Consider the following 57671-nt stretch of genomic DNA (forward strand, 5'->3'; position numbering starts at 1 on the left):
GGCATGTAAATCATACATCAGAGACAACAAAATCTAGAAATCACTGTGAAAACTAATTGCGGCAAGGCAATTGCTATAGTTTCTTCATGGCAGAACCCACAATATGGTGGCTGCAAAATATAATTAAACTATCGACATAATAAGCAATATGTGACCAGGTGGCAGCTTCGGATGTGCGAAGCTTGAATTCATTACTATTACCACAAGCCAAGCACATGCTGCATCAACAGACTCATTCCTGCAATGCCTACCCAGCAGCAAAATCCCAATGCAAGCGGCTTACCACCCGTTTTGATCAACTTGATGATATTGGTATTTAAACCGATCGCTGCCATAGCAAGCACGATAAAAAATTTACTAAGTTCTTTTAACGGAGTAAATACATCTGCCGAAACGCCTGCATTTACAGCGATTGTTGTAATCAAAGATGCCCCGATAAAGTACAATATAAAGATTGGAAATACTTTCTTGAAATGAACCTTTTTCCCTTCGGCTCCACTCTTCTTCGTACGAACCAGTGCCAAAACAAGTGTGATCGGGATGATCGCTAGCGTTCTCGTCAGCTTAACCGTTACTGCTTTGTCCAAAGTCGCACTGCCTAAATGCCACATAGAATCCCATGTGGATGCTGTTGCCGTTACGGATGAAGTATCGTTGACTGCCGTTCCTGCAAAAATACCAAACGCCTCACCGTTTGTGGTGCAAAAATGCAGCAGCGAACCAAGTACCGGAAATGTTAATGCGGCAATGACATTAAAGAAAAAGATAACGGAAATCGCCTGCGCAACCTCCTCATCATCTGCATCAATAACCGGAGCAGTTGCTGCAATTGCAGAACCACCACAAATAGAAGATCCAACTCCGATGAGCGTTGAGATCTTCCCTGGAATGCGTAATACTTTGCACAAAACAAATGCGATAACCAGCGATGTTGTGATCGTCATAACAATGATCGGCAAAGACTGTTTACCCGTCTGCAGCACAACAGACAGATTGAGACCAAAGCCAAGCAGGATCACTGCCCACTGCAATATTTTTTTAGAAACAAACGTAATACCTGACTGCAGATTAGTCTTATCTTTCACAAATAATGTTATGAGCATTCCTGCCAAAATCGCAAAGACCGCTCCTCCCACAATCGGAAATTGCTTGCCAAGCAGCTGACAAGGTACTGCAATCATAAGACAAAATAAGATTCCTTTTCCATTCTTTTTTACAAATTCCATAATATTCATCCTTTCTATCGTTATTTTAATCCACTCAAACCTCGCACATTAAAAATTATCATGTGTATCGTCATTTTGCTTCACAGAAGCATTCATCATTTTTTGGAAATACGGTGCAATTGTGGACACACCGTCAATTCCGGTATTACCATACCATCTCTGGCAGCCAGCACCGTGCGTACTGCCTCAGCGACATCTTCCGGCAGGAGTGATGCCTGCAGATCTTCTGCTGCTGTAAAGTCCGCATTTCGGTACAGCTTTGTCTGGGTCATATCCGGGTGGATCACAGTTACCTTGACTCCATATTTTCTTGCCTCGTCAAATAAACTTCTGGAAAAAGCCGTAAGTCCGGCTTTTGTAGCACCGTAAGCGCAACCGTGCGGACTGTTTTTTAATGCGGTGACTGAGGAGATCTGCAATAAATATCCTTTTGATCTCTTCAGATCACGGAGTAACAAATTACTAAGAAGCAGCGGCAGTTCCAGATTTGTTCGCACCATTTGCTTAATCTTTGCAGCATTTAACTCCTCATGCAGTCCATAATAACTAATCCCTGCATTATTGATCAAGATATAAATTTCATATTGCTTACGGATCTGCTTGATATGCCGTTCTAACTCCTCGGTATCCAACAGGTCACAAACGACCGGATGAAAAGATACCTCTGCCGTAAACTCTCTGCCAAATCCAAAAACTTCATATCCTAACGAAACAAGCATTTCTGCAATCGCTTTTCCAATGCCGGAAGAAGCTCCGGTTACAATTGCAGCTTTCTTTTGATTACCATTCATTACCTTTGTCCCTTTCTATGTCAGGTATTTTCTTTCTTCTGTCAATACTTTTTGATTATAACAACATCTTCAATCAATGCACATAGCATTCAACTCCCACCTGTCCCATATTTAGGACATGGCAATTTCATATACTTTTGCCTCATTGGTCAGCGGATCTCTCTGACTATAGTCATATAATAAATATCCACCGCACATCTTTGGATAGTATTCCAAATGTAAATCAGTCCGATTAGCCAGTATTTTTTCAATTTGTCCTGCCTGTTCCTGTTTTAGGTGCTGCGCTCTCCATCGCGGATCTCTGATCTGTTTTAACCGTTGCTTTGTTTCTGTGTCATCACAAGCCCAATCCGGTCTTTTCTTACTGTTTTCCGTCAAATACAGATCGTGCAGTAAATATTCGGTCAGAAGTTCCTCTTCAAACTTCGCACAAACTGTGTCTTTCCGCACTGATCTTTTAGGATCACTTTCGCTAATATTTTCCGTTTCAGCTGTCATATTCCGTTGTAGACCGTCCGACACAAATGCTCGTAACGCATCATATCGAAACAGTCTCGTATGCTTGTATCCCATCCACTCCCTCTGTCGGTAATACCGGGATAATTGCAAATAAAACGAAAACGTGTCTTCGCGGCCTGCAAGAAGATACTCCAACGTATGCATGAATTGTCCGCTATTATAGTATACCTCGACCATTTCTTCTACATCTTTGAGCAAAGAACGTTCTTCATAAGAAAGCCATTTTGTTGCAAGCACCTCATAAGGTGGCTCGCTGGTCGAAATAATCCCGTAATCCTCTTTCTTTTCTTCCATATAGGAACCCTTAAGCACCTTCAAAAAACCAAGCTGCAACTGATCCGGACGCATTGCATATACATCATTAAAGCTCTGCTGAAACTGTGCAAATGTCTCAAACGGCAACCCTGCAATAAGATCCAGATGTTGATGAATATTATGCATCTTTTTAACTCTCGCCACACACTCTGCCACTTTGCCTACGTCCATGACACGACGTATCTCTGTGATCGTATCCGGATAAGTAGATTGAATACCGATCTCTAACTGGATCAAGCCTTTACGCATCTGTGCAAACAACGCAAAATCTTCCTCCCGAAGCAAGTCTGCTGCCACCTCAAAATGAAAATTGGTGATCCCATTATCATGTTCTAATAAATATTTCCATATCTCATAAGCATGTTCATGGTTGCAATTAAATGTCCTGTCCACAAATTTGACCTGATCCACCTTATGGTCTAAGAAAAACTGCAACTCCGGAAATACCAAAGACAAACTGCGAAGCCGTACTCTTTTGTCGATAGAAGACAGACAGTAACTACAGCGAAATGGGCATCCCCTGCTTGTCTCATAGTACAGGATCTTATGTGCAAACCGATCCAAATCGTGATAAACAAAAGGGATCTTATCCATCGGAAGGTACTCTCGAATACCGTTGTCACAGATTTCCCCCGTATTCTCTCGATAACAGATGCCAACGATATTCTCTAATCGTTCTCCATCTAACAAATGCTTTTGCAATAGCTGTGCAAAGGTTTCCTCTCCTTCACCAACGATCACTAATTCTACATAAGATAATTCCCGAAGCAATTGTTTTGCATCATAAGAAGCTTCCGGACCACCAAACCAGATCTGTACCTGCGGAGCTATTTTATGCAATTCTTCCGCTAATGCCTTGACATAAGTAATATTCCAAATATAGCAGGAAAAAGCGACTACATCTGCTTTGTGTTCATAAATATCCCGAAGGATCTCTTCCTGCTGCTGATTGATCGTATATTCTGCCAGCTCTACTTCTACCGGTATGTTCTCCGTATAGGCTTTCAAGTCATATACTGCCAGATTCGAATGAATATATTTGGCATTGACCGCCACTAATAACACTTTCATTCATTGGCTCCTTTCTTTGTATCTATCATGTGGATCCATTCGGACATTGTTTCTCGGACTTTCTGTCCTAAATCGCGGACAGCCATTTGTGGATCGAATGCTCCTTCTTGTTCTGTAACTGCATAAACCCGATCAAATAATCCACTTTCTGTACACTGCTCGATCCCATCACCAAAACAGCCTGCATAAGCAATGACCGGAACAGCATATTTCTTCGCCAGTCTGGCAACCCCAGCCGGAGTTTTCCCCATTAAAGTCTGAGCATCCATTCTGCCCTCGCCCGTGATCACCAGATCAGCAGTACGCACCGCTTCTTCCAGATGAATTTCCTGCAGCACAATATCAATCCCATGCACCAGCTCTGCGTGCAAAAAATATGCAAAAGCATAGCCAAGTCCTCCGGCTGCTCCCGCCCCCGCCATCCAGCATCATAGTCTTTTGCAAAGAGATCTGCAAACCTTGTGATTGCCTGTTCCATCCTCTGTACCATTTGCAGGTCAGCACCTTTTTGTGGCGCAAAGACAGTACTGCAGCCCTCGTCTCCTACGAGAGGATTATTAACATCGCAGATCACCTTGATATCTACATCTTTTAGTTTTTTCAGAATACCTGTTGTGTCCATTGCGGCAATGTTTTCTATCCCCTCTGCACCATATGATACTTCTTGGTCATTTATATCTGTAAAACTCGCTCCAAGTGCTTGTAACATTCCTATACCAACATCGTTTGTTGCACTTCCGCCAATTCCTACGATCAGTTTTTTGCATCCCTTACGCACCGCATCCAATATCATTTCTCCGACCCCATACGTTGTCGTTTTAAGTGGATTTCTCTGTGATACTGGTACTAACGTAAGTCCTGCCGCCTGTGCCATTTCTAGGATAGCCGTTTTTTCTTCTCCTGTCCCGAAAATGGTATACTTTGCTTGTACTTTTTCGCCGAGTGGTCCGGTTACCGTAATGCATTGAGGTAAAACCGCCGCCCTTCCAAACGATAATGCCTCTGTTGTGCCTTCTCCACCATCTGCCACCGGATAAACTGTCACCCGACTTGGAGTCTGTTCTTTTATTGCTGTCGCAATCGCATCTCCAGCCTCATAAGAAGTCATACTTCCTTTGAAGGAATCTGTTGCGATAATAATATTATAATTTGTCTGATTCATCGAATCCTCCATATTTTAGCCAAATATCAACTATCATGACTTTATGTGTAATAAAGATATGATGCATACTCTTCAGTATAGAAGATGCCCTGTGTTCTGTAAAGAGGTTCTCTTAGCTCCCCGCTCCCTGGGGGAATGAAGATACCCGCAAAATTCTCTCGATCCTCAAAAAGAAAAAGGTTCACGTCACCTTTTTTATGACGGGAGGCTGGATCGAACAATACCCCGATGATGTCAAGGCAATCGCTGCCGCCGGTCATGAACTTGGCAACCACAGTGAAAATCACAAGCAAATGTCAACTCTTTCCTCAGAAGAATGTAAGAAGGAACTTATGACTCCGCATGAAAAAGTCAAGAAACTCACTGGTATTGACATGAAAGTATTTCGTCCCCCATATGGGGATTACAATGATACTCTCATCACGACCGTCCGAGAATGTGGCTACTCACCCATCCAGTGGGATGTAGACAGTTTGGATTGGAAGGATTACGGCGTAGATTCTATTATTCATACCGTTTTAGATCATAAGCATCTCGGAAACGGTTCCATCATTCTCTGTCATAACGGTGCTAAATATACTGCCGAGGCTTTGGAACAGTTGATCGATGGCCTACAGTCCAAAGGCTTTACTTTGGTTAAAATGTCGGATCTGATCTACAAAGATCACTATGATATCAATCCCGAGGGCCGCCAGCAACACATCAAATAGCCAAAAAAAGTGTGGTAATTATATGGGTGGATTGCTATATATGGCAGTCCACCTTTTTAATAATCTTCGGGAAACTAATCTGAATTTCAAGTAATGTAACAATTATTTATAGAAATTGTAACACAAATGCACTTGTTTACATTTCAAAAAATGATATAAGTTATCTGTAACTTTAGTATTACAGAAGTTCAACACAAACACATTGTAACATGAGGGGCATTGCTTTATGAGCGCACGCGGTCGATCAACGGATCACATGTATACTTACTGCGCGGCGCTCAGATTGGAGGCATCTCATATTAGAGATTGGAGGACACTGATGAAAAAACTAATCGCAATCACGTTAACAGCAGCACTTGCTCTAACCGGATCCTTTACTGCATCTTTGACAAAGACAGCAGACGCTGCTGCATATACGACGAAAACAAATACACAATACACCGACACATATACAGACACCGCTGTAACAAAGTCTTTTGCGAAAAGCAGAACCAAAAAAGTTTCCAAAAAGACAAAGACCAAACATATTATCGTTGCGAAATTAAATGGCACGACCTTAAAGTATCACAAGTCCACTATGAATACGAATCTTAAGGGCAACAGTGACTGGGAATGGGAAAATATAGTCGGTTATGGCAAAAAACAGTCGATCAAAGTTGCCAAAAATTGCAAATACTATATACTTGGAAACGATATACACACCGTCAAAAAGACCACAAAAAAGAAATTCCAGAAACGCCTATACAGTTATAAGCGTTATAAAGAAAATGGTGTTATTTGGTATTGGGGAACCGCTGCTAAGATCACGATCAAAAACGGTAAAGTCATAAAAATGGTACAAGAATACCAGGCATAGTAGAACAATTTTCTAATAATATGCCACAAGAAAGAGCACTCTCTAAATATGATGGCGATGTTACGCTAACAATAGAAATTTTCCATTAAATACGGGAGTGTCCCAAAGTTTGTGTAAACCTTCAAACTGATGTAAGATAACATTACTCAGTTTGAAGGTTTTTATTCATTCACGCCAGTCTGCATCTGATTCCCATTTACATTCCGTAATCTGCATATTTGAAAATGTTGCCTTATACGAGCCTTCTGTCGGGCTGCATGCATATATTCCATAAGTAATTTTTTCTGCACCTTCCCACATATGGAAAATACGCATTTGTCTGAAATTTATGCCATCCTCACTGCATTCAATACAGTAGTCACTGTCCCTTCGTGAAAAACGATACCACATACTTTTAATATCAGAGGATATGTCTGTTGTTGCCCAGTCAGAATATCCATGATTGGTTACAACGCTTCCCAATCGCTGTATTTTTTCATTCTCATATTCTATAGATGCCTTAAACCAATTATCACTATTTAAATACATAGCCACACCACACTGGTCAAAACGACAGGTACTCTCGAATTCTGTTTTAACAATAAAAGAAAAGTACTTGTCCGTTGTTTCAACTTGAAATACTGGAGCATTATCATTTTGAAAACCATAATAAGTGCGTGCCCATAAATCGGTACCCCTTTCTGTAAGAATTACAACTTTATCCTCACTAATTTGTACCTGCTTTGGTTGACGTATCCATTTAGGATTGTTTTTCAAAAATTTCATCTTTTTTCTCACTTTCTTTTTTATTTTAATAAGCAGCTATATTTAGTGCCTACTTTTCACTGTATTATAATTAGTAATTTTCTTTTGTCTTCTGCAAAGAATGACTCCTATAAGTAACAACATTGGAAAAATAATTCCTGCCAAAATCCCCATCTTTAGGTTATCCCCAAAAGCTCCTGATACCATTCCAACCAATGTAGGACCTCCTGAACAACCTATATCTCCACCTAATGCCAGCAATGCAAACATGGCTGTTCCCCCTTTGGGCAAAGCTGCTGATGCCTTGCTGAAAGTTCCAGGCCACATGATTCCCACTGAAAGCCCACAGACAGCGCAGGCAATCAGATTTAATAGCGGAATCGAGAATAATGAAATCCCTAAATAGGATAAAATACATAAAAAACTACTATAAATCATAAAGTGTTCCAAATTGATGCGGTCACCATACTTACCATAAAACAATCTTGATATTCCCATTAGAACCGCAAATGCCATCGGCCCTGCTAAGTCGCCGGCTGCCTTTGAAATTCCAAGACCTTTTTCTGCAAAAGCAGAGGCCCATTGACTTACTGCTTGCTCACTTGCTCCTGCACATATCATCATAATCAACAAAATCCAAAAAATTTTCATCCGAAACAATTCCTTTAATCCAAGTCCGGTATCTCCATCCTCAAGCAATGGTGCAATGGGAACCTTTGAAAAAACAAAAGCATTTCCAATTGGAATAACCGCCCAAATAATGGCTAATATTTTCCAATTATCTATACCGACTACATAAAAGAACACTGTTGATATGAGTACAACTCCGGCGTGTCCCCAGCAATAAAAAGAATGCAACAGGCTCATTGCTTTTTCCTTATTGTCGGATGGGCAAGCCTCAACAACCGGACTGACTAGGACTTCCAAAAGTCCACCACCTACCGCATAGATCATTACAGCAATCAATATTCCAATAAAGGAAACTGGTAAAATCTCTGGTAAAACTGTAAGAAAGAATAATCCTGCCGCTGCTAAAACATGAGCTATAATCATTGCTATCCGATATCCTATTTTATCAACTAATCTGACAGAAAGAAAATCAACCAGTAGTTGTATCCCAAAATTAAAAGTCACTAACAATGTAATTTGGGAAATTGGAATGTGATAGCATTTCTGAAAAAACAAAAAAAGCAGTGGTGCAAAATTATTAACGATAGCTTGTACAATATAACCTACAAAACAGGCTGTAATTGTCTTATTATATTGGCTTTTCATTTTGTCCTCCTCTAATAAATGTAATTATATCGTAAATTTTATATCTAGTCATTGTATAAAATCATATATTTATGGTACAATATAACAAATTTTATTATTTATGGAGAAATATACCATGGAGACTTTTAAGATAATTACAGATGAAACACTACGAGAAACCATCCAGCATGGCAGCAATCGTTATCCATTTGCATACTATCCTGATAATATTTGGAAATTTGACTTTCATCGCATTGACTGGCATTGGCATCATGAATTAGAATTTCTTTATATTGCTGAAGGTACCGCGCTCTGCCTTATAGGGACAAGTAAAATAGAACTACATAAAGGTTGCGGCATATTTATCAATAGTGGTATCCTGCATCGTTTTGAAGCACAAAGCAGTACATTTGCACCTAATATTGTTTTTTCGCCAACTCTATTAGCATCTGAAAACAGCCTCATTTACGAAAAATATATTCTTCCTGTGATAAGCTCGTCTGTTCCATATCAAGTTTTCAGTCCATCCAACACATTTGGAAAACAGGTGCTACAACTTTTGTCGCAAATTTGTACTATTCAGGAAACTAAGCCAGATAATGAATTATGTACTATACAGCTTTTATTTCAGCTTTGGAACATTTTGCAAAAAAATATGGACTGGACTTCTGATTCTAACAGTATTCATCGATTAAATCACAAACAAGCAAGATTACAAGCTATGATGCAGTATATTCATGATCACTACATGGAAGAGATTACATTGGAGACGATTGCGGCATCGGCATCTATCAGCAAAAGTGGAGCTTTACACATTTTTCAAACCGGCATCCACTGTTCTCCGGTAGCATATCTAATTCAATACAGACTAGCACAGGCTGCTGAACAACTTTATATCACTCAAAAATCGGTTTCTTCCATTGCAGAAGAAACCGGATTTACAAGTTCCGGCTATTTCTGCCGGAAGTTTAGACAATATTATCATATGAGTCCAAATGAATACAGAAAGAAGAAAACAGAGAAAATTTCTTGATTTCTACTTTCTGTAATCATACAACATTTGGAGATGATGTTGTTTTTCGTTATATTATCTGTATCAATTATGCTGACAATATACTTTTTATGCATCATATTTACAATGTTCAATAGAAAAATACAGGTTTAGGGAGTCCCCTAAACCTGTATTATATTACCATATTTTTTGTAATGCTCCGGTATGGAATCCGTAATGATCTTTGCATCACTATAGGCAGCAAATGTCACAGAACTGACTTCATCAAATTTTGCACGATCCGCTAAGACATAAGCCTTCGCACATTGACGAAGCGCGGTCTTTTTAACTAGCGCTTCGCTGCCATCCGGCGTTGTATAACCCTGTCTTCTGCTCAATCCGTTCGTTCCAAAAAATCCAACCGTGAAATGATACTCCTGAAGTGATAACACCGCCTGTGCACCAACAACCGCTTCCGTTGTACCACGAAGTTCTCCGCCAACCAACAGCACACGATATCCGGCTACTGCCAGCTTTCTGGCATGACTTACTGCATTGGTAACAAAGGTTGCACTGGTCTCCAGCGGATACTCTAACATATATCCGGTTGTCGTTCCTGCATCCAAATACACAAAGTCATGTGGCATTATCATCGCTGCTGCGTAACCGGCGATGAGCCTTTTTTCCCGCTCATTGACCTGCAATTTCTGTGGAACGGACAACTCTATTCCATTGGAAACATTATCCGGCGCAACCGCACCACCAAATACTTTGGTTAATTTTCCTTCTTGTGCCAATGCATTCAGATCACGCCGAATCGTTGACTCTGATATTCCAAGTCTGTCTTTGATCTCAGCTACCGTCACACTGCGTTTTTCACGTAAAAGTTCTAATATGATATTGTATCTTTCTTCTGTAAGCATTATCGCTGCCTCCTGGTTTACTCACATCCACATTCGCTCTCGCGGACTATCTTGCGAATTGGCAAAATTCTTCCCGGAGATACCGACAACTCATCGATTCCCATTTGCAAAAATTGTTCTGTCAATTCCAAATCTGCACCAAGCTCACCACAGATACCGGCCCAAATGCCTCAGCATGTGCATTCTGAGCAACCATACGGATCATTTCCAAAACTGCAGGATGATGTGCATCATAAAAATCATCCAGCTTCGGATTCTGTCGGTCAATCGCAAGTGTATACTGGGTCAGATCATTGGTTCCGATACTGAAGAAATCGACTTCTTTTGCAAGTTCTCTACTGATCATAACAGCTGCCGGCGTTTCAATCATAATGCCCTGTGCGACCTCGCCAAATTCAATGTTCTGTGATCGAAGTTCCGCTTTGACCTCTTCCACAATCTTTTTGATCTGCTTTACTTCCCACACACTGGTGATCATTGGATACATTATAGATATATTACCAAATGCGCTGGCGCGATACAAGGCACGAAGTTGTGTTTTGAACACTTCCGGTCTGGTCAGACAGATTCGGATCGCACGATAACCAAGCGCCGGATTGTCTTCCGGATCCATGTTAAAATAATCACACTGCTTGTCCGCACCAATATCTAATGTACGGATAATTACCTGCTTACCAGCCATTGTCTCAGCAACCATCTTGTATACCATAAACTGTTCGTTTTCCGTCGGATAATCTTCTTTTTCCAAATATAAAAACTCACTGCGGAATAAGCCAATTCCCTCGGCATCATTTTGCAATACCATCGCAAGATCCTTGCTGTTGCCAATGTTAGCATACAATTTGATCTTTTTGCCATCCTTTGTAATGGTTTCTTTGCCTTTAAGCTGCTGTAAAAGCTGCTTCTTTTCCTCCGCCTGCTCCTTCTTTTCCTGCATCTGTGCAAGCACGTCTTCACTCGGATCAATATAAACCGTTCCGTTATCACCATCAACAATGGCAAATTTGCCCTCCAATTCTGCATCTAACGGCATATCCACACCGATCAGTGCCGGAATGCTCATCGTTCTAGCCAAGATCGCTGTATGCGAATTGACCGATCCCTGCGTTGTCACAAAGGAGAGCACCTTGTCTTTGTCCATCTGTACCGTCTCAGAAGGTGCCAGATCGACTGCCATTACAATCACCGGTTCGTCTGCATCCATCTGCTGTCTGCTCGCACCATTCAAAACAGAAACCAGACGTTCGGAAATATCTTTAACATCTGCTGCCCTTCCACGCATGTATTCATCATCCATAGATGCAAACATCTGGGCAAAGTTATCACCGGTTGATGCTACGGCATACTCTGCATTTACAGATTGACTATCAATAATATTTTCAACCGATTCTGTAAAATCTTCGTCTTCCAGCATCATCTGATGCATCTCAAAAATCGCTGCATTGGCTTCTCCAACTTCTTTAAGTGCCTTATCATACAATCCCTGCAATTCCGTAATTGCTGTCTGAACCGCCTCGCGATAACGCTTTTTTTCTGCCTCTGTATCCTGTACTTTGATACGTTTTACCTGCTGTTGTCCTTTACTAAAAACATGAATCCGTCCAATTGCAACGCCGCCAAATACACTTTTGCCTTGATATTGTTCCACAACGCACCCTCCTCTCGTAACTGAACGATGACTACATATTTTCTTCCAAGAATGCACTTACCTTGGTATATGCTGCATCCTCATCTTCTCCATCAAATGTAACAACGACTTCCTGTTCCTTCTTGACAGCAAGACCCATCAAGCCAAAGATCTTTTTACAGTCTGCCGTTTTTCCATCCTTCGTTAATGTGATCTTGCAGGCAAATTCTTTGCAAACTTTAACGAGTTCTCCTGCCGGACGTGCGTGAATTCCTTCCGGGTCTGTGATCGTATACTTAAATTCCTTCATGATAATCCTCCATTCTGCACACTGTTACTGTTAGGGCGAATATGCGCCAAGTGTGCTAAGACGCATATCCGCCATTTCTTCATGAAATACTTATTATTAAATATATCGTGTTTCAAGTTTTTATACTTTATGTCACTCAAACCACTTTCTTCTTTAAGATTCCCAAGAGCAATGCAGAGATCACTGTTCCGATCACCAAAGCTACGAGGTACATCCAAGCATGTCCCACTACCGGGAATACGAAGATTCCACCATGTGGTGCCATCAGCGTACACTTGAACGCCATACTGATTCCGCCTGCCACAGCACTTCCGATGATGCAGGAAGGAAGTACACGAAGTGGATCCGATGCGGCAAATGGAATGGCACCTTCTGTAATAAAAGCCAGTCCCATAATAAAGTTTGTAGGTCCTGCTTCTCTTTCCTCTTTGGTAAATTTATCCTTGAAGAGTAACGTTGCTAACGCAATTGCACAAGGCGGTGTCATACCACCGATCATTACGGCTGCCATAATATCGTAATTACCTGCTGCGATTGCCGCAGTACCGAAAACATAGGCTGCCTTGTTGAATGGACCACCCATGTCGATCGCCATCATTCCACCAAGTACCAGGCCAAGCAGGATACGGCTGGAATCTCCCATTCCTTTCAAACCACTATTTAATGCTGTATTGATCGTACCCATGACCGGCTCAACAACGAAGTTCATTGCTAATCCAGTCACCAAAATACCAACAACCGGATAGATCAATACCGGTGCAAGTTTTTCCAATGCTTCCGGCATCTTTTCGCAAACTACGCGCAGCGCCTTAATCACGTAACCTGCCAAAAATCCTGCGGCTAACGCTCCCAAAAATCCGCTGGTTCCATTGTGTGCCATCATTCCACCGACGAATCCCAGTGCTAATGCCGGTCTGTCTCCGATCGCCATGGCGATAAATCCTGCTAATACCGGAAGCATCAAGCCAAAGGCAATATCACCAATTCCCTTTAATGTTGCGGCAACCGGTGTGATCGTACCAAAATTTCCACGATCCGCAACAGATAAGGAATTCATATCGACTGACAAACCATCAATCAGGAATGCTAATGCTATAAGAATACCGCCTCCAACGACAAATGGAAGCATATGCGATACACCATTCATAAGTTGTGTATAGATCTGATGTCCGATACTGCCACCGGATTTTGCGTTCTCGCTGCGAGCCGGAGCATTTGCTGCATGATAAAGTGGAACATCTCCAGACGTTGCTCTCTCGATCAACTCATCTGCCTTGTTAATTCCATCCGAAACCTGACATTCTATCACACGCTTACCATCAAAACGGTCCATTGGCACCTGCGCATCTGCTGCTACAATAATACAGTCTGCATCGTCAATTTCCTGCTGTGTCAACACATTCTTTGCACCACCGGATCCGCGTGTCTCAATCTTAATGGCAATCCCTGCTGCTGTTGCTGCTTTCTCCAAGCCTTCAGCCGCCATATACGTATGTGCGATTCCTGTCGGACAGGAAGTAACGGCCAACACCTTTGCTGCCTGAGCTGTCTCTAACCTTTCATCAATGTCCGGTTTCTCATCGTCTGCCTTGTCGATAATGTTCAAAAACTCATCGACTGTCTTAGCATTGCGGAGTGATTCTGAAAAATCCTCATCCATCATAAGCACTGATAATTTGCTAAGTACATCCAAATGGACATTGTCCTCTGTGTTTGGTGCTGCGATCAAAAATAGTAATGTTACCGGTTCGCCGTCCAAAGAATCAAAATCAACACCATCCTTGACTACCATTGCTGCAAGTCCCGGCTTTGTAACTGCATCGCATTTACCATGTGGAATCGCAATGCCCTCACCAATTCCGGTCGTGCTCTCCTCTTCACGAAGAAAAACCTGCTTGCGGTAAGCTTCAATATCATTGATCTTACCACTTTTGCCCATAAGTGCCACGATCTGATTCAATGCCTCTGTCTTGTCCGCAGGCGAAGCATCCAGACAAATGCTGTTTTTGTCTAATAAATCTGTAATTCTCATATGATCACCTTTCCTTCCCATACATTATAAATAATGCACTGCGGTTTTTTCATATTCCGTTTCAATTTCCTGTCTTGTTGCCAAATTTTCAGAGCAAGCGCTGGCACCTCCACTGGCAAGGCCCATACGGAATGCATGTTCGTAATCTCTCTTCTGCATCCAGCCGGCCATAAAGCCTGCAACCATGGAATCTCCCGCTCCTACTGTGTTTTTGACTACGCCCTTAGAGGATTCTCCTGCAATGATCTGCCCATTCTCTGCAATAAGAACTGCCCCTTTACCACCCATAGAAACTAATACATTTTTAGCTCCACGTTCCTGTAGCTTCTTTGCATATGGAATAACATCGCTCCACTCTGACAATGTTACCCCAAAGATCTCACCCAATTCATGATGATTCGGTTTGATCAAAAACGGATGATATTCTAATACATTTAGCAGCAAATCTTTAGTGGCATCAACCGCGATTGTCATATTTTTATCAGACAAACGTTTCAAGATCTGCTGATAAATATCATCCGGCATCGAGCTTGGAATACTTCCTGCCAAAACAAGCACATCATCTTTATTGAGCTGATCAAGTTTACCCATCAGCTGATCAATCTGCTGTTGTCCGATATCCGGTCCTTGTCCATTGATCTCTGTTCCATCAATGTTCTTTAATTTCAGATTGATACGTGATATACCATGCTCAAGTTTGATGAAATCCGACTGAACTCCTGCCTGTTCCAACATTCGCACAATCTCGTCTCCTGTAAAACCGGCCATGAATCCCAGTGCTATGTTCGCAATCCCGAGATTTCCAAGGACAATAGAAACATTAATTCCTTTGCCGCCCGGCAATATCAGTTCGGATGCAGTGCGATTGGTCATTCCCAGTTCAAAATCGTTCACCGACACAATGTAATCCACTGAAGGATTAAATGTTACTGTATATACCATACAACTTCCTTTCCGCTGTCTTCAGCTATTTATTTTCTTCTTTGCCTGATCGATCATTTGCTTTATGATGATTTTATTATAACCGCATGTTCTTTCATAATCAATCACAATCAGTCACAAATCTCCATACTGTTTTTTGTGCAAATTGCACAATACTGCTCTTATTTTTTTCATTCTTCTAGATATTTCGTGTATTTTATGCCATTTTTGCCATTTTAGCAAAATAATCTGAACCATTATTCATTCTACTTCACTCATACTCGTTCATTATCGGTCATTATTTTCATGATGGTTAGTTTGCTTCTATAATCTCTCTTTATTATAAGAGCTGAGAGTACGATTTAGAGCTGAAAGGTTGCGTTAATACAAAAAGACAACCTCTATTTACCATAAAGGTTGTCTTCTTATTATTTCTTTTTATCCAAAAAATATGACTGCCAAGCATGATGTTGGTTTGGCATATTCTGATAATACGATACTGCCGTTCGGTTGCTCGCTCTGGAATTACCAATCTCTTGGCGCTGTTTCAACAGATACCGTTGAAACACTTCCCGATTTCTGCGTTCCAACCCCTCGATCTTAACACCACAATCAGTAATGACACGGATCAAATTCTGCATTTCCAAGATTGCACTGCGATAACTCTGCTTATCTTGCTCAAGATATGGGCTGACTTTGTGATATACACTATCAAACCCTTTATCCAGAATATTGATTTCTCCCAGCGCTTTTTCTTTCTGTGCCATTAATTGTTCAAAAACATCTATGTCCATGTTTTCCTGTTGCAAAACTTCGCTTTGTTGTTGCGTCAATGTAAGCAGCTCTTCCATGATCCGTTGTTTCTTTTGCAGCGATTCCTGCAACGCGGATAAATATACTGTTGCCGTCTCCATCAATACTCTCCTACTTTACTATGCCGTTACTCTATATAACCTTGTGCGCAGAAAGCAATGCCTCTGACATCTGTTCTGCACTATCGATCATACCACATTATTAATACGCATTACCTCTTTCCACGTCTCACGCATTGTCTTAATATGGTGCAGCGCATCTTCTAACACTGCTTTGTCTTTTTTAACATTAGCCTCAACCAAGCGACGGTAAATATAATCATAGACGACCTCAAAATCCTTCGCCACCGGATACTTCATATCAAGCGTTGAACGAAACTCTACAATAATATTTTGAACTTTAATAATATTATTATTCGCTTTCTCAATATCGCCTTTATCGATTGCCTCAATCGCCATATTAGCGAACTTGATCGCACCATCATACAACATCAATGTCAACTTAGCCGGCGATGCCGTCTGAATCGCATTACGCTGATACTGCATTGCTGCCTTGTTATATGTTGCCATTCCTCTTATCTACCTCCATGTATTAGTTGCTGCCAAGATAACTTAACAAGGATGACTGCTGTGAATTCAAGCTTGCCAATGCTTTTTCCATCGCTGAAAACTGTTTATAATAATGGTCTTCCATCGTCTGCAATTTTGTTTCCCAACTCTTAATATCTTTCTTATATTGAGTCATCTGCTTTGTCATTTCCTTATCGTTATAGAACGTCAAAGCACTGCTCATCGTTGTCGATTTCATCTTTTCATTTAATGCATCATACAAGTTGTTGGTAAGCCCTGCCATCACTTCTGCCACAACGTCCGGATCTTCTTTCAAAAGATCCTGCAGCGTATTCGTTGAATCAGAGTAAACCGAATCATCCTCATCTCCTTTAATATGAAGCTGACCATACTCTTTATAATCTGTTCCTGTAGTAATACCAAGATTTGCCAAAGAATACTTCTTCCCGTTCGAAGCAGTAATCGATTTACCGGTAATACTTCTCATCGTTGTAATAAGTCCATCCAGAGTGCTGTCACGACGAAGCAAAGAATCCTTAATCTTTGTATTCCATTTCTCTACCTCTTCATCAGACATCGCATCCTTCTGATCATCAGTCAACACATCATAGTTTCTCGCCGATTTCGCATTATACAATGTATTCATTTCTTTCAGAATCGAATTATACTGTGTCACAAACTCTTTGATCGAATCGTATACCGCATCGGTATCATCAGAAACGGTAATAGACACTTCTCCGTTTGTCACATCCATAAGATCTAAGGATAAGCCATTTACATTCAAAGAAGTCTTGGAACTCGTCAATGTTGCACCATTTACCTGTACTACAGAATCTGCCGCTGCAACAACAACCATGCCGACACCGGAAGCAGATTCCTGCACTGCCGAACCGTCAATCGTATCCAAACCAATCTTCTGCAGTTCTGCTGAGGATCCCGCCTCGACCCCGGCCCCTTTTGCCATAGCTGTTGCATAGTCAGTTACTGCATCAGTGATCGTCTGTTTACGGGTTCCTTCTGACTGGATCGTAATCTCATCATTACTGAGACCATTGGTCAACGCTTCCGTAATCTTACTCTGATAATCGTCTCCGGCAATCTGACTATCCGCATTTTCCTGTATATATTGTTTTGCTAATGTGACTAGCTCTTCTTGTGTATGTGACGCATCATCTTTTTCTTCTAGCTTCCCGGCGTTGATCAATGCCTGTTTGGCATCGTCCGTTATCACATTATTGCCATTTTCATCTTTTTTGAAATATTTTGTTTCCAATTCTGTAACAATCTGGTTACGGTAATATCCGGTCACCTCAGATTTCGCCTGTGCATCCGATACTTCCATCAGAGAGGCAACTGCCGAATCAATCTTATCCGAAGATGTGTCATTTTGTATACTAGCTAATACGTCCAGCACACTATTCTTCTGTGCTGCTGTCAAACTATCATATTTTACGGCATTGTTCACAGTCTGTTTCGCATTTAACTGCTCCTGCGTAAATGCCGTCATCTTGATCTCAAACTTTTGATCTAAACCACTATCCTTTGCACCGATGAAGAATCTGCCCTGTCCCTCATCAAAAGAAGCATTTAAGCCTGCCGATTTCAAATTATCAACAAAATCACTAATCGTAGTATCTGCATTTACCGTCATGCTGACTGTCCGATCTGCCGTCTTGATCTGAATCTGCTTCGTGCCATCAGCCGTCATGCCAAGATCAGAAAGTTTTGTGGAAGAAGTAACCTTGTTTGTAACCTTCTCACCCTGATCATTAGTAGTCTCATAAGAAGAAATCTTGGCACTTGTAACATACTGTGCCGCTGCAAGGCTCTTCACATTGACGCGATAGGTACCTTTTGTCGCACTGCTATTTGCAGATACTGTCACTTTCGTTGAATCGGAAGATGTTGCTTTCTTCGTCTGATAATTAGACTGAAAACGAAGCTTACCGACATAATCTTTATAAAAGCTATACATTTTCGTATTCAGACCGGACCAAATCTCCTGTTTCCACTCTAATTTCTGCTTCTTAGACTCTATCTTGGTCTTCTTAGCTTGCTGTGTCTCCATCAAAGACTTTACAATCGATTCCGTATCCATACCGGAAATCATACCTGACATTCTAATCGCCATAATAACCTCACCTTTCTAAGCGCCTATATATCGCCAACATAACCGCACTATGTAATTATTTACATTCTATTTTTTTACCATTAGCGCTTTTCATCCACAATCAAACCAGCCAACTCCCACATCTTCTGAAGCATTTCCAAAGACTCTTCCGGCGGCACCTCGCGAATCAGCTTATCACTTGTTTTGTCAAACACTTTAATCGACACTCGCTTGGTTGCCTCATCATACGAGTACTCGCATCGGGTACTCACCATACGATTATTTGCACTGGAAACCGCAGAATCTATTGTACTCTTAGCAGGATCCTTCCCATCAAATGGCATTCCCTGCTTTGCATCAGACTCCTGTCCACTTGTCTGCCCTGTTGTCTGTCCTGTAACATTATTTGGTGCTGCCGTTGTCTTCTGTACGGCAACCGCCTTACCTGCATCTACACGGGTTACATCCGGCGATGCACTTTCCGTAGTCCTGTTTACTCCACTTATAACATCCATATCCATTTTCTTACACCTCCGTGTGCTATACTCTGCAAGTCCCTTAAGCGTCTTGGCACTTCCTGTACCCGCTTTCTATATAATATATCGGATTTTCCGAAAATAAATTAACCGTTCGGCATGTTATTTCTGAAACAATCCTTTCAGCGCTTCTACATCCACGGCACTTCCTGCCTGTTTATTCTCTTCCTGAATCTGTACATACAATTCTTTGCGATAGATCGGCACGGATTTAGGAGCTTTCACACCCAGTTTGATCTGATCGCCTTTAATCTCCAACACTGTGATCTCTATATCATTTCCAATCATAATGGATTCATTTACTTTTCTTGCTAACGCCAGCATAATTTTGTCTCCTCTCCATGTATTACTGCAAAATAAAGTGTTTCACCTCATAATCTGTATTTTCAGCAACGATCTGCACGCCCTTACGCGTTCCCGCATTAATGATCAATGGCGCCTTTTTGTTTACCGATGTGCGTTTCACATCTGCCGGTACCGTTGCCAACAAAAATACAACCAGATCATCTTCCTTGATCTCGCCAACAGGCTCTAATAATGCATCCTCAACGATCGGATTGTACTGTTCATCTACCCGCTGTGGATTTACGATTGGAAATGCCAGTCCCGGCTCCGTTGTTGACTGCAACCATGAGAAAAACGGTGGTTCCTCCCCATCGATATCGTAAAGGATCGTGTAATCCTTGTATTCTTCAAAACCAAACAGCCCCTTATCAAAATGTATAATCTTTTCATCGCCGATTTCTACTTCCCCAAAATATCTTGTTTGAATCTTCATCTGTGCATCCTCCTCGTTGATAATCAGTAAGGTGCCAAACTCCTTTGACACCTTACATTTATTTGCTGATCCTGCTGCCTGAAACCTCCCTACAGGAATTGCCATGTTCTATTCTAGATATAATCTAACAATGAATTACCCAATATTTTTGCCGTAGCCGATAATGATGCCTGATGCAGATTGTCTGCCTGTGTCAAGCCGATCACAGCATCTGCGATATCCATATCTTCGTTGTTCGATAATTTTTCCTCCGTATCTGTCTTTTCATCCGAAAGACGATCCTGTGTCATCTGCAAGCGATTGTACTTGGCTCCAAGTTCAGCTACCGCAACATTTAAGGTTGCCTCACATTTGTTCACCATAGTAAGACCGCGTCCAAAGGCCTCATTCATGATACTGACACGAAGCTGCTGCTCATTTTCCAACGATGTTTTTAAGGTACCTAACGATGCAATTTCATCTTGATCAGACGTATTTGCTATCTTCTTCTCTACATCTGCAATACGGTTTTCTACATCCGTCACATCGCCGATCACACGCTCGATATAATCTAAGCAACGATAAATTTCTGTATCAAACGCATCTTTTGCCTGCGTATTTACTGTCAAAGTCTGACTGAAATTGACCTCGTAATTAATATTTTGATCACTTGGATCTGCAAAGTAAGTGTTCTTCATGGATACTGTATCGTAGCGATTACACTTAAAATACATCTCCGGGCGAATATCACTTTTTTCAAATTTATTTTTGGTATAATCAATTGAAAAATTAGCCTCTTTCTCCTGAATCGTACTATACAAAGTCTTGCCCAGCACAATTTCTCCGGCATCATATATATATAGTGCTTCATAATTAGTGCCGTTCATCTGATTGTACCGGTCAATGTCGTAAGCATACGCATCGTTTTGAGACACCACACCAACTTTGCCATTATCTACCGAATACTCTTCTGTCGTATTTCCATAGGTGAGTGACATGCTAAATACATTGTTTCCGCCTGTGATCGGCTGATTGGAACAATTGTTGTAAGATAACTGTATGCGATAACCGGTATTCACCTTTGCCTCTAACTTAGCATACTCTTCCTGCGTCATGCCATCCTGATATTTAATATCAGACTCTACATTACGGATCGTATCAATATCTGTCGATTTAAATTTCTCCGTAATCTCATATTCTAATGTATCACTAGAGTTCGGGAACAACAGCGATGTGTCCGTACGATACCCGGTAAACATATATCGTCCGGCGTAGTCCGCATTTGCATTATCCTCAAAGATTGCTGTTGCGTACTGTCTAAGCTGTGTCAGTATCGCTGTTCTCTCTTTTGATTCCGGATAACTGTTAGCGCCTTGGCTAAAATATCCTTCCATATCCGTAAACGTAGAGCTTACCTTTTTCATCGCTCCCTCTGTCGTATCCATCCAATCCATGGCATCCTGCACATTTTTTTCAACATATTGTGTCAACTGTGCCATTGTTGTGCGAAATTTCAGCGAACGGGATGCGATCGTCGGATCCTCTGAAGGACGCTGAATCTTCTTCATCGTCGTGTACTGCTCTTCTGCCGTCAACATTTTATTCTTTGCATTTGATATATGCACCTGTGATCTGTTTGAAATCATTGAATTTGTTACTCGCATAGGTATTCCCTCCATTTACTGATCATCTGTTATACTGCAGTGCCATTGATCAATTTATCCAATGCCTCGTTCATTATGGACAAAACACGATATTGATAGTGTAACAGATTTTGATAGATTACCAAATTCTGGCCCTCTTCATCTTCATCTACACCGGAAATCGAAGTTCTTCGATGATCCACTGCATCCAAAATGTTCTGTGCATTTTCTGTAGCTGCCGTCACACGTGCTGAATCTACACCAAGTACTGCAGTGCATAATACATTCAGGAAAGATCCCGGATCACCCTGCTTAAACATGGAATTATCGGTCTGCAGTGCCAACATTTTTGTGAGATTTTTGGACTCTTCCCATCCGGTCAGGCCCTCTGTATTTTCTGCAGAGCAGGCCAACATTCTGCCGTTTTTAACAATATCGTCATTGGCATGAAAATTAAGGATCGACATATTGTAATAACTGCATACTGCATTCTCATCCGTATTATCCAACTCTGATGAATGAAACGAGAATATGTTGTTGTCATCATCCGGAATAAACACTTTTTCTACAATATTGCCATTTTTATCTTTCAGATTATAGTAGTTCGTTTCTCCTGCAACAGTTTCAAACTGATAACCATCTGCCCGATAAGCCTGCTGCTTGTTAGAATCAAACACTTTACTGCCGTTATAATAGTAAAATGTATCTTCCGCATTATACAAAAATTCTGTCATCTGAAACTGTTGATTCGATGTCACGTTAGCCGCTACAAACAAATCTTTTCCAAGTTTGCCATCCAGATCATAGCCCTTATTTTGCAACATATTAAAGTTTGCAGAAAATGTTCTGACAAATTCATTAAGCTGCGTCATATAATACGGAATTCCACGGAATGCGATGGAATCTCCTGCCGATGCAAGCCTCTTTTCAGGATTCGGATCCTGCATAATATTTTGCAGGCGTGTTACTCCGTCATCACTTAACTCCTCCTTCAAAACAAATGTATATGTATATGTACCATCTGCAGCTACTGTTGCAGAAAAGGATTCATATTCGTAATCCACATTACCGATCGTTAACACTCCATCCGATGCCGGCAGATCCAGCTTGGATAAATTCGATGCGTTGGCGCTGCTGTATTGATCACTCGTGATCGTTAATGTACTCTTACCGCCCTTTGCTGTATCATTCTTCTGCAATCCGGTCAGTGTTGCTTTGAAATTTTCCGCATTGTTGCCATCGCGCATCTCGATCAACCCCTGTAATTTGCCTCCAAGCGTTGTATTGTACATATCAAATTCCTGACCATAACTCCACTCTAACCGATACAGATTAACAACATCATTCTGGCTTACCTTGTTCGTAGATCCCTCTGCATTGATCGTATTGTACCGTGTGGTATCGACCAAAATACCTCCACCCAGCGTCACAATAAACTGATTCGTTCCATTGCCATCTGCGGGTGCTTTTTCTGTCACATTGATGTCCGCTAATTCGGACAATTTGTCCAAAATAACCGCTCTCTGATCACGAAGATCATTTGCACGGTCGCCATACACTTCTAATGTATTGATCTGTTTATTTAAAGAAGCGATCTGTGCTGCATACGCATTGATCTGCTTTACCGTTGTCTCAATCTCTGTATTGACATCTACCTGCATATTCTGCAGCTTCACTGCCGCATCTCTGACATAATAAGACAGCGTATCCGCATATCCTGCCACCTGCGCACGGATCGTCTGATCCATAGAAGATGTTGTCAAATATTTCAAAGAGGAAAAGAAGCTGTCTAAAGAATTCGTAATGCTTCCTTCCGAATCTTCTTTCGGATAGATGCAATCCTCAATGCTGCTCAAATAAAAGGACTCTGTTGAATATTTACCTACTGTAGTATTGCTGATGCGGTACTTGGCATCATAATAATCATCGCGGCTGCTGAGAATCGCTGTGGCATCTACACCTGCACCCAGCATTCCGTAGCTGGTGCGCAGCGAAACAGCTTCCTTCGCTGACTGCTCTACTGTCTGTCTGCTGTATCCTTTCGTCTTTACATTGGATATATTATGTCCTGTCGTTGTCAATCCGGCATTATATGTCGACATGCCGGACACTGCTATATTCAATCCAAAAAAAAGTTGATGGCATATTCCATTCCCCCTTCTGCTCTATCCAAGTCGTTCAATCAAATGCTCTAACATCGCATCGATCACTGAAATATAACGTGATGCTGCATTATAGGCGTGCTGATATTTTAACAGATCCACCATTTCTTCTTCACTGGAAACACCCATCACCTGCTGCCGTTTATCCTCAACACTCTCGGTCAGCTTTTGCTGGTTGTCGACCATGCTCTGCCATGTATTTCCCTTCGCACCGAGTGCCGTTACCATAGAGCGGTAATACTCCGCATAGGTATACGTTGTCTCATTGTTGGGATCCAGTGCGGCAAACTTCTCATTCCATTCCGAAAGAATATCCTCAAATACTTTTGTATTGTATCCGCCGGTCTCTCCAAGCTCCGGATTAAGTTTCACCGGAAGCAATGCATAATCTTCTATAACATCCGGATTCACTTCCAGATTCAGCAAAGTATATAACGTATTGGCATCTTCTTCGTCCTCCTCATTGTATACATACAATTTATAAGACTTAGATCCATCCGCATTTGTAATTTCCTGCGCCAACGGAATCTGATTGCCCTCCTCGTCTTTTCCATAAACCTGTGCATCTATGGTAATTACCCGATAGCGATCCGTTGCTTTGCGGGAGAAAACTTCTGTTCCGATCGTCATATCATCATCAGTACCCACTGCACAATTTACAACATCTAGGATCTTGTATTTGCCATCCTGCAAGTTCACAGCATTGCCTTTTGCATCTACACCACTAATTCCTGTAAGATCCTGCGAGATGTTCGGACAAAATGCATCGTTGACCATCGTTACCAATCCATGGATCAACTGATCAAACTGTGCCTGTATCTGTGTAAGTATCGAATTGCCGGTTGTATTATTGTATTTATCTAATTTTTCTTTGAAATCATTACAAGCCAACAAATAACTTGTTTCATCAAATTTGCCAGCATCATCGATATAATCAGACTTGACCGGCTGTACCGGAATATCTTTATAATTGGCGATCTCATTTCCTCTCGCTGTCAAGATACCAAGCAAGGAACCGGTATCTGTCTTGCGCACAGCAGAGTACGCTGTCTCCATATCATAAACATCACTATAACCATTGTCGAGCCATGTAACATTATACATTTCAGATACTGATTTTACTTCATACTGCTGTGTCGCATCGTTGTATTCTTCCTGTTTTATGCGTTCAACACCCATGTGGTAACTTCTCGCATCATTCACTAACGGTGCATTGCCTATAAAGACGCGCACATTGCCGTTATGATCCTCATTGTATGTATAATAAGTATACTCTGCCAGCTCATCAAGGAGCTGGTTTCTGGCATCGCGGTAGTCATTCGCATTTTCCAATCCGGACGCTTCCGCCTCGCGAATACGCTTGTTCAGATCCAAAATCTGTTCTCCAATAGAATTGATCTTATCGACCTGCGCCGTGATCTCTTTATTCAAATTAACCTGGTAGTCCACCAAAGTCTGATAAACATCCTTTGCATTCTTAATAAAAGACTCTGCATTGGATAAAAACAGTTCGCGATTCACGACACTCTGCGGATCGGTCGAAATGGTCTGTAACGAATCCCATATATCCTGCAGTGAATTTTGAAATTCAACACCTTCCAGCTCACCTAAGATGTCTTCAATCTCCTGACTGGTCGTAAGCTGTCTGTCATAAAAGTTTCCTCTACTCACTTCCAGACGATATTCCTTATCCAAGAAAATATCGCGGATCTGTCGAACCTGTGCAACCGCAGTTCCATAACCAATCTGCTGCGTCCCATGGCTTGTCACCTTGATGTTGGAATAGTAAGTATCCCGCAATATATTCTGTTGTCTCGTATATCCGGTCGTTTTGGTATTGGCCAGATTGTGTGCCGCAGTATTCATACCCGCCTGCGAAGCCTTCAATCCGGACACACCGGAATTAAAACTGGTAAATAAGCTCATACGATACTCTCTCTTTCTTTCCGTTATACATAAAAAGCACGAATACCACTCGGAAAATACAGTGTGTCAGAAAAGCTTCCTACTTCTCTGACGATCACTGCTTTGCGTCAAAAGACCCCGTCCCAAAGCCGGCATCAACTCCGCCTCCTGCGGCTGACGCATTTTTGTCGTAATTATTATTTCCCGGTGACATCCGTGTACTTTGAATAAAATTCATATTGAATTCAATCATTTCAAGGGAATTTTCTATTAAATTTTTATTCTTTGTATTAACATCTACCAAGCGTTTCATCGTTTGTTGCAGCTCGTCGTGCAACAACGCCAACCGCTCCTGCTCTTCCGGCTGTTTCCCCAGCAGTTCAATCAAGCCGGTAAGACTTAAATCTTTCACCGGACGATTCAACACCATTCCCATATTGTGCAGAACCTCTTCTCTGCGATGTCCGTACGCAGATGCCTGATCCAGCAATTCCTGTTCTTGATCCGTAATTTCTTGCAATCGCTTTAGATCTCCACGGATCAACACTTCTGTCTTCTGTTCCGATATCGGAATCAGTGTCTGGTAGACTTCCATCTCCTGCTGCAACACGGCAGTCAGGTCATCAATCAAACTTGCCAAATCTGCTCCCTCTTGTCTCCTATTTCAAGAATCCGTTCTTAAAATAAGGAATCAAAATATTTACTCACCATCTTTTCTGCAATCTCCTGTGAAGATACATTATACGTACCGGAAGCAATCGCATCCTTGTACTTATTTACCTTGTCCTCACGAACATCTTCCGCATCCTTCACTGCCTGCTTTGCAATCTGATAATCCTTCGCTGTCTGCGAAATCTGAAATTCGTCTTTCGCATATTTCTTCTCAGTGCGGACATTCTTCGTCGGCTTAGACTGCTGATAAAGTCGGCTTACATGATTTAATGCATCAATTCTCATTGTTATCACCACCTGTTTCTCACTCATTTCAGTGTTTCATACATAATATGTATCGGATTTTTTTTAGATTACTTTAGCATTTGTTATTAATTTTCCAAAATTTCAAAAGAGGCACTGCCCTACTGCAGCGCCTCTTATATAGAAAACATTTACCATTCAGCGATCGATCACTCTTTGACATTTTTAAGAATGTCACAAAAATCAAAGGTTGCAAAATAATCTTTTGGTGTTTCAGCACGACGGATCATTTTGACACTTCCATCTTCCTGTAAAAGCAACTCTGCTGATTTTAATTTGCCATTATAATTGTACCCCATAGCAAACCCATGCGCACCTGCATCATGAATGAACAGGTAATCACCCATATCAATCTTTGGAAGCATACGGTCTACTGCAAACTTGTCGTTATTCTCGCAAAGCGAACCGGTGACATCATATTTGTGATCACATGGTGCATCTTCTTTGCCCAGGACTGTAATATGATGATATGCACCATACATTGCCGGACGCATCAGGTTTACTGCACAGGCATCCAAGCCAATATACTCTTTGTAAATATGTTTTTCATGAATTGCCTTTGCGATCAGTGCACCATAAGGAGCTAACATAAAACGACCAAGCTCTGTAAAGATAGCAACATCGCCAAGCCCTGCCGGAACCATGATCTCCTCAAATTTCTGACGGACACCTTCACCGATCACTGCAATGTCATTTGGCTCCTTATCCGGTGTGTAAGGAATGCCAACTCCACCAGATAAATTCACAAATGCGATCTCCACACCCGTCTCTTTCTGCACTTCCACGGCAAGTTCAAACAAAATGCCCGCCAATGTCGGATAGTATTCGTTAGTCACGGTATTACTTGCCAAAAAAGAATGAATACCAAAACGCTTCGCACCTAACTTTTTCAAACGCTTAAATGCTTCAATAAGCTGTTCCTTGGTCATGCCGTATTTCGCATCACCCGGATTATCCATAATATCGGTACCCATTTGGAATACACCACCCGGATTATAACGACAGCAGATCGTCTCCGGAATACCGGCAACCTCTTCCAAAAAGTCAATGTGAGTAATGTCATCCAGGTTAATAAACGCACCCAGTTCTTTTGCTTTCTGATACTCTTTGGCTGGTGTTACGTTCGAAGAAAACATGATGTCCGATCCCTTAAAGCCACAAGCTTCTGACATCATCAACTCAGTAAGAGATGAACAATCTGTGCCACAGCCTTCTTCCTGCAGGATCTTCAAAATAAATGGATTCGGGGTTGCTTTAACTGCAAAATACTCACGAAAACCTTTGTTCCAAGAAAATGCCTTCTTCATTTTGCGTGCATTTTCACGGATACCCTTCTCATCATACAGATAAAACGGAGTCGGATATGTCTTTGCAATCTCTTCAACCTGTTCCTTCGTAACAAATGGTGTCTTTTTCATAGGTACTCGATGCCTTCTTTCTTAAATATTATGTATTCTAACTTCGGATGTATGAAGTTTGAATTATTTACATTTTCTTATCATATCAAATGACATCCATTTTTGCAATATGGTGGAGGATGTAGATGGGGTGTGTTACAAGTTGCATTTTCTCTATATTTTATGGTATAATAAGGGCTTGGTAGCGAACAGACGTTTGCACCAGATGATTATATGCGGCAGAATGTACACTGCGGCAGGAAATGAGGTAACTATGGCAGAATATACTGGCAAAGATATAGTAATATTAGAAGGACTGGAGGCCGTACGTAAACGCCCCGGTATGTATATTGGTTCCACCGGATCACGTGGCCTGCATCATTTGATCTGGGAGATCCTCGACAATGCTATCGACGAGCATCTCGCCGGTTATTGCAGTGAAATACATATCACACTGCAAAGGATGGTGGCATCTGCATTCAGGATAATGGTCGCGGTGTTCCGGTCGATCTGCATCCCACCAAAAAAATCCCTACAGTCCGTGTCGTCTATACGATTCTGCATGCCGGCGGTAAATTTGGCAATTCTGCCTATAAGGTATCCGGTGGTCTGCACGGCGTCGGTTCTTCCGTTGTAAATGCACTGTCAACGCATATGATCGTAGAAGTACGTCACAACGGTTTGATCTACCGCGATGAATATGCCGATGGCGGTCATCCGGTCTCGCCTCTCGTTAATGGTGAATTGGAGATCATAGGTAAATGCCGCAAATCCGATACCGGCACGAAGGTTACTTTCTATCCGGACCCGGAAATTTTTGAAACGATCACGTTTAAGCCGGACATTATAAAAAAGAAACTAAAAGAGATTGCTTATCTCAATAAAAATCTAAAGTTGATCTATTATAATGAAGCCGAAAATGAAGAACGTACCTACCAGGAAGAGCACGGCATTCAAAGCTTTGTCAGCTATATCAACCGTGATGCGACGCCGATCCATGACACGCCGATCTATATTGAAGGAACAAGCGGTGATATTGAGGTAGAGATCGCATTCCAATACACCACGAATTATTCTGAGCAGATCAATCCCTACTGCAACCGCATCAATGTTGCCGATGGCGGTACGTTGGTGACCGGTTTTAAAACAGCTCTGACACGTGTAATGAACCAGTATGCAAGGGAACTTGGCGTACTTAAAGATAAGGATGAAAACTTTGATGGAAAAGACATCCGTAACGGCATTGTCGCTATTATTTCGATCAAGCACCCTGATCCACAGTTTGAAGGTCAGACCAAGACAAAACTTGGCAACACGGATGCAAAAACGGCGGTCGATGAAGTATTCAGTGCCGAAGTGCAGCATTATTTAGACAAAAATGTAGATATATTGAAAAAAATTCTCGATAACTCCATGAAGTCCTATAATGCACGCAAAGCCGGTGACAAAGCACGCACTGCCGCACTAAAACAGCTCAATGATGTAGATACCAAAAGCAAATTAGCCGCCTGCACCTCCAAAAAGCCGGAGGAATGCGAGATTTACATTGTCGAGGGTGATTCTGCCGGCGGTACGGTTAAAACAGCCAGAAACCGCAAAACACAGGCAGTTCTTCCTCTACGCGGAAAAATACTGAATGTAGAAAAAGCAACTTTAGAAAAAATATTAGTAAACAATGAGATCAAATCTATGATTGCCGCTTTTGGCTGTGGAATCGGCGAAGAATTTGATATTTCCAAACTGCGCTATGATAAGATCATCATCTTAACCGATGCCGATGTCGATGGTGCACATATCAGCACACTGCTGCTCACATTCTTCTATCGCTTTATGCCGGAATTGATCTACTCCGGCAAAGTATACCGTGGTCTTCCACCATTGTATAAAGTAGATTACGAAAAGGCAGGTTCCGGCAAAGCAGGAGCTTCCGCCAAAACGCCAGCAGATGCCAAGCCAAAGAAACGTGGAAAGAAAAAGTATTCCGAATATGTATTTAATGACTTTGAGCTGGAAAAATTCCGCAAGATCAAGGAAAATAAGATCATCGGCATCCAGCGTTACAAAGGTCTCGGTGAAATGGACGCAGAACAGCTTTGGGAAACTACACTGGATCCGGAAAGCCGTATTCTTGCACAGGTAACGATCAGCGATACTGTAGAAGCTGACGATATCACAACAACTTTAATGAGCAGTAATGTCCCACCTCGCCGTGAATTCATTATGGAAGAAGCCAAGTACGCAACGCTCGACATTTAAGATCAGGAGGAATGTGAAAACATGTCACAAAAGGATTCAATTATACAATTAGACTTTACAGAGGAAATGCGTAATTCTTACCGCGATTATGCTGTAAGTGTTATTATTTCCCGTGCGTTGCCGGATGTCCGGGACGGATTAAAACCGGTACAACGCCGTATCTTATATGCAATGACGGAACTCGGTCTGGCTCCGGATAAGCCACATCGAAAGAGCGCGCGTATTGTCGGTGATACCATGGGTAAATATCATCCACATGGCGACAGTTCGATCTATGACGCATTGGTACATATGACAGAAGAGTATTCTCTCTCAATCCCACTTGTTGACGGCCATGGTAACTTTGGCTCGATCGACGGTGACAGTGCTGCTGCCATGCGTTATACGGAGGCACGCCTCTCTCCGGGCGCTATGACAATGTTGGATAATTTGGACAAACAGCTTGTCCCATTTGGACCAAACTTTGATGAAAGCGAGAAGGAACCTTTGGTCCTTCCTGCCACTTTGCCAAATCTGTTGATCAACGGTACAACCGGTATCGCCGTAGGTATGGCAACTAATATGCCGCCGCACAATCCAGCCGAGGTCATTGATGGTGTGATCGCCTATATGAAAAACCCGGACATAACGATCCATGGATTAATGAAATACATTAAAGGACCGGATTTCCCAACCGGAGCGATCATTACAAATGCAGATGAGATCGCACATATTTATGAAACAGGCGAGGGGAAACTAAAGGTTCGTGCCAAAACGGTGATCGAAAAGAGTGATTATGGCCGCCAAAACATTGTAATCACGGAAATTCCGTATACGGTAGCCGGCAACAAAATGAAATTATTAGAAAATCTGGTCAGCCTGACGAAAGACAAAGTATTTGATGAAATTTACGATGTCCGCGACGAGTCTTCGAAAGAAGGTATTCGTCTGGTGATCGAAGTAAAGAAAGACCGTGATGTACAAAATCTTCTCAATGGCTTGTACAAAAAAACTGCCATGGAAGACACCTACGGTGTAAATATGCTTGCTGTAAAAGACAAGCAGCCGATCACGTTCGATCTCAAATCGCTGATCCAGGAATTTGTATTCTTTCAGGAGGAACTTTACACCAAAGAATATACACATCTGCTCAACAAGGCGAACAAGCGTCTGGAAATTGTTGCCGGACTGATCAAAGCGACCGATGTGATCGACTTGATCGTCGAGATCCTGCGCGGCAGTTCCTCCGTTAAACAGGCAAAGGGCTGTCTTGTAAATGGTGTTACGACGGATATCCGCTTCCGAAGCAAAGCTTCTGAAAAGCAGGCCGCAACACTGGATTTTACCGAAACACAGGCAGATGCCATTCTGGCAATGCCGTTAAGCCGTTTAGTCGGCTTGGAACTTCTCAAGCTGCATCAGGAAAACGATACCTTGTTAGCAAATATTGCCGAATACAAAAAAATACTTGGTAATAAAGAGGCTTTACATGATGTTATCAAAAATCGTCTCAGAGCCTACAAAAAACAATTTAACGCTCCTCGTCATACAGAGCTTGCCAACATCACGGCTGCTAATTATGTCGAAGAGATCAAGGAAGAAGACTTGTACGTATTGATCGACCGCTTCGGCTATACGAAATCAGTCGACGCTTCCTCTTACTCCCGCATTGCCCCGGATACTTTGGAAGAATATCATCATATCGTGCCGCTTCGCAATATTGATAAATTATGTGTCTTCACCAAAGGCGGTTATATGCATCAAGTGAAAGCTATGAATATCCCGAAGGGACGTGCCAAGGACAAAGGCGTTCTGATCCAAAACCTATGTAAACTGGAAAATGATGAGCCTCTCCTTTATATTAGTTTTGAAGAATTGTTTGATTCACAGCTTCTATTCATTACGCGAGCCGGCTTTATCAAACTGGTATCCGGTGTCGAGTTTGAAACAAATCGTCAGACAATCGCCTCAACAAAACTGGCAGAAGGTGATGAACTTGTATGCGTACAGCAGGTAGGCATTGAAGATGTGATCAACGCAGACCGTAAAGTAATTGTAATTACCGATCAAGGATTGTCTTTGGGATTTCCGCTTCTCGAAGTTGGTGAACTCAAGAAAACCAGCCGCGGTGTCAAGGGTATCACTTTGATCGGTGATGATCTTGTCAAGCATGCCGGTTTTGTTACGCCGGATATGGAGCGTATAGACTTTGACGGCAAAGCGATCAATCCAAAGAAGATACGCAGCCGCAAACGTGCTGCCAAGGGACAGAAATCGCAAATCGGGACCAAATAAAAGTAAAAAAATCCCCAACCGTTAGATATTATCTTAACAGTTGGGGATTTTCCTATTCACAATATTCTTTTGTCTTTACCGGAATCATTTGTCCGAAAATTACTCTGCGTCATCCTCCGCATCTTCCTCAGACTCATTTCCTTCCATCTCGTTGCCGTCAATGTCAAGGGTAACATACTCTCTGTCATCCACCTCATCAGCGAACACATCTTCAAACTCCTCCTCATCGAAATCTTCGCTCTCATCTTTGTTGAAATACTTTTCGATCACGTAGAATGTTCCTGCAATCGCTGCGCCTGTAGCTGCTGCCCCGATCAAAAATTTCATCATTTTCTTCATATGCCAATACCTCTTTCCTTATATTGCAATTAATGTGCTGGTTACAAACGATCCGCTGTACTAACCTCTGGTTGTCAGCTTCTTCATAATGTGAAACAAATAAGGATCCAATCCCTTCGTCATTGCCAATGCTTCCTGAATATCGTAATCCTTAAATTCACCATTGTGATATCCTACAACACGGTTGCTGGCACCCTCACACAACAATTCTACCGCTCTGGCACCCATTGCAGATGCATATACACGATCTTTGCAAGTTGGATTGCCACCACGCTGTATATGACCTAGGATCGTTGCTCTCGTCTCTACTCCGGTAGCAAGCTCAATAACCTTAGCCATCTCATTGGAATTACCGATACCTTCTGCATTAACAATAATATGATTCTTCTTACCCATCTTACGGCGATCCTGAATCTTGGTAATAATACGCTGAATATCACCATGATATTCCTCTGTGGTCAAAATGTACTCTGCACCACTGGCAATACCGGTCCACAATGCAATGTGTCCTGCGGTACGTCCCATTACCTCGACGATACTGCAACGCTCATGAGATTCCGACGTGTCGCGCAGGCGATCGATCGCCTCCATCGCTGTGTTGATCGCTGTATCGAATCCAATCGTATATTCCGTACAAGCAATATCAAGATCGATCGTTCCCGGAACACCGATCGTGTTGATGCCCTGCTCAGAAAGTCTGCTTGCACCATTAAAGGAACCATCTCCACCAATAACAACAATTCCGTCAATGCCGTGTTTGCGGCAGATCTCAGCACCTTTCATCTGATATTCTAATTTCTTAAACTCCAGACAACGCGCTGTATAAAGGATTGTACCGCCAAGCTGAATGATATCCGATACATCGAGTGATGACATATCAAAAATATCTTCTTCCAAAAGTCCCGCAAAACCGCGACGAATACCTTTGACATGTAATCCATTCGCAATACCGGTACGTACTACCGCACGTATCGCTGCATTCATACCCGGCGCATCTCCACCGCTCGTCAAGACACCAATCGTTTTTACTGCATTGCTCATTATCTAGTCCCCCTTGCTTCTCTTGCTGTAATTTCTACGCTGCAACCTTCTAACAATGCAACGCATTTCATATAAATTTTACGCTAAAATCAACTATTTTTCAATACTCTTTTCTTTAATCGCCACAGATTCTTTTCCATATTCTTCCAATGCACCTTCAGCCACCAGTCTTCGTGCATTCGTCTCATACGATCTTGGCAATTTTTTTACCTGATGCTCTTGCTCCAGGTAAATACAGATCGTATCAGTGCCATCCTCGCTAACTACCTGCTGCAACAGCTTTTTCTCTACGGCTAAGTAAGCTTCCTTATTAGCAAACCGAATCCATAATTCACAAGGAATACGGTCAAAAGGGATAATATCCTGACATATCACTTTGCCGGCTTTATTTTCTTCCGTCTGTGCCCGTCCCTTGACAAAAACTTTCGACCCCTCCACTAACAAATGTTTCTTCTTTTCATAGGTCTGAGGAAATACTATAATTTCCACTGTCCCATACAGATCCTCGATCGAAGCGATCGCCATCATCGTATTATTTTTTGTTGTTTTCACGATTTTATTCACGAGCAGACCTCCGATGACAACACGTTCACCATCTGTAACACTGTTGTCTTCCTGCTCTTCTTCGGCTGCAAAATCGGTCGAAATACAGGTACAATTTTTTTTCATCAAAGCAACATATTCTTCCAATGGGTGCCCACTGACATAGATTCCCATCACCTCTTTTTCATAAGTTAGCAGCTCCTCCTTTGGGAACTCCTCTACATTCGGCAATGGATACTGCTTTGCTTTCGCAAAGCCCTCGTCACCAAGATCAAATAACGATACCTGTCCTGCCATATTGTTACGCCTGTCTTTGCTGACAGCATCCATAATATTCGCATAGGCAATGACCTTTTGATGACGGTTGCCCGGAAGCGAATCCATCGCACCGGATTTAATAAGATTCTCCACCACATGCTTATTCACTTCTCCGGAATCCAGTCTCTCCAAGAAATTTTGGAGTGAAGCATAGGCTCCCCCACTTTTTCGCTCCGCAACAATACGCTCGATCACATTCACGCCAATCCCCTTGATCGCGGACATTCCAAAACGAATTCCACCATCCGCAACCGAAAAGTCTGAATAGCCTTCATTAATATCCGGCGAAAGCATCGGGATGCCCAGTTCTTTACAGTTCATTGTATAGTGTATTACCTTAGACGTATTATCACGCACAGATGTCATCAGTGCTGCCATAAACTCTATCGGATAATGACATTTCAAATATGCCGTCTGATAGCTCACAACCGCATACGCTGCCGCATGCGATTTGTTAAAGGCATACTTCGCAAAATCGATCATTTCGTTATATATTTTATTAGCAACTTCCTCGGAAATGCCGTTTGCAATACAACCCTTAACACCCTCGGCTTCATTACCATATACGAAGTTTTGGCGTTCTGCCTCCATGACCTTTTCTTTTTTCTTAGCCATCGCACGGCGTACCAGATCGCTTCGGCCAAAACTATATCCGGCCAGACTGCGCACGATCTGCATTACCTGCTCCTGATACACAATACAGCCATACGTCGGCGCCAAGATCGGCTCAAGCTGCGGGCAGTCATACACAATGCTGTCACGGTTATTTTTGCCCTCTATATATTGTGGAATGAAATCCATCGGCCCCGGACGGTACAACGCATTTCCTGCCAAAATATCTTCCATACACTCTGGTTTAAGCTCCGTCATAAAGCTCTTCATGCCACCGCTTTCCAACTGGAAGACACCGTCCGTCTTACCGGCACTGATCATGTCAAACACTTCTTTGTCATCAAATGGAATGCTAAGAAGCGTATCGTCTTCGATTCCTGCCATTTTAGCTGCATTTTGTATGACTGTTAGCGTTCGAAGACCCAGGAAGTCCATCTTAAGCAGCCCCAATTCTTCTAATACCGTCATCGTATACTGCGTCGTGATCGTTCCATCAGACGCCTTGGACAATGGAACATATTCGTCTACCGGCTTTGGACTGATCAGTACACCGGCTGCATGCATCGAGGTATGTCTTGGAAGTCCCTCCAGCCGCATGGACATATCGATCAAATTCTTAGCTTGTTCATCTGATTCATAAATTTCACGCAATTCCGGATTGACCTGCAATGCCTCTTTGATCGTAACTTTTGCTCCCTGCTTTGGCATCGGGATCTGCTTGGCGATCACATCCACATAATTATACGGCAGATCCAGCACACGCCCTACATCCCGGATCGCATTTCGTGCTGCCATCGTACCAAAAGTCACGATCTGCACAACGTGATCTTTGCCATATTTACGCACTACATAATCAATCACTTCCGGTCTTCGCTCATAGCAAAAGTCAATATCGATATCAGGCATCGTAACACGTTCCGGATTTAAGAAACGCTCAAACAACAGATCATATTTGATTGGATCGATGCTGGTAATGCCAAGCGAATATGCTACAATACTTCCTGCTGCACTGCCTCGTCCCGGTCCAACACTGATCCCATTTTCTCGCGCATAGCGAATGAAGTCCCACACGATTAGGAAGTAATCAACAAAACCCATTGTCCGAATCGTATCCAATTCGTAATCCAGTCTTTCCTGCAGTTGCGTGGTGATCTCTTCATAACGCTTCTTCATGCCATCCTGGCAAAGTTTTTGCAGATAACTATCCGCTGTAAATCCCTCCGGGACATCATATTTCGGAAGTTTATATTTACCAAACTCAATCTCCACATGGCACCGCTCAGCGATCTTAGAAGTATTCTCTAACGCCTCCTGTGCATAAGGAAACAGTGCTTTCATCTCGTCTTCGCTCTTAAGATAATACTGTCCTCCCTCATAGCGCATGCGATCTTCATCCTGTACCTTTTTCTGCGTTTGTATGCATAGCATATATCATGTGGTTCTGCATCTTCTGCCGTGATATAATGCACATCGTTGGTTGCAACCAAAGGAATCTTTAACTCCTCACTCATACGCAAAAGCCCTTGATTCACGGTTGCCTGATCTGCAATTCCATGATCCTGCAATTCCAGGTAAAATGATCTTTCCCAAAAATATCATATAGGCGCTCTGCCTCTTTCTTGGCTGTCTCATATTGTCCATACCTAAGTGCCGTGGCAACTGCTCCGGCAAGGCATGCACTAAGCGCGATCACACCTTCGTGATACTTTTCAAGCACTTCATAGTCAACACGAGGTTTATAATAAAATCCTTCGGTAAATCCTTTGGATACGATCTTGATCAGATTCGAATATCCAACGTTATTCTCTGCCAATAACACTAAATGATTGTAACGGCCTTCTCCCTTCGTTACCTCACGATCAAAACGCGATCCCGGTGCAACATATACCTCACATCCGATCACAGGATTGATCCCTGCCGCTCTTGCTGCACGATAAAATTCAATAACACCGTACATATTACCATGATCGGTAATGGCAATATTCTTCATTCCCAATTCTGCAGCTCGCGCGATCAGCTCTTTGATCTTACAGGAACCGTCCAGCAAAGAATATTCGGTATGCACATGTAAATGCGTAAAACTCATAGTAAACCTCCATGTTTCCTCAGCCTGCAGCTTCTTTACAGGGCATCCGGAAAACGATATAGAAAATGCAAAAAGGCAAAGTTAGCACTTTGCCTTTTGTGTTACCCAAATAATATGTTTGGTTTGTCCATTATGCCTGTGCCGCACTAAGGTACTTCTCAATTTCATCCATGGCATTTGTCTCATCATCTCCATCGATCGATACTACGACCTCTTCTCCTGCGGAGAGTCCTAAAGACATAAGTCCCATAATGCTCTTAGCATTCACTTTCTTATTTTCACATTCAACATAGATACGACTGTCATATTGACTTGCAACCTGAACCAATACTGCAACCGGTCTTGCCTCTAATCCGTTCTTTAATTGGATTTTAATTTTCTTTGTTATCATGACCTTTCCTCCTTTGGTTTGAGGCTGATTTCTTGTTCCGCCCGCAAACGCTCTGCAATTTCACTTAACTTTCGTAAACGATGATTTACTCCCGACTTTCCAAGTGGCTTGGATAATTTCTGTCCAAGCTCTGCCAATGGCAGATCAGGATATTCCAATCGCAGCTCTGCAATCTCGCGTAGCCCATCGCTTAACCAGCGAACCCCTTTGGCAGTCTCTATGTACTGTATATCTTCAATCTGTCTCGCAGCTGCAGTTACTGTTTTATGAATGTTAGCCGTTTCACAGTTGACCTGTCGATTTACTGAATTACGTACTTCTTTCAAAATACGAACATTCTCAAAATCCATCAATGCCTGATGTGCCTCCATAACATTTAAGGTGTCCACGATCATAGAACCTTCTTTTACATATAAGACATGATATTTCTTTCGATCTACAATCTTCGCCTCTATTTGAAAGGAAGCCACGATCTGCTGCAATTGCAAACAAAACGACTCTGATAACACTGCAATTTCGAGATGATACGCCTTCTCCGGATTAGTTATTGATCCCGCCGCCATAAACACACCTCGCAAATACGCACGTTTGCAACATGTATTCTGCACTAAGCGGCTTGGAATCGTCGACAGATCGCCCCATCGATCCTCTGATTCACTCAATAATTTAATCGCTTTTAGGATCTCATATGCCTTGTCCTGCGCCAATACCAGCAAATGATACACCGGCGTTCTTGTCTGCAAACTATGGTTCCGGATCCTAATCTGCGTTTCCGCCTGAAACGCCATCTTTATTAAGATATAAGATTTTCTTGCTACTGTCAAGTTTTCCGTATGTACTTCCAAATAAATACTACCGTTCTTGCGATGTCGGATCTTACCACAAAGAGCAAAAAGCGCTGCAAATTCCGCAATCTGACAGTGTCTTGCCGGGCTTAACTGCGAAGCAAGTTCCTCTTTCACCTTTCCAGAAAATGACATTTTCATAGCAATCTTACATTCCTTTCTAAGCCCGCTCACTTGGCGTCCCGTTCAATATCGCGATGTTCCATCTTGACCGTATATGGCAAAGATTTCATCTGTGATTCCAGGGCACGCACCATCGAAACAGACCGGTGCTTTCCTCCGGTACATCCAATACTGATCACAATCTGATTCTTTCCCTCGGCAATATAATTCGGTATAAGAAACTTCACCATTTCAAATAGCTGGCGTTGAAATTCTTTTGCCTGCGGCGCAGCCATCACGTAATCATACACCGCCGGATCATTTCCTGTCAGCGGTTTGAGCGTTGGAATATAATATGGATTTGGCAGAAAACGTACATCAAACACGAGATCGGAATCTTCCGGTATACCATATTTGAATCCAAAGGACAACAGTGTCACAAAGAAATTCTCATACTCTTCTTCTCCCAGAAAAATACGATCCACCTCATGCTTTAACTCACGTACCAGCATATGACTGGTATCTAAAATATAATCCGCACGCTTTTTGATATGGGCAAGCTCTACTCGCTCTGCCGCAATCGCCTTATCGACACGCCCCTGCAATGCTAACGGATGATTACGTCTCGTCTCCTTATAGCGTTTTACAAGCACACTGTCATCTGCCTCCAGAAACAGCACCTCATAAGGATATCCTTCCTGCTTCATCTTGTCCAAGATGTTATCAAGATCAGACAATCCCTGCAAATTACGCACGTCGATGCCAAGACCCATCTTGTCGACAGTCTCCTGCTCGTCCACCATTAACTTTGTCATCTTCGGAATAAAATGCACCGGCAAATTATCCACGCAAAAATATCCGAGATCTTCGAGCATCTTTAAAACAGAACTCTTTCCTGCACCCGACATTCCGGTAACGATCACAAATCTCATATTCGCCCTCATTTCTACATAATCGTCCAACAACAATGCCGCCGTTTTATGACGAACTATGCCGTTTCTCTGTTAATTCCTGCATATCACTGGCCACTTCAGCATATTGCTAAGCCGTTCCAGTATATTACTGACCACTTCAGCATATTGCTAAGCCGTTCCAGTATATTACTGACCACTTCAGCGTATTACTGTTCCGGAAGTCTCTTAACTTCCGTCTCAAGGGTGACACCAAACTGCTCCTTAACAGTCTGCTGCACATGCCTGATCACTGCATCTGCCTGTGCGCAGGTTCCCTGTCCTACATTGACCACGAAGCCACAGTGTTTCTCCGACACCATGATATCACCAACCCGATATCCTTTCAATCCGGCGTCCTCGATCAATTTACCGGCAAAGTATCCTTCCGGCCGCTTAAAAGTACTGCCTGCACTTCCATATTCTAACGGCTGCTTTTCACGGCGTTTCGCATTTAATTCCTGCATCTGCGCCTTGATCTGCGCCCTGTCTCCCTGTTCAAAAGCAAATAACGCTGACACAACGATAAGCCCCTGTTCCTGCACAATACTGTGTCGATAAGACAAATGTAGTTCTTCCGCTGAAAACAAATGGATCTTACCTGTTCGATCGATCATTTTAGCAGCTACGATCACGTCCTTGATCTCGCCACCATATGCACCTGCATTCATCGTCACTGCGCCGCCGAGCGTTCCCGGAATACCTCCGGCAAATTCGAATCCTGCAAGTCCTTGATCTGCAATCCGGGCTGCAAGTGTTGAAAGCATCACTCCCGCACCGGCACTCACATAGGCCTTAGCAGTTGATATGCACTGCTTAACCCCATATTCCTCCAGCAATGCCGCTTTCTCTGTTTCACTGGCATCTGCCGGAAAAATTCGGATCTGATGCAGTTCACCGACCTGCTCTGCTTCCTTATTCATACGATGCAGCGACAAGATCACACCGTCGTATCCTTCGTCCGCAACTAACAGATTACTTCCATTCCCTAATATATACCATTGCATCTGCACCTCTTCCAAATATTTAATGCACGCAGCCAACTGCTCCGCAGAGTCCGGTTCTACAAACCATTTTGCCGGCCCCCCGATTCGGAAAGTAGTATGCTTGGCAAGCGGTTCCTCCTCGCGAACCCGATCCTTGCCGACAATTTGTTCCAATCTATCTATTTCAAATATATGCATTATAACGTTACGATCCTTTCTTATTAGTGTTCCAAACAATTCCTTATTGTAACAAAAAAGGCCTTGATTAATCAAGACCTTTGTAAGCGTGCGCGAGAAGATTCGAACTCCCGACCTTCTGATCCGTAGTCAGACGCTCTATCCAGCTGAGCTACGCGCACATTTCTTATGTTTTGTACGTCATCTGTACCGTACTTGATATACTATACACTAGTATTTTCAAAAATGCAAGCATTTTTTTCAATTTTTTTAATTTTTTTTATTCTTTGACATAATAAACGATATGATATGACAGAACTGTTAAAGGGAAGGGAGGCTTAAAAGGATGAAAAAAGGCAAAACGAGCATTTTCCTATACCCTGAAAAAACTGCGTGACACTCTTATTTCAAAGTGCCACGCAGCCCATTATTTTAGATTGAAACTATGATCTGATTACAGTAAGCTCTCATACAGCTTCGTAATGTCCTCAACACTTGTCTCCTTTGGATTGCCCGGACGGCAAGCATCATCATATGCAGACTGTGCTAAGAATGGAATATCTTCTTTCTTAACAATATCCTTGAGATCTGTAGGGATTCCAACATCTTTGGAAAGCTGTTTTACAGCATCAACGGCTGCTTTACGATACTCTTCCTGAGACATATTCTCTGTACCTTCAACACCCATTGCCTTTGCAATATCACGATATTTCTCACCTGTTGCCTCTGCGTTATACTCCATAACAGTAGGAAGAATGATCGCATTTGCGATTCCATGTGGTGTATCATACAATGCGCCAAGTGGATGTGCCATAGAATGAACAATTCCAAGACCTACGTTGGAGAAGCCCATTCCTGCAACGTACTGACCAAGAGCCATTCCCTCACGTCCTTCCGGCGTATTGTCTACTGCTCCACGAAGAGAACGTGCAATGATCTCAATTGCTTTGAGATGGAACATGTCGGACAATTCCCATGCTCCTGCCGTAATGTAACCCTCAATCGCATGTGTTAAAGCATCCATACCGGTTGCTGCAGTAAGCCCCTTAGGCATAGAAGACATCATCTCGGAATCGATAAATGCCACAACAGGAATGTCATGCGGATCTACACAAACCATCTTGCGATTCTTAGCTGCATCTGTAATAACGTAATTGATCGTAACCTCTGCAGCAGTTCCTGCTGTCGTAGGTACTGCAAAGATCGGTACGCTCTTATTCTTGGTATCTACAGCGCCCTCTAAGCTGACAACATCCTCATGCTCAGGATTGTTGATAATGATACCGATTGCTTTCGCAGTATCCATAGAAGAACCGCCGCCAATAGCGATCAGATAATCTGTTCCTGCATCCTTAAATGCCTGTACACCTGTCTGAACATTTTCAATCGTTGGATTTGGTTTAATATTTGAATACAGCTCATATGCCATACCATTTTTCTCAAGTACATCCAACACTTTCTGTGTTACACCAAACTTTACCAAATCCGGATCCGAACATACAAACGCTTTCTTAAAACCACGAATTTTAGTTTCTGTTGCAATCTCTGCAATAGCTCCTGCCCCATGATACGATGTCTCATTTAATACAAATCTGTTTGCCATACTAGAATCCTCCTGTAAAATAATAAAAGTAATTTTGTTGAAATTGCACAAATTTCTGTGTATTTCCCAAAGTTTTTAGTATAATTATACGAAATTTTCTCATAAAAAGCAAGATTCACTTTGTGAAAACTTTATAAACTACACGTCGTTATTTCACTCGCAATTCATTGCGCAGCTTGCGAATCTTTCCCTGGAACTGCAAATACATATCATATTCTCCAGGTTCCAGTCCATCCACCTGCACAGCAAAGATTTCTTTACGTCTGCCCATACGCAGTTGCGAATAATCTTGTACATATGTCTTATGCTCACCCTTAAAATACAGCTTTTCAACTGCACCAGGCAGCATCGAATACTGCAAAAGATTCTCGCACAAATGCACGTTACCGAAGAAGGTACCACGAATACGCTGATCCGTTTTTTTCGGCATTGTTCCATGAAATTCTTCCGGTGTTGGGAGCTTACCAAACTCTGTCTGATCATGCAGCCCCATCCCCACACAAAAGGAAGGAATGTCCGGATGAAACTCCCAAGCCCACAAAAAGTTTTTAGTCAACTTAAACGTCTTCTCAACTTCGCCGTTTTCGCCATTGACCAACTGGATCTGGGAATGAAGTTCTGTCGTACGGTCTTGCGTGATACCTGTCAAATGGAAATACTTGTTGTATTCTTTTGTATAAAGGGCACTACCAAACTGCATCGTTTTCAAACAGTCTTTCTTGCTCTCCTGTACATATGTGCCGGCAGCCTCATCGATCGACACACGAAGCACCGCAGAATGTTGTGCATCATTGTAACCGCCATCTACCGCCCCTTTAGTACCTGTGCTATAGATCAACAATTCGTGCTCATCCATCCAAACAGCCTTATCCGGTCTTCCCATTTCGATATCAGCACCCTCTGTCTTCAAAGCGATGGCTTCCAACTCTGTATCCTGCCAGATTGATTTTGGTGCCAGCACCCAATCCAATTTGCCACTCTCCAGATCAAGCTGTGCGATCGTGTGTATACGCTTTAATGTCAACAAAAGCTTTCCGTCGCGGTACTCCATCGCTGAAAAAAGCAGCCATTCCTTACCGGTGTGGTATTTTTCTCCCAGCAAGTCAATCAGCTTAATGCGGCGTACGATCTCACCGGTATTCATATCCATCGTAAGAATACAGTCATTATAATGCTCTCCATCGGACGAGGTCACAAGATACAACGAACTATCGTGCTGTGCTAATGCAGTACCGATCGGTTCATTCAAAATATATGTGCGATACACTCTGCCCATATAATCCATTTCATGATAACGGCACGGCTGGATCTTGCCCATGCTGTTTACAATGTTAGCTGTTCGATCTGCCAGCAGAACATGACCATTCGGCATCGGTATCATACCCATCTTATAGGTACGAAGCTGCATTGAATATCGGATCGCACCATCTGCATCAAAGACCAATGGACTAAAAGCGGCACCGTTGACTGCCAGCAGCGGCATTGCTGCAGATTTATCTCCCTCTACTTCCATCACAAGATCCTTTTGGTTTTCAGGCACTTCTGAAACAAAAATACGGATCACTCGATGCTTTACAACTTTTCCTTCTCGATCGATCAGAGACAGATCTACCGTATTGCTACGTTCGAAATACAACCCCAAGATTGCCACACGATGTCTTGTTGTATAGCTGGATTCACCAACAAAATCATTGCCATTATCTCCGAACACACGATAGCGCACCTTGTACTCCTTGGAAGAGTTGAACAGGATAAGGGCTGTCTGTTTAGCCACTCCATATGGATTTGGAATAACCAGCACGTGAGAAAATGTGTACAAATGTCTGTCCAAGATCCGCTCAAAAGCGTAATCGCGCAGCTGTGCCAAAAACGCCCGCTTTGGCTCTTTTCGGTACGGCGTCATAACCTTACGGTTGTCATACTGCGCCAACTCACGCTCATACATGCGATCCATTTTGTTGAGATCACTTTCACTCAATGTGACCTTTGTTCCTTTTCTTACTTCAACAAATAATTTTTCACGTAAGTTCATATGCTCTCCTCTTTATAATTTCATAGTCAACTGAATACGCTGTTTTTTGAGATCAACACCCATTACTTTGACATCAACGATATCTCCGACACTGACAACATCCAACGGGTGTTTGACAAATTTCTTATCCGACATTTCGGACACATGTACCAATCCATCCTGATGAACGCCGATATCTACAAACGCACCAAAATCAATAACATTTCGAACTGTCCCCTTAAGGATCATGCCCTCTTTGAGATCTTTCATCTCTAACACATCTGTTCGAAGGATCGGTTTTGGCATTTCATCACGAGGATCTCTCGCAGGTTTCTCCAATTCCTTCAAGATATCAACCAGCGTGATCTCACCAATACCAAGCTCGTCAGCCATTTTCTTTTTGTCTTTCACACGCTTCTGCAAACTGCCGGAGGCTTTGTTCTCTGTCGGTGTTTCTTCCGTCTCACCGCTCGGCAGGTCTATCGAGCCAAAGGCTTCCGCAAAGGCTGCGCCAAAGGCTGTGTGCGTATTGCGTACAACAAACTGCTGTTTCTTTTTCTTTGGAGCGGTTTTCTTCTTGGCTAATGGGGACTGCTGTTTGGCCGCTTCCGTCTGGATCTTTTTGAGTTCTTCCGTGTCAATGCCAAGCTTATCTAATAATGCATTGGCTGCATCATAAGTCTCCGGATGAACGCTCGTTGCATCCAATGGATTTTTTCCATCCAAAATACGCATAAAACCTGCACACTGTTCAAAGGCTTTCGGTCCCAGTTTTGGTACTTTTAACAACTCTTTACGTGACGTAAACTTTCCGTTTTCTTCACGATACGTAACGATGTTCTTTGCGATCACTTTGCTGATACCGGAAATATACTCTAACAGTGAAGCGGATGCTGTATTCAGATCCACACCAACTTTATTTACACAATCTTCCACAACACCGGATAATGTTTCCCCTAACTTCTTCTGATTCATATCATGCTGATACTGTCCTACACCGATAGACTGTGGATCGATCTTCACCAACTCTGCCAGCGGATCCTGCAAACGTCTTGCGATCGACGCTGCACTTCGCTGTCCCACATCAAAATTCGGAAATTCCTCGGTGGCAAGTTTACTTGCGGAATAAACTGAAGCACCTGCTTCATTTACAATAATATACTGCACAGGTTCTTTGATCTCATGCAGCATATCCGCAATGATCATTTCCGACTCGCGGGATGCCGTTCCATTGCCGACGGAGATCAGAGAAATTCCGTATTTCTGGATCAGTTTTTTCACCTCACGTTTTGCCTCTTCGACCTTGTTCTGCGGTGCTGTCGGATAGATCACCTTCGTATCTAACACTTTACCGGTTGGGTCTACCACAGCAAGTTTACAACCGGTACGAAATGCAGGATCCCAGCCCAAAACTGTCTTACCGGCAATCGGCGGCTGCATCAAAAGCTGCTCTAGGTTTTTACCAAATACTTTGATCGCACCGTCTTCTGCCTGCTCAGTCAACTCATTACGAATCTCGCGATCGATAGCAGGCGCGATCAAACGCTTATAACTGTCTGTCACTGCCTCTTCTAACACCGGCGTTACGATCTCATTTTCCTCTGTGATCGTCTTTTTGCATAGATACGTAAGAATACGTTCTTCCGGAGCCTCCAGTTTTACCACTAGGAATTTTTCCTTTTCACCACGATTTAACGCAAGAACACGATGACCGGCAATCTTTTTAACCGGCTCCTGATATTCATAATACATCTCATAAACAGACTGCGCCTTTTCATCCTTGGCAGTTGATGTAAGGATACCTTCTTCCCGTGTTATATCACGGATATATTTACGATAATCTGCATTATCAGAAATCTGCTCGGCAATAATATCTCTCGCTCCTGCAATCGCATCTGCAACATCTTTCACTTCTTTTTCCTCAGATACATACTGCTCGGCAATCGTTTCTAACGGCTCTGTCACTTCTTGTGCCAAAATGATCTGCGCTAATGGCTCTAATCCCTTTTCCTTGGCGATGATCGCTCTTGTACGGCGTTTTGGACGATACGGACGATACAAGTCCTCCACGAGCACCTGTGTCTCTGCTGCAAGGATCTGTGCCTTCAATTCATCGGTCAATTTTCCTTGTTCTTCAATCGTTGCAAGAACCTGTTCCTTTTTTTCTTCCAGTGTACGCAAATAAGTTAATCGCTCACTCAGATTACGGAGTTGTTCATCATTCAACGAACCATGTGCTTCTTTACGGTATCTGGCAATAAACGGGATCGTATTGCCCTCGTCGATCAGTTTTATGACCGCCTCTACCTGCTGCGGACGAATTTCTAACTCTGCTGCTATTTTCTTTACAATATCCATAGTATCCTACATTCCTTTCTATACGCACTTTGCCTATGCATCAAGAGTAAAATAGGCAGCCACTCGATACGCGGCTGCCCTTCTTTACCTTGAACTCTTAAATTTTCCGCGCTGACAATATTTGATGTTCTCCGTCAATTAACGAGACAATGCAAATGCATCATGAACTGCCTGTGCAGCCTCATTGACGTACTTCTCTTCTACGAGAACGCTGACGCGGATCTCGGAAGTAGAAATCTGCAAAATGTTTACTCCTGCATCATACAATGCTTCAAACATCTTAGCTGCAACACCTGCATTAGACATCATTCCGGCACCGACGATAGATACTTTGGCAACGTTAGTGTTCACTGTTGTCTTCTCGCATTTCAGACTTGTGTTAGCATGTCTTTCCAATGTCTCCATTGCCGTGTCTGCCTGATCTCTGGTTACTGTAAAGCTGATGTCCTGTGTTCCGCCATGCTCTACAGACTGTAAGATCATATCTACATTGATATTGTGATTTGCTAAATGCTGGAACAGCTTAAATGCTACGCCCGGCTTATTCTCTAATCCAACTACTGAAATCTGTGCTACATTTTTATCTGTGGCTACACCACTTACTAACATTTTCTCCATTTTACTTTCCTCCTTTACTACAGTTCCTTCACTTGTATTCAAACTAGAACGTACTACCAACTGTACGCCGTATTTTTTAGCCATCTCAACAGAACGATTGTGCAATACACCGGCACCAAGACTGGCTAATTCCAACATCTCATCGTACGTGATCTCGTCTAATTTACGAGCATTTGGTACGACGCGTGGATCTGCAGTAAAGACACCATCTACATCTGTATAAATCTCGCAGGCGTCTGCATGTAATGCAGCTGCCAATGCTACTGCTGTCGTATCGGAACCACCTCTTCCGAGTGTTGTGTAATCATCAAACTTATTGATTCCCTGAAATCCTGTAATTACTACGATACGACGATTATCCAACTCATTACGGATACGCTCCGTATCAATTCTCTTCAGACGAGCATTACCATACACTTCTGTCGTATGCATCTGCACCTGAAAAGCATTCATGGAAACTGCCGGAACACCGAGAGAGTCCATTGCCATTGCCATAAGTGCAACGGATGTCTGCTCACCTGTTGTAAGAAGCATATCCAACTCTCTGCGGGACGCCTTCGGATTAATATCCTTTGCCATATCCAACAAAACATCTGTCTGTTTGCCCATTGCAGAAAGAACGACTACTACCTGATTTCCTTTTTTGTAATCTTCAATACAACGCTTCGCCACATTAAAGATCCGCTCTTTGTTGGCAACGGAAGTACCACCAAATTTCTTAACAATTAACATATCTATCCTCTTTTCTGCTCATATTACTGAGCGGCTTATTATTTCGTCTCCGGAACACGGATCTTATTGATCACATTGCCGAGTGAATCTGCTGCTGATGCATAAGCTCCCTCTGTGATCTCTCCCGTGATAAATGCATATTCGTCCGCATATCCGGCATCAATCTCTGTCACATCGCCAAACGCTTCTTTGACCTTAGCTGCATTCTGTGACTTATCTCCACGCAAACGCACGAAGAAGCTGCTCTTGCTCTCCTCAAAAGGCTCTAAAGCGATCTTCTCGGCACTCCACTGTACCTCAACGCATTTTCCTATGTTTTTAGCGACTTCCATAACATCGGAAACGACCGCACTGGCTGTTGCCAGCTTGCCGGCGCCCTGTCCATAGAACATGACATCTCCAACCATATTTCCTTTTACTAAAATAGCGTTAAATACATCGTCTACGCTATATAATGGGTTCTCCGGATAGATCAGCACCGGTGCAACTTTTGCGCTGATGCGATCTCCATCTTTCTTGCTGGAACCAAAAATTTTTACTTTGGCCCCGATCTTACCGGCATATACGATATCACGGTCTGTGATCTTGGTAATTCCCTCTGTATAAACATCGTTAAAATCCAGTGTCTTGCCATAAGCAAGAGAAGTTAAGATTGCGATCTTGCGGCAGGCATCATATCCTTCCACATCTGCAGTCGGATCTGCCTCTGCATAACCAAGCTGCTGCGCCTCTTTGAGCACTGTGTCAAAATCAGCTCCCTTATTGGTCATCTCTGTCAAAATAAAGTTCGTTGTACCGTTTAAGATACCGGAAATCTCCAATATCTCATCCGGATTTAAAGAACTCTGCAGTGGGCGGATAATCGGAATACCACCACCAACACTGGCCTCAAACAAGAAACTTACATTGTGGTCTTTTGCTATCTGAATAAGCTCCGGTCCAAAATCAGCCACCAACGCTTTGTTGGATGTGCAAACACTCTTCCCGGCCTCCAAACTAGCCTTTACAAACTCATAGGCAGGGTGTAATCCTCCCATCGTTTCTACAACCACATGAACCTCCGGATCATTTTTGATCACTTCAAAATCATGTACCAGCACTTCCTCTACCGGATCTCCCGGAAAATCTCTCAAGTCCAGCACATATTTTGTACAGATCTCATCCCCGATGCGTTTTGCGATCATCGCATTGTTCTCGCGAATAATATCAAAAACACCGGATCCGACTGTTCCGTAGCCTAACACACTTACGTTAATCATAGTTTCCTCCATTTCTCTGCCAATGTATTTTTATTTATGTCAGATGCCCCCTTACAAAAAGGAGCATAGAGCACACTGCTCATTTACTTTGTGATCCATGCTAAATATGCATTGATAAACGGATCCAGATTGCCATCCAAAACGTCTTGCACATTACCGATCTCAGCACCGGTACGATGATCTTTGACCATGGTATACGGCTGCAGCACATAGGAACGGATCTGGCTTCCCCAGCCAATCTCTTTGGATTCACCTCGGATACCGCTCGCCTTTTCCAACTGCTCCTGCTGTTTTAAAATATACAGCTTTGCCTTGAGCATCTGCATTGCCTTATCCTTATTCATATGCTGTGAACGTTCATTTTGGCACTGTACCACGATCCCTGTCGGGAAATGGGTAATTCTAATTGCAGAAGAAGTCTTATTGATATGCTGACCACCCGCTCCACTGGAACGATATGTATCGATACGAATATCATCATCTGCGATCTCAACATCAAGATCTTCTTCGATATCCGGCATGACATCACAGGATACAAAGGATGTCTGCCGTTTGCCGGCTGCATTAAACGGTGAGATTCTCACCAAACGGTGCACTCCATGCTCTGATTTCAGATAACCATACGCATTTGCGCCATTGATCTGCAGCGTAACTGATTTATAACCCGCTTCATCACCATCCAGAAAATCCAGCATTTCAACTTCAAATCCATGCTTTTCTGCAAAGCGCTGATACATACGGCACAACATACTTGCCCAGTCGCAGCTTTCTGTTCCACCGGCACCGGCATGAAGCGTTAATATTGCATTGTCTTTGTCGTATTCTCCACTCAAAAGTGTTTCAATACGCAGGGATTCGTATTCCTGCTCAAATTGCTGCAGTGAATCTTCTACTTCCTCCAACACGCTGGCATCATTTTCTTCCTCCGCGATCTCGATCAACATCAAAATATCATCGCGGGCACTCTCCAATGACTCATAGCGTTCTATCACGGATTTCAGCTTTTTGGACTCCTGCACGATCTTGGCAGAATGTTCCGGGTCATCCCAAAATCCCGGATCTTCCATTGTCTTGTCCAGTTCTTCCACTCGATCTCGTTTATTAGCGAGGTCAAAGTGAATTCCCCATTTCAAGCAGTGGCTGTTCATAGTTTGCAAGCGTCATTTTGACTCTGTCAAACTCTACCATACCAACTCACCTCTTTCTATATTTTATCAATTATATCCTTCCGGCTCACGATCCGTGAACCGGAAGGCACTATAATACTTATTATGCACGGCGTCCGCAGCACTGTTTGTACTTACGTCCGGAACCGCATGGGCACGGGTCATTTGGCTGTACCTTCTTGGTTGTACGGCGCTTTGGCTGTGCCGGCTGAGACTCATCCTTATTCGTTCCGGTAACCTTAGCAACCTGCTCACGCTCTACTTTCTGCTCGATCTTGATATGTGTGAGCGCTTTTACAGTCTCCTCTGTGATCGAATCAATCATTGCATTGAACATATCAAATCCGGCGAATTTGTATTCCACAACCGGATCTCTCTGTCCATATGCCTGTAATCCGATACCTTCACGAAGCTGATCCATATCATCGATATGATCCATCCACTTATTATCAATAACTCTCAACAGAATAATTCGCTCAACCTCACGGATCTGATCCGGATCAGGGAATTCTGCCTCTTTTGCCTCATATACCTTAACGGCTTCCTCTTTGAGTTTCTGTGCCAGATCCTCTCTGGTACCATGTTTTAACATCTCGTCGTCAAGCTGAATTCTCTTCAACGGTATGATCGGAAGCAAGACATTATTTAACTCCTGTACATCCCAGTCTTCTGCACTGCCATCCTCCGGAATGACTGAATTTACGCAATTTTCCACTTCATCGGTGATCATCTTGTAGATCGTATCACGCATACTCTCTCCATCCAGAACACGACGACGCTCTTTATAGATCACCTCACGCTGCTCATTATTAACACGGTCAAACTCCAGCAAATTCTTACGAATACCAAAGTTGTTACCCTCAATCTTCTTCTGTGCATTTTCGATCGCACTGGAAAGCATCTTGTGCTCTACCTGCTCTCCGTCCGGCATAGCATCAAACAGTCCCATGATTCGCTCTGAGCCGAAAAGACGCATCAGATCATCTTCCAAAGAAATGTAGAATCTGGATTCACCAGGATCTCCCTGACGTCCGGCACGACCGCGCAACTGGTTATCAATACGACGGGACTCATGTCGCTCCGTACCGATGATCTTCAGACCACCAAGTTCCGTAACCCCATCGCCAAGCTTAATATCGGTACCACGACCGGCCATATTCGTTGCGATCGTAACGGCACCCTTCTGTCCGGCATCCGCAATAATCTCTGCCTCCAACTCATGGAACTTCGCATTCAAGACTTTATGCGGAATGCCTGCTTTCTGAAGTTTAGCACTCAGATACTCAGAAGTATCAATTGTGATCGTACCGACCAAAACAGGCTGCCCCTTCTTGTGAGCCTCTACAATGTCAGCAACAACGGCATTGAACTTGTCCTCTTTGGTCTTATATACTGCATCATTATAGTCAATACGCGCAATCGGCTTGTTGGTAGGGACTTCAACAACGTCCATCTCGTAAATCTCACGGAACTCTTTTTCCTCAGTCAACGCAGTACCGGTCATACCGGATTTCTTCTCGTATTTATTAAAGAAGTTCTGGAACGTGATCGTTGCCAGTGTTTTACTCTCTCTCTTGACCTTAACATGCTCTTTCGCCTCGATCGCCTGGTGCAGACCATCCGAAAAACGGCGTCCCGGCATGATACGTCCCGTAAACTCATCAACGATCAAAACCTCATCGTCTTTTACCACATAATCTTTGTCGCGATGCATCAAAGAATGTGCACGAAGCGCTAAGTTGATATTATGCTGCAATTCCAAGTTGTCCGGATCTGCAAGGTTCTCTACCTGGAAGAAACGCTCTGCCTTGCGCACACCTTCTTCTGTCAGATTTGCATTTTTATCCTTTTCATCGACAACATAATCTCCGGTTTCCTGCTGTTCCTCATTCATGAGAATATCCATCTTGGAAAGTTCTTTTGCAGTACCTTTGGTCAACTGTCTTACGAAAATATCACACATCTCATACAATTTAGTGGACTTGCCACTTTGACCGGAAATGATAAGTGGTGTTCTCGCCTCATCGATCAATACCGAATCCACCTCATCGATGATCGCATAATGAAGACTTCTCTGTACAAGCTGCTCCTTGTATACAACCATGTTATCACGCAGATAATCAAATCCAAGTTCATTATTGGTTGCATACGTAATGTCACAGTTATATGCCTCACGGCGCTCATCATTATCCATATTATTTAAGATAACACCAACCGTGAGTCCCAAAAATTCATGTACTTTACCCATCCACTCAGCATCACGCTTTGCCAAGTAATCATTGACGGTAACGATATGGACACCTTTGCCCTCTAACGCATTCAAATATGCCGGCAATGTAGATACCAACGTCTTACCTTCACCGGTACGCATCTCTGTGATACGTCCCTGATGTAAAATAACGCCACCGATCAACTGTACTCTATAATGACGCATATCCAATACACGAGTAGCCGCCTCGCGGACAGTAGCATACGCTTCCGGCAGGATATCGTCCAATGTCTCACCGTTCGCCAAGCGCTCCTTAAATTCAGGCGTCTTAGCCTGTAGTTGCTCGTCTGTGAGCTTCTCAAATTCCGGTGCTAATGCTTCAATTTTATCAACAATCGGAATGATTCGCTTTACCTCACGCTCACTGTGAGTACCAAAAATCTTAGTAAATACACTCATAATTATCTCCTAATCTAAAATTTATAACAAACCAATCTAAAGTATATCATTATCCCCTTTCAAACGCAAGGGGTGCCAACAGCAATTTCTCGTTCTCAAAAAAAAAGAGAAGACTACTTATCGATTGCTCTCAAAATAGTCTTCTCACGCTTATCTTTCTCTTTACCTAATCCCTAAGGATCTTATACCTTACCTATAATCTTTCTAAAATTCCGGCTCGATCAATCCGAAAGTGTTACCTTTACGCTTATAAACAACATTGACTTCATCTGTCTCTGCGTTACGGAATACATAGAAATTATGTCCTAACAGATCCATCTGAATACATGCTTCTTCCGGATCCATCGGCTTCATTGCAAATCTCTTAGAACGGATGATCTTGATCTCATCATCATCGTGGATCTCTTCCTCAACAAACGCTTTACTAAGACTAGCTGCCGTCTGTTGCTGATCTACCAATTTATTTTTGTATTTGCGAAGCTGTCTCTCAATGATCTCCTCTACAAGATCAATGGATACATACATATCATTGCTTACCTGCTCGGCACGTACAATATTTCCTTTCATTGGAATCGTAATCTCGATCTTTTGTCTCTCCTTCTCGACACTTAACGTCACATGAACTTCGGTTTCCGGAGTAAAATAACGCTCTAATTTGCCAATCTTCTCATAGATGGCTTCCTTGAGTCCTTCTGTAACATCGATATTCTTTCCGCTGATAATATACTGCATAGTTACCACTCCTTTGCTGTTTAATGGTTATATTATACCCCAACTCGTCCATAGAATCAAGTGAAAATGCACAATTTTTATTTTGTAATAAGAAATTTATTATGCAATTTTTACAATTTCATATCATATAACGAATATAACCCACGTTTTGCAATGCATCACATCGCCGAGCGTCGTATTGCCACAAAGTAATTTTCTATTCAGACCATACAAAAAGACAGCGATCCCCACGTTACGTAGAAACCACTGTCTTTCTTTATGGAATGAAAAATACGAATTACCTATTTTGTAAACTGCCAGGATTCGAAGTCCAATACAGATCCATCAAATTCAATATACAGATCATGCTTGCCCTGCACTGCTGCAGCCGGCACTTCGATCTTGGCATCACCGTACTCATCAAAGTTTACGGTGGTATTCACGATCTCCGTGCCATCCAGCGCATCTGCACACACTTTCAAATTGACACTACCCAGTCCGTAGCCTTTCAGCTTCGCCTGAAACGTTTTTGGACCGTTATCGCCCAGATCAGCACCCTTGATGCTTAACCAGCTATATTTATATTTTGCACGGTCTTTGATCGTATGCATCTTAGCACCATCGATCGAATTTACATAATTAACTTTGCCATTCTTGCGATATATTACATTTGTCTCAATTGCGCCCATTCCGGCATTATTCGAAGAAGTAAGACCGGAAACCGTCTGATATGGATCAAAATCAGCAAGCTGTGGTACGCCATCAAGATCCTGCTGTACAATATCAAAGGTTCCATCTGCCTTAACATTCAGCTTATTAACATGTGTACTTCGTCCTCCAAAATGGATTCCCATCGAAGTACGAAGTACCATCGTATGGTAGAACATGTAATACTCACCCTTAAATTGTACGATGCTGTGGTGGTTATTAGCGAGATCGTCAGAGCCATCCGCTTTTTTGAACACGGAGCCGCAGTTTGGAAGCACTTCTCCTACATATTTGTATGGTCCCATCGGTGAGTCTGCAACCATGTATGCGATAGAGCAAATGTCCAGATCCTTGTACTGACCGGTTCTGGTGCCCCAATCGGTACAGTAAGAATATACATATTTGTCACCGATTTTATTAATACCACTATCTTCAAAGAAATATGGTGCCTCGATCGCTTTTTCCTCTCCATCAAAAGAGATCATGTTATCTGCCAATTTGCGAATACGGGGGTATTTCTTGCTTCCCTCCGCACGAGCACAGTCACCGCCCCATACGAGATAGGAGCTTCCATCGTCATCGGTAAATACAGCCGGATCTAAAGCATCTCCCGTCGACTCATTATCTGTCCAAGGTCCTAACAAGCTGGACTTTCTCTCATCATAAAATGGGCCGGTCGGTGAATCTGCCGATGCAACGTTGATCTGATAACCACCGTTTGTATAGTAAATAAAGAATTTATCTTTGCCATTTACCTTTTTATAAGTAGCACATGGTGCCCAACAGCAATTGGAATAATCTTCCAGTCCATCTGCCGTCCCACCTGCCAGACTAAAGGTTCCGTGATCTGTCCAGTTAACCATATCCGCAGAAGAGATCACATGCATACTGGTGATATAACCATATCCGTTCTCTCCGTCATCGCCCTGACCGTAATGCTCCTGTGTATCATTGGACATATACACATATACTCTGCCATTGTACTCAATGGCTGTCGGGTCACAGGCAAAGCTATTGGCAAGAAGCGGATTATTCGCTGTCATGCCCTTGTATGAAGTCGCATAGGTCTGTGCCGGTGTTACTGCCGGATCATCCGGTGTCTCTGTTGGTGCCAGTGTTGGTGCCAGTGTTGGAACCGGCGTCGATGTCGGACTTAAGGTCGGTGCAGCCGTTGGCACTGTGGTCGGTGTTACTACAGGAGTTTTCTGCGGTGCTTTTGTAACCACCGGTGCAGCCTTCGTATTTTTTTTAACAATAACCCGACACTTCAATGTCTTTGTTTTCGCTTTCTTAGAAGCTTTTGCAATGTATTTTACCTTGCAGCGAATCACTGCTTTGCCTGCCTTTTTAGCTGTGATCTTTCCCTTTTTGCTGACAGCAGCGACTGATTTCTTGGATGAAGTCCATTTCATAGACTTGATCTTCTTTACATTCTTTTTCTTGAGTTTTAATGTCTTTTTGGCTCCAGCTTTCAATATCAGCTTGCCGGAAGACAATTTAACCGTTGCTTTTTTGCTTGACTTAGCTGCAGCACTTGCCGTAATTCCATCCAAAGAGGAACCGGTGACCACCATACTAAGTGCAAGCGTCATTCCCAAAACCGCTTTCTTATAATCTCTCATACTTTTCCTTTCTCCTTTTCGAGCAAAGAGTTCACAGCATATTGTCCTATTCGGACAACGCATGAGCATACTCTTCGTCTGGTCTTTGCATCAGCCATACCTTTTATGCCGTATAACAGCTATGGTATATACCGCATCGCCAAGACTACGATTGCGATAATTGCGTATACAATTGTATAAAATTCTATGGCATTTTTAGTTACATCTTATCTTATATTATATTGATATGATTGTTATATTTCATGGAATATTCTGACAGATAACAGCACAAAACGGACATTCCTGTTCGGAATGTCCGTTTCCATTTCGTATAAGATATAGTTTTAGATATTATATTCTAAAATTTATCCCAACTTAGCCTTTGCTGTCTCTACTAAGCTAGCAAATCCTTCCGGATCACTGATTGCCATCTCAGACAACATCTTACGGTTGATATCAATCTCAGCCAATTTCAAACCATACATAAAACGGCTGTAAGATAAACCATTCATTCTAGCTGCTGCATTGATACGTGCGATCCAAAGTCTTCTGAACTGTCTCTTTCTCTGCTTTCTGCCTGCGAAGGAAGAGGTAAGTGCTCTCATGACAGACTGCTTTGCAACACGGTACTGTTTAGATCTTGCTCCTCTGTATCCCTTTGCCAGCTTTAATACTCTATTATGCTTCTTCTTTGCGTTTAATCCGCCTTTAATACGTGCCATTATTACGTTCCTCCTTCTATTATTTTGAATATGGAAGCATGCGCTTCATCATCTTTGCGTTTGTTGCATCAACCTCAACAGCCTTACGAAGAGTTCTCTTTCTCTTAGTAGACTTCTTGTTCAAGATGTGGCTCTTGTTTGCTTTCATCTTCATCAATTTACCTGTTCCAGTTGTTTTAAAACGCTTTGCTGCTGCACGCTTTGTTTTCATTTTTGGCATGATAAAATCCTCCTTAACATTTGTTTATTTATTAAAGAATGTTTCACAGAAACTT

43 protein-coding genes, 1 tRNA gene and 4 pseudogenes are annotated in these 57671 nt (G+C 42.6%); 5 read left to right on the forward strand and 43 right to left on the reverse strand.

Annotation, left to right across the window (positions count from 1 at the left end; translation table 11 throughout):
* Window positions 1-197 precede the first annotated feature (197 nt).
* The 5 genes from DW981_RS02925 to DW981_RS02945 form a co-directional block, all read right to left on the reverse strand.
* A complete protein-coding gene (locus DW981_RS02925; RefSeq protein WP_118506714.1) occupies window positions 198-1226 on the reverse strand; it encodes a YeiH family protein in 1029 nt (342 codons plus the stop codon).
* Between the two features lie 95 nt (window positions 1227-1321).
* A complete protein-coding gene (locus DW981_RS02930; RefSeq protein ID WP_118506715.1) occupies window positions 1322-2017 on the reverse strand; it encodes an SDR family NAD(P)-dependent oxidoreductase in 696 nt (231 codons plus the stop codon).
* Window positions 2018-2128: 111 nt separating this feature from the next.
* A complete protein-coding gene (locus DW981_RS02935; RefSeq protein ID WP_118506716.1) occupies window positions 2129-3922 on the reverse strand; it encodes a B12-binding domain-containing radical SAM protein in 1794 nt (597 codons plus the stop codon).
* Entirely contained in the window at window positions 3919-4293 is a 375-nt protein-coding gene (locus DW981_RS15875; protein WP_118506717.1) for a glycerate kinase, read from the reverse strand. Before DW981_RS15875 ends, DW981_RS02935 begins: the two co-directional genes overlap by 4 nt.
* Entirely contained in the window at window positions 4209-5084 is an 876-nt protein-coding gene (locus tag DW981_RS02945) for a glycerate kinase (protein WP_182434106.1), read from the reverse strand. The genes DW981_RS15875 and DW981_RS02945 overlap by 85 nt, the downstream gene beginning before the upstream one ends.
* 146 nt (window positions 5085-5230) lie before the next feature.
* Here DW981_RS02945 and DW981_RS02950 point away from each other — a divergent pair.
* Together DW981_RS02950 and DW981_RS02955 are read left to right on the forward strand one after the other, a co-directional pair.
* Window positions 5231-5794, forward strand: a pseudogene (locus tag DW981_RS02950) (polysaccharide deacetylase family protein); the annotation flags it as partial.
* Window positions 5795-6113: 319 nt separating this feature from the next.
* Entirely contained in the window at window positions 6114-6650 is a 537-nt protein-coding gene (locus DW981_RS02955; RefSeq protein ID WP_118506720.1) for a hypothetical protein, read from the forward strand.
* 165 nt (window positions 6651-6815) lie between these two features.
* On the opposite strand, the gene DW981_RS02960 is transcribed toward DW981_RS02955, so the two are convergent.
* Window positions 6816-7415: a DUF1349 domain-containing protein gene (locus DW981_RS02960; protein ID WP_118506721.1), complete on the reverse strand. Its 600-nt coding sequence runs from the start codon at window positions 7413-7415 to the stop codon at window positions 6816-6818.
* Between the two features lie 42 nt (window positions 7416-7457).
* Window positions 7458-8669, reverse strand: coding sequence for an MFS transporter (locus DW981_RS02965; RefSeq protein WP_118506722.1), 1212 nt, complete (start codon window positions 8667-8669; stop codon window positions 7458-7460).
* Between the two features lie 115 nt (window positions 8670-8784).
* Here DW981_RS02965 and DW981_RS02970 point away from each other — a divergent pair, with 115 nt between their 5' ends.
* On the forward strand, window positions 8785-9681 hold the full coding sequence (locus DW981_RS02970; protein WP_243034649.1) for an AraC family transcriptional regulator: 897 nt from the start codon (window positions 8785-8787) through the stop codon (window positions 9679-9681).
* A gap of 140 nt (window positions 9682-9821) precedes the next feature.
* On the opposite strand, the gene DW981_RS02975 is transcribed toward DW981_RS02970, so the two are convergent.
* From DW981_RS02975 to DW981_RS03055, 17 genes and pseudogenes are all read right to left on the reverse strand, one after another.
* Complete coding sequence (locus DW981_RS02975) at window positions 9822-10562, reverse strand: DeoR/GlpR family DNA-binding transcription regulator (protein ID WP_118506724.1); 741 nt, start codon at window positions 10560-10562, stop codon at window positions 9822-9824.
* Window positions 10563-10579: 17 nt separating this feature from the next.
* Window positions 10580-12210, reverse strand: a pseudogene (gene ptsP / locus DW981_RS02980) (phosphoenolpyruvate--protein phosphotransferase).
* 31 nt (window positions 12211-12241) lie between these two features.
* Window positions 12242-12499 carry an HPr family phosphocarrier protein gene (locus tag DW981_RS02985; RefSeq protein WP_022025256.1) on the reverse strand — a complete coding sequence of 86 codons (258 nt, stop codon included), beginning with the start codon at window positions 12497-12499 and terminating at the stop codon, window positions 12242-12244.
* A gap of 136 nt (window positions 12500-12635) precedes the next feature.
* A complete protein-coding gene (locus tag DW981_RS02990; RefSeq protein ID WP_118506725.1) occupies window positions 12636-14531 on the reverse strand; it encodes a fructose-specific PTS transporter subunit EIIC in 1896 nt (631 codons plus the stop codon).
* Between the two features lie 24 nt (window positions 14532-14555).
* Window positions 14556-15473, reverse strand: coding sequence for a 1-phosphofructokinase (pfkB, locus tag DW981_RS02995; RefSeq protein WP_118506726.1), 918 nt, complete (start codon window positions 15471-15473; stop codon window positions 14556-14558).
* A gap of 407 nt (window positions 15474-15880) precedes the next feature.
* Window positions 15881-16366: a flagellar export chaperone FlgN gene (flgN, locus tag DW981_RS03000; RefSeq protein WP_118506727.1), complete on the reverse strand. Its 486-nt coding sequence runs from the start codon at window positions 16364-16366 to the stop codon at window positions 15881-15883.
* Window positions 16367-16453: 87 nt separating this feature from the next.
* The gene (fliS, locus tag DW981_RS03005) at window positions 16454-16834 is read right to left on the reverse strand and encodes a flagellar export chaperone FliS (protein ID WP_022025252.1); all 381 of its coding nucleotides are present in this window, start codon (window positions 16832-16834) and stop codon (window positions 16454-16456) included.
* Window positions 16835-16856: 22 nt separating this feature from the next.
* Window positions 16857-18965, reverse strand: a complete 2109-nt coding sequence (fliD, locus tag DW981_RS03010; RefSeq protein ID WP_118506728.1) for a flagellar filament capping protein FliD — start codon at window positions 18963-18965, stop codon at window positions 16857-16859.
* An 80-nt stretch (window positions 18966-19045) separates the two neighbouring features.
* On the reverse strand, window positions 19046-19465 hold the full coding sequence (locus tag DW981_RS03015; RefSeq protein WP_118506729.1) for a flagellar protein FlaG: 420 nt from the start codon (window positions 19463-19465) through the stop codon (window positions 19046-19048).
* A gap of 117 nt (window positions 19466-19582) precedes the next feature.
* A complete protein-coding gene (gene csrA / locus DW981_RS03020) occupies window positions 19583-19804 on the reverse strand; it encodes a carbon storage regulator CsrA (protein ID WP_118506730.1) in 222 nt (73 codons plus the stop codon).
* A 22-nt stretch (window positions 19805-19826) separates the two neighbouring features.
* Window positions 19827-20258 carry a flagellar assembly protein FliW gene (gene fliW, locus DW981_RS03025; RefSeq protein ID WP_182434107.1) on the reverse strand — a complete coding sequence of 144 codons (432 nt, stop codon included), beginning with the start codon at window positions 20256-20258 and terminating at the stop codon, window positions 19827-19829.
* Between the two features lie 113 nt (window positions 20259-20371).
* Window positions 20372-21901, reverse strand: a complete 1530-nt coding sequence (gene flgL / locus DW981_RS03030; RefSeq protein WP_182434108.1) for a flagellar hook-associated protein FlgL — start codon at window positions 21899-21901, stop codon at window positions 20372-20374.
* 29 nt (window positions 21902-21930) lie between these two features.
* Complete coding sequence (flgK, locus tag DW981_RS03035) at window positions 21931-24003, reverse strand: flagellar hook-associated protein FlgK (protein ID WP_118506733.1); 2073 nt, start codon at window positions 24001-24003, stop codon at window positions 21931-21933.
* Window positions 24004-24045: 42 nt separating this feature from the next.
* Window positions 24046-25968: a flagellar hook-associated protein FlgK gene (flgK, locus tag DW981_RS03040; RefSeq protein ID WP_118506734.1), complete on the reverse strand. Its 1923-nt coding sequence runs from the start codon at window positions 25966-25968 to the stop codon at window positions 24046-24048.
* A 94-nt stretch (window positions 25969-26062) separates the two neighbouring features.
* Window positions 26063-26587 carry a flagellar protein FlgN gene (locus DW981_RS03045; RefSeq protein WP_118506735.1) on the reverse strand — a complete coding sequence of 175 codons (525 nt, stop codon included), beginning with the start codon at window positions 26585-26587 and terminating at the stop codon, window positions 26063-26065.
* A gap of 38 nt (window positions 26588-26625) precedes the next feature.
* Window positions 26626-26904, reverse strand: coding sequence for a flagellar biosynthesis anti-sigma factor FlgM (gene flgM / locus DW981_RS03050; RefSeq protein WP_022025243.1), 279 nt, complete (start codon window positions 26902-26904; stop codon window positions 26626-26628).
* 167 nt (window positions 26905-27071) lie between these two features.
* Window positions 27072-28340, reverse strand: coding sequence for a diaminopimelate decarboxylase (locus DW981_RS03055; protein ID WP_022025242.1), 1269 nt, complete (start codon window positions 28338-28340; stop codon window positions 27072-27074).
* A gap of 253 nt (window positions 28341-28593) precedes the next feature.
* On the opposite strand from DW981_RS03055, the pseudogene DW981_RS03060 reads away from it, so the two are divergent.
* Both DW981_RS03060 and DW981_RS03065 read left to right on the forward strand, forming a co-directional pair.
* Window positions 28594-30575: pseudogene (locus DW981_RS03060) on the forward strand (DNA gyrase subunit B).
* Window positions 30576-30596: 21 nt separating this feature from the next.
* Complete coding sequence (locus DW981_RS03065; protein WP_022025239.1) at window positions 30597-32849, forward strand: DNA topoisomerase (ATP-hydrolyzing); 2253 nt, start codon at window positions 30597-30599, stop codon at window positions 32847-32849.
* Between the two features lie 99 nt (window positions 32850-32948).
* On the opposite strand, the gene DW981_RS03070 is transcribed toward DW981_RS03065, so the two are convergent.
* The 19 genes and pseudogenes from DW981_RS03070 to rpmI all read right to left on the reverse strand — a co-directional run bounded on the left by DW981_RS03070 (window position 32949) and on the right by rpmI (window position 57616).
* The gene (locus DW981_RS03070) at window positions 32949-33188 is read right to left on the reverse strand and encodes a hypothetical protein (RefSeq protein WP_118506736.1); all 240 of its coding nucleotides are present in this window, start codon (window positions 33186-33188) and stop codon (window positions 32949-32951) included.
* 60 nt (window positions 33189-33248) lie between these two features.
* On the reverse strand, window positions 33249-34229 hold the full coding sequence (gene pfkA, locus DW981_RS03075; RefSeq protein WP_118506737.1) for a 6-phosphofructokinase: 981 nt from the start codon (window positions 34227-34229) through the stop codon (window positions 33249-33251).
* A gap of 93 nt (window positions 34230-34322) precedes the next feature.
* Window positions 34323-37788 (reverse strand): annotated as a pseudogene (locus DW981_RS03080) (DNA polymerase III subunit alpha).
* A 130-nt stretch (window positions 37789-37918) separates the two neighbouring features.
* Window positions 37919-38179, reverse strand: coding sequence for an HPr family phosphocarrier protein (locus DW981_RS03085; protein ID WP_022025234.1), 261 nt, complete (start codon window positions 38177-38179; stop codon window positions 37919-37921).
* Window positions 38176-39165, reverse strand: a complete 990-nt coding sequence (gene whiA / locus DW981_RS03090) for a DNA-binding protein WhiA (RefSeq protein ID WP_022025233.1) — start codon at window positions 39163-39165, stop codon at window positions 38176-38178. Before whiA ends, DW981_RS03085 begins: the two co-directional genes overlap by 4 nt.
* A 29-nt stretch (window positions 39166-39194) precedes the next feature.
* A complete protein-coding gene (gene rapZ, locus DW981_RS03095) occupies window positions 39195-40058 on the reverse strand; it encodes an RNase adapter RapZ (RefSeq protein ID WP_022025232.1) in 864 nt (287 codons plus the stop codon).
* Between the two features lie 188 nt (window positions 40059-40246).
* Complete coding sequence (murB, locus tag DW981_RS03100; protein WP_118506738.1) at window positions 40247-41260, reverse strand: UDP-N-acetylmuramate dehydrogenase; 1014 nt, start codon at window positions 41258-41260, stop codon at window positions 40247-40249.
* Window positions 41261-41347: 87 nt separating this feature from the next.
* A tRNA-Arg gene (locus DW981_RS03105) sits at window positions 41348-41421 on the reverse strand.
* A 272-nt stretch (window positions 41422-41693) separates the two neighbouring features.
* Window positions 41694-42842: a lactaldehyde reductase gene (gene fucO / locus DW981_RS03110; RefSeq protein WP_118506739.1), complete on the reverse strand. Its 1149-nt coding sequence runs from the start codon at window positions 42840-42842 to the stop codon at window positions 41694-41696.
* 148 nt (window positions 42843-42990) lie between these two features.
* On the reverse strand, window positions 42991-44874 hold the full coding sequence (locus DW981_RS03115; RefSeq protein WP_022025229.1) for an aryl-sulfate sulfotransferase: 1884 nt from the start codon (window positions 44872-44874) through the stop codon (window positions 42991-42993).
* 12 nt (window positions 44875-44886) lie between these two features.
* On the reverse strand, window positions 44887-47211 hold the full coding sequence (locus DW981_RS03120; RefSeq protein WP_118506740.1) for a Tex family protein: 2325 nt from the start codon (window positions 47209-47211) through the stop codon (window positions 44887-44889).
* 138 nt (window positions 47212-47349) lie between these two features.
* Window positions 47350-48561 (reverse strand): aspartate kinase, encoded by a 1212-nt coding sequence (locus DW981_RS03125; protein WP_022025227.1) that lies wholly within the window; start codon window positions 48559-48561, stop codon window positions 47350-47352.
* A gap of 38 nt (window positions 48562-48599) precedes the next feature.
* Window positions 48600-49820, reverse strand: coding sequence for a homoserine dehydrogenase (locus tag DW981_RS03130; protein ID WP_118506741.1), 1221 nt, complete (start codon window positions 49818-49820; stop codon window positions 48600-48602).
* An 83-nt stretch (window positions 49821-49903) separates the two neighbouring features.
* Window positions 49904-51008 (reverse strand): peptide chain release factor 2 gene (gene prfB, locus DW981_RS03135; RefSeq protein WP_118506742.1). Its coding sequence is split into 2 segments (ribosomal slippage): window positions 49904-50932 and window positions 50934-51008, totalling 1104 coding nucleotides; the frame shifts between segments, so codons are not numbered across the junction.
* Between the two features lie 81 nt (window positions 51009-51089).
* A complete protein-coding gene (secA, locus tag DW981_RS03140) occupies window positions 51090-53654 on the reverse strand; it encodes a preprotein translocase subunit SecA (RefSeq protein WP_118506743.1) in 2565 nt (854 codons plus the stop codon).
* 204 nt (window positions 53655-53858) lie between these two features.
* Complete coding sequence (gene raiA, locus DW981_RS03145) at window positions 53859-54386, reverse strand: ribosome-associated translation inhibitor RaiA (RefSeq protein ID WP_022025222.1); 528 nt, start codon at window positions 54384-54386, stop codon at window positions 53859-53861.
* A gap of 281 nt (window positions 54387-54667) precedes the next feature.
* On the reverse strand, window positions 54668-56695 hold the full coding sequence (locus DW981_RS03150; RefSeq protein ID WP_182434109.1) for a glycoside hydrolase family 43 protein: 2028 nt from the start codon (window positions 56693-56695) through the stop codon (window positions 54668-54670).
* A gap of 344 nt (window positions 56696-57039) precedes the next feature.
* A complete protein-coding gene (gene rplT, locus DW981_RS03155) occupies window positions 57040-57396 on the reverse strand; it encodes a 50S ribosomal protein L20 (protein WP_022025854.1) in 357 nt (118 codons plus the stop codon).
* A 19-nt stretch (window positions 57397-57415) separates the two neighbouring features.
* Window positions 57416-57616: a 50S ribosomal protein L35 gene (rpmI, locus tag DW981_RS03160; RefSeq protein ID WP_022025855.1), complete on the reverse strand. Its 201-nt coding sequence runs from the start codon at window positions 57614-57616 to the stop codon at window positions 57416-57418.
* Window positions 57617-57671 lie beyond the last annotated feature (55 nt).

This window comes from Clostridium sp. AM49-4BH (assembly GCF_003478335.1).
Classification (GTDB): domain Bacteria; phylum Bacillota; class Clostridia; order Lachnospirales; family Lachnospiraceae; genus Butyribacter.

Bases quoted from the DNA above. Each gene is read 5' to 3' on its own strand.
- DW981_RS03055 (WP_022025242.1), bottom strand. From the start codon at position 28,340: ATGAAAAAGACACCATTTGTTACGAAGGAACAGGTTGAAGAGATTGCA.
- DW981_RS02925 (WP_118506714.1), bottom strand. From the start codon at position 1,226: ATGGAATTTGTAAAAAAGAATGGAAAAGGAATCTTATTTTGTCTTATG.
- flgK (WP_118506734.1), bottom strand. From the start codon at position 25,968: ATGAGCTTATTTACCAGTTTTAATTCCGGTGTGTCCGGATTGAAGGCT.
- rapZ (WP_022025232.1), bottom strand. From the start codon at position 40,058: ATGAGATTTGTGATCGTTACCGGAATGTCGGGTGCAGGAAAGAGTTCT.
- DW981_RS03150 (WP_182434109.1), bottom strand. From the start codon at position 56,695: ATGAGAGATTATAAGAAAGCGGTTTTGGGAATGACGCTTGCACTTAGT.
- DW981_RS02930 (WP_118506715.1), bottom strand. From the start codon at position 2,017: ATGAATGGTAATCAAAAGAAAGCTGCAATTGTAACCGGAGCTTCTTCC.
- DW981_RS02960 (WP_118506721.1), bottom strand. From the start codon at position 7,415: ATGAAATTTTTGAAAAACAATCCTAAATGGATACGTCAACCAAAGCAG.
- DW981_RS02975 (WP_118506724.1), bottom strand. From the start codon at position 10,562: ATGCTTACAGAAGAAAGATACAATATCATATTAGAACTTTTACGTGAA.
- DW981_RS02970 (WP_243034649.1), top strand. From the start codon at position 8,785: ATGGAGACTTTTAAGATAATTACAGATGAAACACTACGAGAAACCATC.
- DW981_RS03125 (WP_022025227.1), bottom strand. From the start codon at position 48,561: ATGTTAATTGTTAAGAAATTTGGTGGTACTTCCGTTGCCAACAAAGAG.
- DW981_RS02935 (WP_118506716.1), bottom strand. From the start codon at position 3,922: ATGAAAGTGTTATTAGTGGCGGTCAATGCCAAATATATTCATTCGAAT.
- DW981_RS03130 (WP_118506741.1), bottom strand. From the start codon at position 49,820: ATGATTAACGTAAGTGTGTTAGGCTACGGAACAGTCGGATCCGGTGTT.
- DW981_RS03015 (WP_118506729.1), bottom strand. From the start codon at position 19,465: ATGGATATGGATGTTATAAGTGGAGTAAACAGGACTACGGAAAGTGCA.
- whiA (WP_022025233.1), bottom strand. From the start codon at position 39,165: ATGAAAATGTCATTTTCTGGAAAGGTGAAAGAGGAACTTGCTTCGCAG.
- fliD (WP_118506728.1), bottom strand. From the start codon at position 18,965: ATGGCGATTAGAATGTCAGGTATGATTTCCGGTATGGATACGGAATCG.
- DW981_RS02990 (WP_118506725.1), bottom strand. From the start codon at position 14,531: ATGAGAATTACAGATTTATTAGACAAAAACAGCATTTGTCTGGATGCT.
- flgM (WP_022025243.1), bottom strand. From the start codon at position 26,904: ATGAGAATTGATGCATTAAATCATGTAAGCCGACTTTATCAGCAGTCT.
- murB (WP_118506738.1), bottom strand. From the start codon at position 41,260: ATGCATATATTTGAAATAGATAGATTGGAACAAATTGTCGGCAAGGAT.
- DW981_RS03065 (WP_022025239.1), top strand. From the start codon at position 30,597: ATGTCACAAAAGGATTCAATTATACAATTAGACTTTACAGAGGAAATG.
- rpmI (WP_022025855.1), bottom strand. From the start codon at position 57,616: ATGCCAAAAATGAAAACAAAGCGTGCAGCAGCAAAGCGTTTTAAAACA.
- fucO (WP_118506739.1), bottom strand. From the start codon at position 42,842: ATGGCAAACAGATTTGTATTAAATGAGACATCGTATCATGGGGCAGGA.
- fliW (WP_182434107.1), bottom strand. From the start codon at position 20,258: ATGAAGATTCAAACAAGATATTTTGGGGAAGTAGAAATCGGCGATGAA.
- raiA (WP_022025222.1), bottom strand. From the start codon at position 54,386: ATGCAGTATATTATCAGCGGAAAGAATATCGATGTTACAGAAGGACTC.
- DW981_RS03120 (WP_118506740.1), bottom strand. From the start codon at position 47,211: ATGGATATTGTAAAGAAAATAGCAGCAGAGTTAGAAATTCGTCCGCAG.
- secA (WP_118506743.1), bottom strand. From the start codon at position 53,654: ATGAGTGTATTTACTAAGATTTTTGGTACTCACAGTGAGCGTGAGGTA.
- flgL (WP_182434108.1), bottom strand. From the start codon at position 21,901: ATGCGAGTAACAAATTCAATGATTTCAAACAGATCACAGGTGCATATA.
- pfkA (WP_118506737.1), bottom strand. From the start codon at position 34,229: ATGAGCAATGCAGTAAAAACGATTGGTGTCTTGACGAGCGGTGGAGAT.
- rplT (WP_022025854.1), bottom strand. From the start codon at position 57,396: ATGGCACGTATTAAAGGCGGATTAAACGCAAAGAAGAAGCATAATAGA.
- DW981_RS03070 (WP_118506736.1), bottom strand. From the start codon at position 33,188: ATGAAGAAAATGATGAAATTTTTGATCGGGGCAGCAGCTACAGGCGCA.
- DW981_RS03115 (WP_022025229.1), bottom strand. From the start codon at position 44,874: ATGAACTTACGTGAAAAATTATTTGTTGAAGTAAGAAAAGGAACAAAG.
- DW981_RS02945 (WP_182434106.1), bottom strand. From the start codon at position 5,084: ATGAATCAGACAAATTATAATATTATTATCGCAACAGATTCCTTCAAA.
- DW981_RS02965 (WP_118506722.1), bottom strand. From the start codon at position 8,669: ATGAAAAGCCAATATAATAAGACAATTACAGCCTGTTTTGTAGGTTAT.
- DW981_RS03085 (WP_022025234.1), bottom strand. From the start codon at position 38,179: ATGATAACAAAGAAAATTAAAATCCAATTAAAGAACGGATTAGAGGCA.
- flgN (WP_118506727.1), bottom strand. From the start codon at position 16,366: ATGGAGACGGCAACAGTATATTTATCCGCGTTGCAGGAATCGCTGCAA.
- DW981_RS02985 (WP_022025256.1), bottom strand. From the start codon at position 12,499: ATGAAGGAATTTAAGTATACGATCACAGACCCGGAAGGAATTCACGCA.
- pfkB (WP_118506726.1), bottom strand. From the start codon at position 15,473: ATGGTATATACAGTAACATTTAATCCTTCAGTGGATTACATTGTGTCG.
- DW981_RS02955 (WP_118506720.1), top strand. From the start codon at position 6,114: ATGAAAAAACTAATCGCAATCACGTTAACAGCAGCACTTGCTCTAACC.
- csrA (WP_118506730.1), bottom strand. From the start codon at position 19,804: ATGCTGGCGTTAGCAAGAAAAGTAAATGAATCCATTATGATTGGAAAT.
- fliS (WP_022025252.1), bottom strand. From the start codon at position 16,834: ATGGCAACATATAACAAGGCAGCAATGCAGTATCAGCGTAATGCGATT.